The organism is Pedobacter mendelii, from assembly GCF_014635725.1.
In the GTDB taxonomy this organism is placed as follows: Bacteria; Bacteroidota; Bacteroidia; order Sphingobacteriales; family Sphingobacteriaceae; genus Pedobacter; species Pedobacter mendelii.
In genome coordinates, this window is sequence record NZ_BMDJ01000001.1 from 519,044 (window position 1) to 576,714 (window position 57,671).

52 protein-coding genes and 1 tRNA gene (2 of these 53 running past the window's edge) are annotated in these 57,671 nt (G+C 34.7%); 21 read left to right on the forward strand and 32 right to left on the reverse strand.

Annotated features, from left to right (window positions below):
• The 3 genes from IEV50_RS02335 to IEV50_RS02345 all read right to left on the reverse strand — a co-directional run.
• On the reverse strand, positions 1–144 hold the 5' portion of the coding sequence (locus IEV50_RS02335) for an amidohydrolase family protein (protein ID WP_188411630.1). 1,017 nt of this gene lie to the left of the window's left edge; only the first 144 of its 1,161 coding nucleotides appear in the window; its start codon is at positions 142–144; its stop codon lies beyond the left edge, outside the window.
• Between the two features lie 125 nt (positions 145–269).
• A tRNA-Thr gene (locus IEV50_RS02340) sits at positions 270–343 on the reverse strand.
• A gap of 97 nt (positions 344–440) precedes the next feature.
• On the reverse strand, positions 441–1,418 hold the full coding sequence (locus IEV50_RS02345) for an App1 family protein phosphatidate phosphatase (RefSeq protein ID WP_229746591.1): 978 nt from the start codon (positions 1,416–1,418) through the stop codon (positions 441–443).
• Positions 1,419–1,476: 58 nt separating this feature from the next.
• Between IEV50_RS02345 and IEV50_RS02350 the strand changes: the two genes are divergently transcribed.
• On the forward strand, positions 1,477–2,331 hold the full coding sequence (locus IEV50_RS02350; RefSeq protein ID WP_188411631.1) for a diacylglycerol/lipid kinase family protein: 855 nt from the start codon (positions 1,477–1,479) through the stop codon (positions 2,329–2,331).
• On the opposite strand, the gene IEV50_RS02355 is transcribed toward IEV50_RS02350, so the two are convergent.
• The 9 genes from IEV50_RS02355 to IEV50_RS02395 all read right to left on the reverse strand — a co-directional run bounded on the left by IEV50_RS02355 (position 2,328) and on the right by IEV50_RS02395 (position 10,789).
• Positions 2,328–2,717 carry a hypothetical protein gene (locus IEV50_RS02355; RefSeq protein ID WP_188411632.1) on the reverse strand — a complete coding sequence of 130 codons (390 nt, stop codon included), beginning with the start codon at positions 2,715–2,717 and terminating at the stop codon, positions 2,328–2,330. The genes IEV50_RS02350 and IEV50_RS02355 overlap by 4 nt on opposite strands.
• Positions 2,717–3,370, reverse strand: a complete 654-nt coding sequence (locus tag IEV50_RS02360; protein WP_188411633.1) for an energy transducer TonB — start codon at positions 3,368–3,370, stop codon at positions 2,717–2,719. Before IEV50_RS02360 ends, IEV50_RS02355 begins: the two co-directional genes overlap by 1 nt.
• A gap of 39 nt (positions 3,371–3,409) precedes the next feature.
• Positions 3,410–4,114, reverse strand: coding sequence for a peptidoglycan DD-metalloendopeptidase family protein (locus tag IEV50_RS02365; protein ID WP_229746592.1), 705 nt, complete (start codon positions 4,112–4,114; stop codon positions 3,410–3,412).
• Positions 4,104–4,484, reverse strand: coding sequence for a 30S ribosome-binding factor RbfA (rbfA, locus tag IEV50_RS02370; RefSeq protein WP_188411634.1), 381 nt, complete (start codon positions 4,482–4,484; stop codon positions 4,104–4,106). Before rbfA ends, IEV50_RS02365 begins: the two co-directional genes overlap by 11 nt.
• A gap of 45 nt (positions 4,485–4,529) precedes the next feature.
• Positions 4,530–5,726, reverse strand: a complete 1,197-nt coding sequence (hflX, locus tag IEV50_RS02375) for a GTPase HflX (protein ID WP_188411635.1) — start codon at positions 5,724–5,726, stop codon at positions 4,530–4,532.
• A gap of 418 nt (positions 5,727–6,144) precedes the next feature.
• Positions 6,145–6,984: an indole-3-glycerol phosphate synthase TrpC gene (trpC, locus tag IEV50_RS02380; protein ID WP_229746593.1), complete on the reverse strand. Its 840-nt coding sequence runs from the start codon at positions 6,982–6,984 to the stop codon at positions 6,145–6,147.
• Between the two features lie 67 nt (positions 6,985–7,051).
• A complete protein-coding gene (locus tag IEV50_RS02385) occupies positions 7,052–7,633 on the reverse strand; it encodes an anthranilate synthase component II (protein ID WP_188411636.1) in 582 nt (193 codons plus the stop codon).
• A 30-nt stretch (positions 7,634–7,663) separates the two neighbouring features.
• Positions 7,664–9,061 (reverse strand): anthranilate synthase component I family protein, encoded by a 1,398-nt coding sequence (locus IEV50_RS02390; protein WP_188411637.1) that lies wholly within the window; start codon positions 9,059–9,061, stop codon positions 7,664–7,666.
• Between the two features lie 909 nt (positions 9,062–9,970).
• Positions 9,971–10,789, reverse strand: a complete 819-nt coding sequence (locus tag IEV50_RS02395) for a hypothetical protein (RefSeq protein ID WP_188411638.1) — start codon at positions 10,787–10,789, stop codon at positions 9,971–9,973.
• 216 nt (positions 10,790–11,005) lie between these two features.
• On the opposite strand from IEV50_RS02395, the gene IEV50_RS19870 reads away from it, so the two are divergent.
• Complete coding sequence (locus IEV50_RS19870) at positions 11,006–11,182, forward strand: helix-turn-helix domain-containing protein (protein WP_371870262.1); 177 nt, start codon at positions 11,006–11,008, stop codon at positions 11,180–11,182.
• On the opposite strand, the gene IEV50_RS02405 is transcribed toward IEV50_RS19870, so the two are convergent.
• Complete coding sequence (locus tag IEV50_RS02405) at positions 11,179–11,622, reverse strand: cytochrome B (RefSeq protein WP_188411639.1); 444 nt, start codon at positions 11,620–11,622, stop codon at positions 11,179–11,181. The two genes, IEV50_RS19870 and IEV50_RS02405, sit on opposite strands and share 4 nt — an antisense overlap.
• Positions 11,623–11,736: 114 nt before the next feature.
• On the opposite strand from IEV50_RS02405, the gene IEV50_RS02410 reads away from it, so the two are divergent.
• The 6 genes from IEV50_RS02410 (at position 11,737) to IEV50_RS02435 (ending at position 22,520) form a co-directional block, all read left to right on the forward strand.
• On the forward strand, positions 11,737–14,772 hold the full coding sequence (locus IEV50_RS02410) for an amidohydrolase family protein (RefSeq protein WP_188411640.1): 3,036 nt from the start codon (positions 11,737–11,739) through the stop codon (positions 14,770–14,772).
• Position 14,773: 1 nt separating this feature from the next.
• On the forward strand, positions 14,774–16,087 hold the full coding sequence (locus tag IEV50_RS02415; protein WP_188411641.1) for an amidohydrolase family protein: 1,314 nt from the start codon (positions 14,774–14,776) through the stop codon (positions 16,085–16,087).
• Positions 16,088–16,247: 160 nt separating this feature from the next.
• Entirely contained in the window at positions 16,248–16,997 is a 750-nt protein-coding gene (locus IEV50_RS02420) for a hypothetical protein (RefSeq protein WP_188411642.1), read from the forward strand.
• A gap of 247 nt (positions 16,998–17,244) precedes the next feature.
• Entirely contained in the window at positions 17,245–20,427 is a 3,183-nt protein-coding gene (locus IEV50_RS02425; RefSeq protein ID WP_188411643.1) for a TonB-dependent receptor, read from the forward strand.
• 104 nt (positions 20,428–20,531) lie between these two features.
• Positions 20,532–22,286 carry an ABC transporter ATP-binding protein gene (locus tag IEV50_RS02430; RefSeq protein WP_188411644.1) on the forward strand — a complete coding sequence of 585 codons (1,755 nt, stop codon included), beginning with the start codon at positions 20,532–20,534 and terminating at the stop codon, positions 22,284–22,286.
• A 15-nt stretch (positions 22,287–22,301) separates the two neighbouring features.
• Positions 22,302–22,520 carry a PLDc N-terminal domain-containing protein gene (locus tag IEV50_RS02435; protein WP_188411645.1) on the forward strand — a complete coding sequence of 73 codons (219 nt, stop codon included), beginning with the start codon at positions 22,302–22,304 and terminating at the stop codon, positions 22,518–22,520.
• Positions 22,521–22,918: 398 nt separating this feature from the next.
• On the opposite strand, the gene IEV50_RS02440 is transcribed toward IEV50_RS02435, so the two are convergent.
• From IEV50_RS02440 to IEV50_RS02460, 6 genes are all read right to left on the reverse strand, one after another.
• Complete coding sequence (locus IEV50_RS02440; RefSeq protein ID WP_188411646.1) at positions 22,919–24,202, reverse strand: MFS transporter; 1,284 nt, start codon at positions 24,200–24,202, stop codon at positions 22,919–22,921.
• Positions 24,203–24,292: 90 nt separating this feature from the next.
• A complete protein-coding gene (recG, locus tag IEV50_RS02445; RefSeq protein WP_188411869.1) occupies positions 24,293–26,398 on the reverse strand; it encodes an ATP-dependent DNA helicase RecG in 2,106 nt (701 codons plus the stop codon).
• On the reverse strand, positions 26,391–27,305 hold the full coding sequence (locus IEV50_RS02450) for an EamA family transporter (RefSeq protein WP_188411647.1): 915 nt from the start codon (positions 27,303–27,305) through the stop codon (positions 26,391–26,393). Before IEV50_RS02450 ends, recG begins: the two co-directional genes overlap by 8 nt.
• Before the next feature lie 2 nt (positions 27,306–27,307).
• Positions 27,308–27,688, reverse strand: coding sequence for a RidA family protein (locus tag IEV50_RS02455; protein WP_188411648.1), 381 nt, complete (start codon positions 27,686–27,688; stop codon positions 27,308–27,310).
• Between the two features lie 12 nt (positions 27,689–27,700).
• Positions 27,701–27,838 carry a DUF6728 family protein gene (locus IEV50_RS19795; protein WP_308785468.1) on the reverse strand — a complete coding sequence of 46 codons (138 nt, stop codon included), beginning with the start codon at positions 27,836–27,838 and terminating at the stop codon, positions 27,701–27,703.
• Positions 27,839–27,939: 101 nt separating this feature from the next.
• Entirely contained in the window at positions 27,940–29,304 is a 1,365-nt protein-coding gene (locus IEV50_RS02460; protein ID WP_188411649.1) for an OmpA family protein, read from the reverse strand.
• 175 nt (positions 29,305–29,479) lie between these two features.
• Between IEV50_RS02460 and IEV50_RS02465 the strand changes: the two genes are divergently transcribed.
• The gene (locus IEV50_RS02465; RefSeq protein WP_188411650.1) at positions 29,480–30,769 is read left to right on the forward strand and encodes an aminopeptidase P family protein; all 1,290 of its coding nucleotides are present in this window, start codon (positions 29,480–29,482) and stop codon (positions 30,767–30,769) included.
• A 73-nt stretch (positions 30,770–30,842) separates the two neighbouring features.
• Here the strand turns inward: IEV50_RS02465 and meaB are convergent, their stop codons facing one another.
• Positions 30,843–31,745 carry a methylmalonyl Co-A mutase-associated GTPase MeaB gene (gene meaB / locus IEV50_RS02470; protein WP_188411651.1) on the reverse strand — a complete coding sequence of 301 codons (903 nt, stop codon included), beginning with the start codon at positions 31,743–31,745 and terminating at the stop codon, positions 30,843–30,845.
• Between the two features lie 72 nt (positions 31,746–31,817).
• On the opposite strand from meaB, the gene IEV50_RS02475 reads away from it, so the two are divergent.
• From IEV50_RS02475 to IEV50_RS02510, 8 genes are all read left to right on the forward strand, one after another.
• Positions 31,818–32,696, forward strand: coding sequence for a glycosyltransferase family protein (locus IEV50_RS02475; RefSeq protein ID WP_188411652.1), 879 nt, complete (start codon positions 31,818–31,820; stop codon positions 32,694–32,696).
• Positions 32,697–33,683 carry a glycosyltransferase family 2 protein gene (locus IEV50_RS02480; protein WP_188411653.1) on the forward strand — a complete coding sequence of 329 codons (987 nt, stop codon included), beginning with the start codon at positions 32,697–32,699 and terminating at the stop codon, positions 33,681–33,683. It abuts the gene before it with no gap.
• A 131-nt stretch (positions 33,684–33,814) separates the two neighbouring features.
• On the forward strand, positions 33,815–35,650 hold the full coding sequence (locus IEV50_RS02485) for an ABC transporter ATP-binding protein (protein WP_188411654.1): 1,836 nt from the start codon (positions 33,815–33,817) through the stop codon (positions 35,648–35,650).
• A 1-nt stretch (position 35,651) separates the two neighbouring features.
• Positions 35,652–36,452, forward strand: a complete 801-nt coding sequence (locus IEV50_RS02490; RefSeq protein WP_188411655.1) for a hypothetical protein — start codon at positions 35,652–35,654, stop codon at positions 36,450–36,452.
• Positions 36,452–37,339: a glycosyltransferase family 2 protein gene (locus IEV50_RS02495; protein ID WP_188411656.1), complete on the forward strand. Its 888-nt coding sequence runs from the start codon at positions 36,452–36,454 to the stop codon at positions 37,337–37,339. The genes IEV50_RS02490 and IEV50_RS02495 overlap by 1 nt, the downstream gene beginning before the upstream one ends.
• A gap of 67 nt (positions 37,340–37,406) precedes the next feature.
• On the forward strand, positions 37,407–38,585 hold the full coding sequence (locus tag IEV50_RS02500; protein ID WP_188411657.1) for a glycosyltransferase family 4 protein: 1,179 nt from the start codon (positions 37,407–37,409) through the stop codon (positions 38,583–38,585).
• A 4-nt stretch (positions 38,586–38,589) separates the two neighbouring features.
• Positions 38,590–39,417 carry a glycosyltransferase family 2 protein gene (locus IEV50_RS02505; protein ID WP_188411658.1) on the forward strand — a complete coding sequence of 276 codons (828 nt, stop codon included), beginning with the start codon at positions 38,590–38,592 and terminating at the stop codon, positions 39,415–39,417.
• Complete coding sequence (locus IEV50_RS02510) at positions 39,414–40,508, forward strand: glycosyltransferase family 4 protein (protein WP_188411659.1); 1,095 nt, start codon at positions 39,414–39,416, stop codon at positions 40,506–40,508. The genes IEV50_RS02505 and IEV50_RS02510 overlap by 4 nt, the downstream gene beginning before the upstream one ends.
• Here the strand turns inward: IEV50_RS02510 and IEV50_RS02515 are convergent.
• From IEV50_RS02515 to IEV50_RS02540, 6 genes are all read right to left on the reverse strand, one after another.
• Positions 40,505–41,311, reverse strand: coding sequence for a class I SAM-dependent methyltransferase (locus IEV50_RS02515; protein ID WP_188411660.1), 807 nt, complete (start codon positions 41,309–41,311; stop codon positions 40,505–40,507). The two genes, IEV50_RS02510 and IEV50_RS02515, sit on opposite strands and share 4 nt — an antisense overlap.
• Before the next feature lie 57 nt (positions 41,312–41,368).
• Positions 41,369–42,451, reverse strand: a complete 1,083-nt coding sequence (locus IEV50_RS02520; protein ID WP_188411661.1) for an acyltransferase family protein — start codon at positions 42,449–42,451, stop codon at positions 41,369–41,371.
• Between the two features lie 495 nt (positions 42,452–42,946).
• Positions 42,947–46,012 (reverse strand): translation initiation factor IF-2, encoded by a 3,066-nt coding sequence (gene infB, locus IEV50_RS02525; protein WP_188411662.1) that lies wholly within the window; start codon positions 46,010–46,012, stop codon positions 42,947–42,949.
• A 62-nt stretch (positions 46,013–46,074) separates the two neighbouring features.
• Positions 46,075–47,319 carry a transcription termination factor NusA gene (nusA, locus tag IEV50_RS02530; protein ID WP_188411663.1) on the reverse strand — a complete coding sequence of 415 codons (1,245 nt, stop codon included), beginning with the start codon at positions 47,317–47,319 and terminating at the stop codon, positions 46,075–46,077.
• Positions 47,320–47,322: 3 nt separating this feature from the next.
• Positions 47,323–47,787: a ribosome assembly cofactor RimP gene (rimP, locus tag IEV50_RS02535; protein WP_188411664.1), complete on the reverse strand. Its 465-nt coding sequence runs from the start codon at positions 47,785–47,787 to the stop codon at positions 47,323–47,325.
• A gap of 121 nt (positions 47,788–47,908) precedes the next feature.
• Complete coding sequence (locus tag IEV50_RS02540; protein ID WP_188411665.1) at positions 47,909–48,337, reverse strand: hypothetical protein; 429 nt, start codon at positions 48,335–48,337, stop codon at positions 47,909–47,911.
• A gap of 18 nt (positions 48,338–48,355) precedes the next feature.
• Here IEV50_RS02540 and IEV50_RS02545 point away from each other — a divergent pair, with 18 nt between their 5' ends.
• Complete coding sequence (locus IEV50_RS02545) at positions 48,356–48,700, forward strand: phage holin family protein (RefSeq protein ID WP_188411666.1); 345 nt, start codon at positions 48,356–48,358, stop codon at positions 48,698–48,700.
• Between the two features lie 46 nt (positions 48,701–48,746).
• Here IEV50_RS02545 and IEV50_RS02550 read toward each other — a convergent pair whose 3' ends face one another.
• The 4 genes from IEV50_RS02550 to panC form a co-directional block, all read right to left on the reverse strand.
• A complete protein-coding gene (locus tag IEV50_RS02550; protein ID WP_188411667.1) occupies positions 48,747–49,886 on the reverse strand; it encodes an acyl-CoA dehydrogenase in 1,140 nt (379 codons plus the stop codon).
• A gap of 152 nt (positions 49,887–50,038) precedes the next feature.
• On the reverse strand, positions 50,039–51,031 hold the full coding sequence (locus IEV50_RS02555; RefSeq protein ID WP_188411668.1) for a lysylphosphatidylglycerol synthase transmembrane domain-containing protein: 993 nt from the start codon (positions 51,029–51,031) through the stop codon (positions 50,039–50,041).
• A gap of 5 nt (positions 51,032–51,036) precedes the next feature.
• Positions 51,037–51,387, reverse strand: a complete 351-nt coding sequence (gene panD, locus IEV50_RS02560) for an aspartate 1-decarboxylase (RefSeq protein ID WP_188411669.1) — start codon at positions 51,385–51,387, stop codon at positions 51,037–51,039.
• Positions 51,388–51,508: 121 nt separating this feature from the next.
• Complete coding sequence (gene panC, locus IEV50_RS02565) at positions 51,509–52,354, reverse strand: pantoate--beta-alanine ligase (RefSeq protein ID WP_188411670.1); 846 nt, start codon at positions 52,352–52,354, stop codon at positions 51,509–51,511.
• Positions 52,355–52,503: 149 nt separating this feature from the next.
• Here panC and IEV50_RS02570 point away from each other — a divergent pair, with 149 nt between their 5' ends.
• From IEV50_RS02570 to glmS, 3 genes are all read left to right on the forward strand, one after another.
• On the forward strand, positions 52,504–53,328 hold the full coding sequence (locus IEV50_RS02570) for a glycogen/starch synthase (RefSeq protein ID WP_229746594.1): 825 nt from the start codon (positions 52,504–52,506) through the stop codon (positions 53,326–53,328).
• A gap of 22 nt (positions 53,329–53,350) precedes the next feature.
• Positions 53,351–54,787: a DUF4270 family protein gene (locus IEV50_RS02575; RefSeq protein WP_188411672.1), complete on the forward strand. Its 1,437-nt coding sequence runs from the start codon at positions 53,351–53,353 to the stop codon at positions 54,785–54,787.
• A gap of 132 nt (positions 54,788–54,919) precedes the next feature.
• Positions 54,920–56,758: a glutamine--fructose-6-phosphate transaminase (isomerizing) gene (gene glmS, locus IEV50_RS02580; protein WP_188411673.1), complete on the forward strand. Its 1,839-nt coding sequence runs from the start codon at positions 54,920–54,922 to the stop codon at positions 56,756–56,758.
• 70 nt (positions 56,759–56,828) lie between these two features.
• Here glmS and IEV50_RS02585 read toward each other — a convergent pair whose 3' ends face one another.
• Entirely contained in the window at positions 56,829–57,266 is a 438-nt protein-coding gene (locus tag IEV50_RS02585; protein ID WP_188411674.1) for a single-stranded DNA-binding protein, read from the reverse strand.
• A 77-nt stretch (positions 57,267–57,343) separates the two neighbouring features.
• Positions 57,344–57,671, reverse strand: partial view of an A/G-specific adenine glycosylase gene (gene mutY, locus IEV50_RS02590; RefSeq protein WP_188411675.1) — the end only. The gene runs 716 nt beyond the window's last position; only the last 328 of its 1,044 coding nucleotides appear in the window; the start codon falls outside the window, past its right edge; it ends in the stop codon at positions 57,344–57,346.

Sequence of the window (57,671 nt, forward strand, 5' to 3'; positions counted from 1 at the left end):
CAGTTTTTCAATATTAAGATTTCCTCCCTGTTCTTCCGGCAAAACTGCTATAATTTCACCTTCTGAGTTAACCTCTACAATACCATTCTTTAATGGTGGACTAGAAACAGGAAAAATCCAATCAGCTGAAAAATATGTTGACATAAAGCGAATCTACAGTTTTAGATTTACGAATGAAAATGCTGATAAAGGCTATTAGATTTTGAAGGGGGAGTATTTATTTGTAGCAGAAAAATCAAACTAAAATACCTACAATCTTAATTAAAAAGAGCCTCCTATCGAAATCTAACCAATGACCTACTGATTACAAGTCAGTTGCTCTACTGGCTGAGCTGAAGGGGGCTTTTAATCGGGCTGAAATTATAGAAAAAATCTTCTTTATTTAAAATAGAAAATCAAAAAAATTAATTAAGTCTTGTTTAAAAAATGACTACAATTGGTTACCTAATTAAGCCAATACTTTTTGAGTGCTTAATGGCTTCAGTGCTATCATTAAAAAGGCAGCTATGAATGTTTTTCAACTCAATTTTTTGTAATAATGCTTTGGTTTCTGCTTCCTTTTCGGGGCGAATGTTTCTAATATATACCGCTTCGATATTCTTTGGATACTTTTCTGCAATAATCGAATAAATATGCGGGTCTTGCTGCGAGTTATCGCCAAAGAAAATAAACTTCTGGTTTGGGAAAGCATCCAGAATTCTCATCACCCTAAGCAATTTTCCCTCATGCCCGGTTTTTCCTGTTTTAATTAAGTCTTTCCATCGCTTTAGGGTATTAAGCAGAAAAGCACCATCTGGTAATTTATTAAATCTGAAAGTTTCTAAAAGGTAATCATACAAATTCCACTCACTGCTACTTACATAAAAAAATGGATTTGGTTGGTTAGGTTTGGTATGAGACAATGCCAACTGCTGATAATGACTTCCGGCATCGGGAAAGGTTTTTCGCGTATGTGGATTTTTGATAAAAAGCTCTCTCAACCGCCGTCCAATTGTTGCCGAATGCGAAATCATAATGGTGTCGTCCACGTCGGATATAAAAGCATACTGCGTAATGTGCGGGACATAAATTTTCCCTTCACCAGAATTTAAAACTTTTCCATTTTCATCAACTGCTTCAACAATAACATTGTGCCAGCCTGCAGGAACATCTTGAGTGGCTTCCCATTCGAACTTAAAAAAGCCATCCGCTTCGGTTTTATTATAAATGATTTGGTCAAAAAACAAAAGTCTTACTTGTATAAAAGGAAAAGGCTTTAAAACAAAGAGTTTAAGTAAATGAATAATATTTACCAAAAAACTATTGCTATAAACCTGATTAGTTTTGGCCTTGCGTTTAAAAACATGACCATATACAACCAAATTATGTGTATGTCCATATCCATGATATACTTTTACGCTAACAGATTTATTCATCATTAATTAAAACAGAGTTTGTAATAAGTTGTTTTGATGTAACCTAAAGAGGTTAAGCTTTATGAAATTATTGTTCATTATTAACCCGGGTTCGGGTAGTCACAAAATTAATTTAAAGGAAGTAATTTCAACCCATTATTTAAATAAGGAAATTGAAACCGACCTTTTTGAATTGCCAAATGATTGTTCGATTGATAAAATAAAAAACAAAATTGATACTGCCAATGCAGATAAAGTTATTGCCGTTGGCGGCGATGGGACATTAAAACTCGTTGCTGAATGTTTACTTGGTACAGAAATTCCAATAGGCATTATTCCTGCAGGTTCTGCAAATGGAATGGCAAAAGAATTGGGTATACCGACTGATATTACTGAAGCTTTAAATTTTCTGGAAACAGGAAATCCAAAAAAAATTCATGTTGTCAAAATAAATAAAGAAATATGCATTCATTTATCAGATTTGGGTTTTAACGCTTATCTAGTTAATAAATTCGATACTTTACCCGGACGCGGTATGTGGGGCTATGCTAAGGCAACCTTACATGCATTATGGAATCATAAAAGAATGCAAGTAGAATTGAAACTTAAGGATGAAACCGTAAAATCTGCTGCTGCGATGGTGGCAATTGCCAATGCAACCATGTATGGTTCAGGCTTGAAAATAAATCCTGACGGAAAATTAGATGATAAACTTTTCGAAATTGTATTGATTAAAGATTATTCCTATTTAGAAATCCTTAAGATTTGGATAACACGTTTACCTTTTAATCCAAAGAAAATTGAAGTTTTTCAAACTGATGAAGTAAAAATAGTTTCGAAACATAAAGTACATTTCCAGGTTGATGGTGAATATATTGGAAAGGTGAACACGGTTGAAGCAAAGATTTTGCCTGCAGCAATATCAGTAATCGTTTAAAATAACTCTCTTTGAATTTTAATTGTAAAATACAACCTGAAAAACTCTGCGATAAAACAAATTTTAAAAAGAATATCAAACCATGTTTGGCTAAGATTTAACAATTCTGGTAGGAGCGTTATAAAACCAACGGAAAAAATCCAAACTATTAAACGAAATGGGAACTGTATGTAATAAACAATAAATCCGAATTTTTTAAAAAGCATTAATCCAATAGAAGAAACGAACAGCAAAATGAACATTGGCAGCGTTAAAACAACCCTAACCTGAGATAAAACCTGGTTTGGTATTTCATCTAAGTGAGTGATGGTATACCAAAAAGGTTGCGCTAAAAGCCCTATACTGATAATATCCATCAAAGCAAAAATTCTAATTGCTAGCCACATTATTTACAATATTTGGCTATATAATCATCAGCTTTATCGCTTCCCAAATTTTTAACCAAGTTAAAATCTTCACAAGCGCCTTGCTTATCTCCTTGCTTTATTTTTTTCAAAGCTGTTTTTATTAAGCCATCTAGATATTCATCATCTATACCAAGCTGAGATTTTATGGCTAAAATTTGAGCTTCCTGACCTGGTTTTGCCTGACTTTGATTTTTATAAAAGTTTATTATAGCGTTTGTTAATCCTTCTTCTGCTTCGTAAGCAACAATTGCTGCTTTAATTTCGGCATTGCTTTTTCCTTCACAATCATATCCTGATAGTTTAAAGTTTACTGGCACAATCACTGAAATAGTGGTATCATACCCTGCCGGAACCTGCCATTTTCCACTACTCATTCTTACCAGTCTAAGCGCTTCATCATCTAAATCAGAAATAATTCCCTTTATAATTTTTGACGAGTAAACATTACCAGATTCATCTAACTTAAAGCTGATGCTTACCGTACCCTGAATGCAGTTCTGTTTAGAAAATTGAGGATAAATGGTATTATTTTTTAGAAATGTAGCAAAGCCTGCTGACCCACTTTTAAACTGCACTTGTGCTATTGCAAAGTGGCTGCAAAAAATCAAACCAAAAATTATAAATTTTATCATTATTCTAATTTACAAAAATATGCTCAAAGCATACGTAAATTAATAAAACGAATATTTAAGGATTAAGTTTGGATCAGGGCAATTGGCTAAATATTTTGTTCGTTCGCTGAATTTACAAACGCCTGGATAATCGCCCTTAAAACCTTCTATATCATTAATAACCTGAAAATGTAAGTGCGGTGGCCAATAACCATTTTCTTTTTTTGCACCAAGTTCGGCTATTTTTTTTCCTGCTGCGATAAATTTACCTTCATATAAATTATCAAGAGATGCCAGACTTAAATGTCCGTAAAGCACATTAAACTTTAAACCATCAATCTCGTAACTTAAAATAATTGTTGCGCCATAATCGCCAAAGTTATTATTATTGGCAAAGCTATGAACTATAGCATCATAAAAATTAAATATTGGTGTTCCAGCTGGTGCCCAGATATCAACGCCCAAATGCAGGCGCCTGGGTTCTTCTATTGTATCAAAATGAGCACTTCTAGAGTATATCGTTCTATGTTCATCATAACCTCCAATACCATAACGTGCTTCGGCATGATTTAGCTTTTTATCAACCCAAGCAGAAAATAGGTCGGTATCTTCAAGAATTTCATCAGTAAGTTCTCTGTTTTGCTTTGTGAAATCAAGCGACAAAAGCTTATCAAAATTTTTGTTAAAATCGATTACCTTTCCTAAGAAAGAAGCATTATCACGAATAACTTGTTCATAAGTTTTCATCAAGAAATCATTCTTCACTTTCCTCGTCTTTTTGTCTCGGCTCTTTGGCAATCTTTTCAAAAAGATTATCCATTTTTTCTACATACTCATTTGTATCATCAACAAAGAAAGTAAGTTCAGGCACTACTCTTGCTTGGTGACGGATTCTAGCGCCTAGTTTATACCTAATTTCGCCTGTATGGGCATTAACTGTGTTTATAGAAAGTGTAGTATTGTTGGTATTGAAAAAGCTTAAATAAACTTTCGCCACAGATAAATCTGGCGATACCCGAACACGAGTTATCGTTACCAATGTATTTGGCAAAAATGCACCGCCATCACGCTGAAAAATTTGTGCTAATTCTTCTTGTATTACTCCTGCAAATTTTTGCTGACGTTTACTTTCCATAATATTTTCTTTTTCTTTATTGCGAGGCAATAAGCATTAACTTAACTAATATAACAAATTACTATCATAAGGATACCTTGCTGTATGTGCGGCTTTAACCTTATCATATAATATTGTTTTAAACTCTTCAATATTTTCTTTCTCGGTTGCTGAGATAAACAAAACCGGCGATTTTCCATGGCTCATCCAGCTTTTCTTAAAATCAGCTAAGTTCATTTTACCATTTTCAAAAGCAACCAAATCATCCTCTTCGGGCGCAACGTAAGCATCAATTTTATTAAAAACCAAAATTGTGTCTTTATCAGCAGCACCAATATCTTTTAAGGTTTCGTTAACAATATGAATCTGGTCTTCGAAATTTGGATGCGAAACATCGACTACGTGAATCAAAATATCTGCCTCACGAACTTCATCTAAAGTAGATTTAAAACACTCTACCAAATGGTGCGGCAGCTTGCGGATAAATCCAACTGTATCAGATAATAAAAACGGTAAATTTTCAATTACAACCTTACGAACCGTGGTATCCAAAGTAGCAAAAAGCTTGTTTTCTGCAAATACCTCCGATTTTGAAAGCATGTTCATAATGGTTGATTTACCAACATTTGTATAACCAACGAGCGCAACCCGAATCAACTGACCGCGATTTTTACGTTGGGTTTCGTTTTGTTTATCAATTAAGCGTAAACGCTCCTTTAATAACGAGATTTTGGTTAAAATAATTCGCCTGTCGCTCTCAATCTGAGTTTCACCGGGACCACGCATACCAATACCACCCTTTTGGCGTTCTAAGTGCGTCCACATACCGGTTAATCGTGGTAATAAATATTGAAGCTGGGCTAGTTCTACCTGCGTTTTCGCTTGTGCTGTTTGTGCTCTATTAGCAAAAATATCAAGGATTAAATTACTTCTATCTAAAATTTTCACCCCGATTTCACGCTCAATATTTCTCAATTGAGATGGTGATAATTCATCGTCAAAAATAACGGTATCAATCTCTTCCGATTTTACAAAAGCCCTAATTTCTTCGAGTTTTCCCGTTCCAACAAAAGTTGCACGCTCAGGCTTCAACATCTTTTGGGTAAAGTTTCTTTCAACTATTCCACCAGCTGTTTCAACCAAAAAGGCCAACTCATCTAAATATTCTTTTGTTTGTTCTTCCTTTTCGCCAGGTGTAATTACACCAACTAAAATGGCTCGTTCCTGTTGAACTGCAGTATCGTATAATTTCTGTTTTCCCATGTAATGTGCACAAATATACAAAATTTGCAAACTTGTAATTGTTTTTCAATCGGTGAATACCAACCGATAGAAGAAAGTTGCATACTTGTAATTCCATTTACAAACCATACAGATGTAATAAATGTTTTTAAGAATTTGAAAGTCGAAGTTATAAGCTTTTGGGTATTTCAAATCCTCTTTTTACAAATTTTTGTACGGTATTATCCAGAGACTATTTGTGCAACAAAAATTCTCCACTTTAATTGGGCTTGTTGAACTTTGAAAGATGTTGTTATTCGAAACTTGTTTCTTAAAATTCCTGTAAGTTAGTGTTTCGGTAGGTGAGGCACCAACAAATAGATAAAGATTGCTTTGTGCCTCGCAATGACGATAGGCTAAATATCCATGCTTTCTATGTTCTCGTGGCCAAAATCAAAAACTACATTTGCCCTACGAAATCCTTTATCGCTCTTCCAGGGTTATCAGTTTTCATGAAATTTTCTCCAATTAAAAAGCCATTAAATCCGGCGAGTTTTAATTCGCGAATTGTCTGCGGATTACTAATTGCACTTTCAGAAATTTTCATGAACTCGTTTGGGATTTTATTAACCAAATCAAACGAAGTCTGAATATCAACTGTAAAGTCAGCTAAATTTCTGTTATTAACACCGATAGCATCCAAATTTGGGGAAATACTTTTTTCTAATTCTTCCAAGTTATGAACTTCTAAAAGCACGTTTAGTCCAACATTTTGCGCAAATTTCCCCATATCAGAAATCTGCTGTGGAGTTAAAATCGAAGCGATTAAGAGTATAATATCAGCTCCCCAAGCTTTAGCTTCTAAAATTTGGTACTCATCAATAACGAAATCCTTCCTCAATATTGGAATATTATTTGCCGCTCTTGCAGCCAATAGATCTTCGGCTTTACCACCAAAAAAATCTGCATCTGTTAAAACAGAAAGTGCAGATGCACCAGAATTATTATAAGCTTTAGTAACTTCTCCAACATCTGCAAGGCCATTAATCAATCCTTTAGAAGGCGAACGACGCTTAAATTCAGCAATAATCCCCGTACGATCTTTAGCTAATAGAAAATCTTTGAAAGAATAAGGTGTTCTTTTAAAATAGATGGATTGCTCTAATTCTTTCACCGAAACCAATGCCTTCGCATCAGCAACTTCTTCCTTTTTACGTAATACAATTTTATCTAAAATAGAACCAACCCCTAAATCTCCTAAAGTAGACTTTTTCATTCTATCATTCATGTTATTTTGCATAAATTAATTTTTTAAGATTTGCTATTTCCAACCTGCCTGCAGCTCCCCTTTGAGGGGGTTGGGGGGGTTAGGCCGTCAACCAATTCTCCATCATCTGTTTGCCATATTCAGTAAGCACGCTTTCAGGATGAAACTGAACGCCACGAACATCAAGTGTTTCGTGCCTTAAAGCCATTATTTCATTTTTATGATCTCTGGCTGTAATTTTTAAGCAGGATGGAAAGTTATCTTTACTTACCACCCAACTGTGGTAACGACCAACATTTATTGTTTGTGGGCATTCCCAAAACAAGAATTCATCACCATCCACAACTGTTACAGGCGTTGCAATACCATGCATTGGCCTGCCGAGGTTTAGAAGCGTTCCACCAAAAACTTCGGCAATAGCCTGCTGACCTAAGCAAACACCAAAAATGCTTTTTGTTGGCGCATAAGCTTTAATCACATCAAGCAATAATCCGGCTTCTTCTGGTATCCCAGGTCCTGGAGAAAGTAAAATTTTATCGTATTGTTCAACATCTGCCAAATCGAATTTATCATTCCGCCACACTTCAGCCTCATAACCAACTTCGTTAATTAAATGCACCAAATTATAGGTAAAACTATCGTAATTATCGATTACCAGAACCGTTTTTTCTTTATCACTCATTATAAAATCGTAATTCGTAAATTTTAAATCTTAAATACCTTCAGCCATCTCTATCGCCTTGCGTAAAGCAGCAATTTTATTATTCACTTCCTGCATTTCAGTTTCAGGTACCGAATCAGCCACGATTCCCGCGCCGGCACGATAATGCAATTCATTATTTTTGCTCATGAAAGTTCTAATCATAATGGCATGGTTAAAATCTTCATTAAAACCCATAAAACCGATTGCCCCGGCATAAAAATTACGCCCGAGTTTTTCGTTTTCATCAATTAATTGCATGGCTTTATACTTGGGTGCGCCACTTAATGTTCCCGCAGGATAAGTATCGGCAACAACTTTAAATGCACTTACATTATCTTGTAAATGACCGCTAACTTTACTAACCAGGTGAATTAAATGCGAATAATATTGAACCTCTTTAAACGATTTCACCTCTACACGATTACAATGACGGCTTAAATCGTTACGGGCTAAATCTACAAGCATTACATGTTCTGCACTTTCTTTTGGGTCTTGCTCTAATTTTTTAGCTTGTTCGGCATCTTCAATATCATTTCCACTACGTTTAAAAGTGCCGGCGATAGGGAAAATATTTGCGGTATTATTTTTAATGGTAATCTGAGCTTCGGGCGATGATCCAAATAGTTTAAAGTTGCCATAATCAAAATAGAATAAATATGGCGATGGATTTATAGAACGCAAACAACGATACACATTAAATTCATCACCAGAAAAAGCTTGTTTAAAGGCCCTTGATGGAACAATCTGAAAAACATCTCCACGATAAATATGCTTTTGAAGCTTTTCTACTAACTGAATAAAACCTTCATCGGTTAGGCTTGAAGATTCTTCACCTTTGATTTGAAATTTATATTCAGGATAGTTTTTATTCTGAATCAAATATTCCATTTTCTCCAACCCTCCCTCTTCCTCGCCTTCGAAAGAGTTTTTAAATAAAGTTATCTCATTTTTAAAATGATCAATTGCAATGATGTAACGATACAAATGGTATTGCATTTCAGGAATTTCCTCTCCTTCGGGTGTTTCAGAAGTGAACTTAATGTCTTCGAAATGTTGAACGGCGTTCCAGGTAAAATAACCGAACAAACCACTCGTAATGAATTTGATTTCAGGTATTTCAGTTTCCTTAAATTTATCTTTAAAAGCAGTTATTTGCTCTGTTAAGTTTTCACTTTCTGTAATTTCAACCGAACCATCGGGGAAGTAACTTTCCAACCTACTACCTTTCAAAATAATTCCTGCAACTGGATCAGAGCAAACAAAGCTCATCGAATTTTCGCGACTATGGTAATCGGAACTTTCCAATAAAATACTGTTTGGATAAACATCTCGTAAGCGTAAGTAAATGCTTACTGGTGTAGTGGTATCAGCGAGTAATTTTTTATAGGTGGTATTAATTTTAAACATTTTTTTCTCTATTGTTGTCATTGCAAGGAACGAAGCAATCCTATTCCTTTAGTCATTAACGGATTTATTTATAAATAAAAAGCCCGGCGTGTGGTTCTACGCCGGGCTTTAATGGTTCTTTTAGTTTAGGTTGATAAAAATATTTTCCTCATACGCAGCCGGCGCAATTCTGTTTTGAATTACTTTGCCAAAGCCATGTATGTATATTGTTAATCATGTGCTACAAAAATATAAAGAATTTTGAAAAATGAAAATTATTGAATGCTTTTATTTCTCATTTGTTTAAGTTGTAATATAAACAAAAATCGGAAAGATAGTTGCAAAAAAATCCAGCTCCTATGGCTATTTAAGTAACATTATTTAAATAATTCTTCATTTAAACAATAAAAGAGTACGCCAGAGAAGTAATTATTAATAAGTAACATAAATTAAAAAATCTTTATTCGATTAAATTATGTCTAAAAATGCCAATGTGTTGAATAGTATCAAAGGTGCATAGCAAAAGTCAGATTTTTTTTAGAGTGGGGGGTTCTTTTTCCCATCCGTTTTTAAAAAGGTCGCAAATGTAATAATATTGATAGCCGAATCTAGATTTTTATCTTTATTTATCGGCTTACGGATTAGAAATAACATCTAAGCTACAGGCAATATCCATAAAGACAAATTTGTTCTTGGGGCATATTCACTTCAATATTAACAACCTTTTTAAATACAATACTAAAACTATTACACTGAGTAATAATGTTGCACCCAAAAATACTGAGGAAATTACTGAATCGAGATGCATAATTTTGGAAATCCCACCAATTATTGAGCAAATTATCCATGCGATAAAAAAGTATTGTATTTTCATATTATTTAATTTATTATAAAATGCATCATTCTCTAAAGTCCCTTTTAAAAATCGTATTAATCTGACTGGCTTGCTGAACATGAGCATGCAGCGGCTATAAGAAGTAATACTTGTGGTTGAGTATCAAGAGCTAAACAAGAAAAAAAATTGTCACAAAACTCTTCTTTTTCTGCACTATAGCAGTTAGAAAAGTTTTCATTTCTTTCTCTCTGACAAAAACCGTTGCCACCATGATTCCCATATTGATCATTTAAACTAATTATATTTCCATTTAATCCCATCAGTTGCCTTGATTTTAAATCCGTAAATAAGTCTAATATTTTTGGTTTGGTAGTACCCAAATTAATACTATTTATTTTACCTTCTTTAGTTGAAAAATCCAACGATAAAACCTCCTTGTCTTTACCAACTAAAAAAACTACATTTCCGTTAGCTTCTATATTTTTTTCTACAAATAAATCATTATTGAAAGAAAATTTATCATCCACAAATGAGCCTTTCAGAGCAAAAGATTTATTTATGTTATCTTTATAACTAATTATCGCAACCGTTGTATTATCATTTTTGTTGGTAAATAACCGTATCTCATTAAGATTAAGATATTGTGAAATTGTGTTAAAATATTGAGAATTGCTTTCAGCAGATAAGATAATTTGTTTTTTTTGACTTGAGGAAGCGACAATGTCAAACGTAGTAAATCCATAGGCGCTTTTTAATGCTTGTATGGTTTTCAAATCTGTAATGCCGTTTTCATTATTAGGCTCGCTTTCATTCTTCTTACAAGCATAAAAAAAACTTACAACTGTTAACAATCCAATAAATAAACATAATACGTTTTTTGTTTTGAAGATGAATTTAGATTTCTTTCTTTTCATAATTTAGTTGTGATTTATAATGAGTTATCCAAATATAAACCTGAAGGATTAATTATACAAACCACGTAGGGTTTAAATCAACCACTGCATGTTTAAAATGAATATCTATGACTATCAAATAATCATAAAAAATGTCTAATTTCGCTATCCTTTCATTAGGTGGGATGTCTAAAAATTATTATGTAAGAAGTTGTATTTAAGAAAGTAACTGAACGCATTCGCGAATTAAGATTTAAAAAAAGCTATAGCCAAGAATATATGGCGACACAACTAGGGATATCTCAGAATATATATTCGAGAAACGAACGTAACATTAAGAAAATGCCTTTAGGTCGGTTTTATGAGATTGCGGACATATTAGATACAACAGTCGCAACACTGGTGAGTAATTAAGAAACCCCAAAAAAACTTCTTCCTGGCACATCTTTTACCATTAATAAAATTGTAACAATTATTAAAATTAATGCCAATCCGAAGAAAACGGAAATTGTTCTGTGTTTTGCAACGGCTTCAGCAGCTTTTTTTGATTTAGAATTGCCAACTGTAATTAATACAATTGCGATAATCATCATACTAATGTGTTCCATTTTCCAATAACGGCCAACTGCATTACTGCTATCTACTTTGTACCAATCGCCCATAAAGTAAATGGCTAAACCAATTAGCAACTGAATGTGAGCGCTTATTAAGGTAAATACATTTAACTTTCTATCGCCATCTGTATAGATTTTATTGCCTAACCAACCCGATAATGCTTTGATTACAGCGACAACTAATAGAATTAAAACAATGTAGCGCCATCCTGAGTGTGCACTTTTTAATATTTGATACATAATTATTAAGTTTTGTACATCAAAAGTAACGATTAATTGTAAAAAATAGGTTAACAAGCAATTTCAACATTAATTTATATTAGTTTTAAACAAAATAAACCCCCTAAACATATTATGAAGAAAATTTTACTCGCCTTTGCGCTGGTAATTTCCTCTACAATTCTGTTTGCACAGCAAAACACTTACCCCGTTAATGGTTCTTATGATACAAGACCGGGCATGTTTGCATTCATCAACGCAACAATTGTAGTAAATGCCAATCAAACCCTAACAAATGCAACTTTATTAGTTAAAGCCTCCACTATACAAGCTGTTGGAGCTGGATTAACGGTTCCTAAAGGCTACGTTGTTGTAGATTTAAAAGGGAAATTTGTTTATCCATCGCTTATTGATGCTTTTACAAGCTACGGCGTTCCTGAAGCAACTGTTCAGGCTCGTGGTTTCGGCGGCGGCGGCGGTGGACAACGCCAGTCCATCTTTGTTTCGACCAAAAAAGGTGCTTATGGCTGGAATGAATCCATCAGACCAGAAACTTATGTTAAAAGCATCTTTACAGTTGATAGCAAAAAAGCTGATGATTTTCGTAAAGCTGGTTTTGGAAGTGTGAATACGATTAGTCGTGACGGTATTGCCCGCGGTGTTTCTGCGGCAGTAACTTTAAATGAAGGTTCGGACAACAATGTTTTCCTAAAAGATCAAACCGCAGCCAACTATTCTTTCAATAAAGGCACATCATCAAACGATTATCCAACTTCACTGATGGGTTCTATTGCTTTATTACGTCAAACCTATTATGATTCGCAATGGTATGGCAAACAAAAAGATGAATACAATATTTCTCTTGAGGAATTTAGCAAACAACAAGCAATGCCTCAAATTTTCGAAGTTGATGGTTGGGCAAACGTTCTGCGTGCAGATAAAATCGGTAAAGAATTTGGCAAGAAGTACATCATCAAATCTACTGGGGATGAGTACCAACGCATCAATGAGGTAAAAGCGACTGGAGCAAGTTTGATTATTCCTTTGTCTTTCCCTAAGGCTTACGATGTGGAAGATCCTGCAGAAGCTAGAAACATTACTTTAACCCAAATGAAAGCTTGGGAAATGGCACCAACAAATCCTGCAGCATTAGAAAAAGCAGGAATTAAGTTTGCTTTAACTGCTTTTGGATTAGACAATACAAGAGATTTCTGGGCAAATATTCGTACGGCTATTGAAAATGGCTTAACTGAAAAACAAGCTCTATCATCGATTACAGAAATTCCTGCTTCACTTTTAGGCATCAGCGATAAAGTTGGTAGTTTGGAAAAAGGCAAAGTGGCTAACTTTTTAATCTCATCAGATAATTTATTCAAAAAAGAAAACATCATTTTCGAAAACTGGGTTCAGGGTAAACGTTACATCGTTAATAAAATGGATGTATCTGATGTTCGTGGAAATTACAACTTAAACGTTGATGGCATTAGCGGTGGCTTGTTGTTAAAAATTACCGGAACTACTGGTGGCTCAACAGCAGCTATCGAAAGAAGCGGAGTTGATAGTGTTAAAACAACGGCAACTTTTACCAGAAATGGCGATTGGATAAGCATCAATTTTAACTTAAAGAAAAACCCTAAAGGTGATGTTCGCCTAAGCGGTTACTTAACGGCTGCTAGTCCTTTAACTTTTAAAGGTGAAGCAGCATTACCTGATGGAACTTTTGGCAAGTTTACTGCAACATATAAAGATGCGGCAAAAGAAATGCCTAAACGAGATGAACCAAAACCAACACTAGCGGTGGGTACTTTACTTTATCCATTTGGTGCTTTTGGAAATCCAGAATTACCAAAACAAGAAACTGTATTAATTAAAAATGCTACCGTTTGGACAAACGAAAAGGAAGGTGTTCTTCAAAACGCTGATGTACTTTTAGAAAACGGAAAAATTAAAGCTGTTGGCAAAAATTTATCCGCAGGAAGCGCAAAAGTAATTGATGGTACGGGCAAACACGTTACGGCTGGAATTATTGATGAACATTCGCACATTGCCGGTAGTGGTGGTATTAATGAAGGTGCCCAGTCTGTTTCGGCAGAAGTTCGCATTGCAGATATTATCAACTCAGAAGATGTAAATATTTATCGCCAGTTAGCTGGTGGTGTTACAACCTCTCAAATCTTACATGGTTCGGCAAACCCGATTGGTGGCCAATCTCAATTGATTAAATTACGTTGGGGTAAAGCACCTGAAGAGTTAAAATTTGCTGGCTCAGATGGCTTCATTAAGTTTGCTCTGGGTGAAAATGTTAAACAGAGTAATTTCGGTACAGGTGCGCGTTTCCCGGTAACACGTATGGGTGTTGAGCAAACTTTTGTTGATGAATTTACCCGTGCAAAAGAATACGAAAAAGCAATAAAGGTAAAAGGCAATAGCGTTCGCAGAGATTTGGAATTAGACGCAATTGTAGAAATCCTTAATAATAAGCGTTTTATTACTTGCCACTCTTATGTGCAAAGTGAAATTAACATGTTAATCCATGTAGCAGACAGTTTGGGTTTTAAAATCAATACGTTTACGCACATTTTAGAAGGTTATAAAGTAGCTGATAAAATGAAGGCTCATGGCATTGCAGGTTCAACTTTCTCAGATTGGTGGGCTTATAAAAATGAGGTTGCTGAAGCAATTCCTTTCAATGGAAAAATTATGCACAATGTTGGTGTAACAACCGCTTTTAATTCTGACGATGCTGAAATGGCCCGTCACTTAAATCAGGAAGCTGGTAAAGCTATCCTTTATGGTGGCGTTCCTGAAGAAGACGCGTTAAAGTTTGTAACCCTGAATCCGGCAAAAATGCTTCATATAGATGATAAAGTTGGCAGTTTAAAACCAGGAAAAGATGCTGATGTGGTTATCTGGTCGGCAGCACCACTTTCTATCTATGCAAGGGCAGAAAAAACTTTTGTTGATGGCGTTGCTTATTGGGATATGGAAAAAGATGCAACCACAATCAAAACCCAACAAGCAGAGAAAGCTCGTTTAATTCAGAAGATGTTGGATAGCAAAAGTAGTGGCGTTCGTACCCAGCGTCCGTTTGGCAATGCACCACGCCTATACAATTGCGAAACTTTAGAGGATTATTCAGCAGAATTAAATGAAACAGAACATGCGCACTAACATGAAAACATATATATTCAGCCTGGCATTATCAGCATCGAGCCTGATGTGCTTTGCACAAGCCAACATATCGCCCGCAAAAAAACAAAATAAAACCATTGCCATTACAGGCGCAACTGTACACGTAGGCAACGGAACGGTTATCGAAAACGGAACAATTCTTTTTGGCAATGGTAAAATTATATCGGTTACCGCTGGTGGACAGGTTCCACAAGGTGATGTTATGAGTATTAACGCTTCTGGAAAACACATTTACCCAGGCCTAATTGCGGCGACAACAAATTTGGGATTAATAGAAACAGAATCAATAAAAGCAACTTTAGATTATCAGGAAATTGGTGATTACAATTCACACATTCGTTCTATTGTTGCGTACAATACAGATTCGAAAGTTCCCGCTACTTTAAGAAGCAATGGTATTTTAATGGCACAACCAACGCCTCAGGGTGGAACAGTTTCAGGAAGTTCGTCAGTTGTTCAATTGGATGCCTGGAATTGGGAAGATGCCGCAATTAAAACAGATGATGCCATGCACATGACCTGGCCGGTTACGCCACGTTTTAGAGGAGGATTTGGTGGTTTTGGTAGAGGTCCGGCTACATCACCGGAATTACTAAATGAACGTACACAAGCTGCGATTAGTCAGTTGACTTCCTTCTTTGCAGAAGCCAAAGCGTATTCAGAAATGGGTAAACCTGAAGTGATTAATAATCGTTTTGATGCAATGAAGAAAGTCTTTTCTGGTGCAGAAAAATTATTTATTGCTGCTGAAAGTCAGAAAGACATTGTTGCTGCTGTCAACTTTGCCAAAAAATTCGGAATTACGCCCGTAATCACCGGGGCTGATGAAGCTTATTTAGTTATCGATTTCTTAAAAGACAATAACATTTCTGTTGTGGTTAAACAACCTCATGCTTTACCAAACAATAACGATGATGATGTAAATATGCCTTACAAAAATGCTGCTGTTTTAGCAAACGCAGGCTTAAATGTGGTACTGAGCATTGATGGTTACTGGCAACAACGCAACCTGCCATTTATGGCCGGTACCGTTACCGCCTGGGGTTTGGATAAAGAAAAAGCATTATCAACAATCACCCTAAATGCTGCAAAAGCAATGGGTATTGATAAAACAACTGGCAGTATAGAAACCGGAAAAGATGCAACTTTCTTTATTTCAGCTGGTGATGCTTTAGACATGAGAACCAATAAAGTTGAGCAGGCTTTTATTCAGGGAAGAGACATTAACCTGGATAACTTGCACAAACAACTGGATAAAAAATTCAGCGATAAATATAACGCTGAGAAAAAATAAATTTGATTTTTCTAATTTAAAAAAACCTTCATCGATTAATTTCGATGGAGGTTTCTATTTTATAAATTTAAAAACCAAAAGCTTATCCAAAAAACTATTTATTATCTTGTTTAACTTCCTTCTCACTCTTCATTTTTACAAATTTCAATCAAAAAAAACAATGGAAAAACAAATCGCTAAGATGCAGAAGGAATTATCACTACTAAAATGGTATGCCGGTATTTTAACAATCTTCTTTATTGCTACTGGATTATTTGCATTCAAACAATCTGGAATGCAACATTTTGAGGAAATATCAGCCGAAAGAATTAACATTTTTGAAAAAAATGGGGCATTGCGAATGGTTATTTCCAATAAAAGCCGCTCACCTGAAGTATTGGCCTATGGTAAAGGCTTTACGCCACCAATTCCCGGCGGCACACGTCCTGGTCTTATTTTCTTTAATGATGAAGGCACTGAAAATGGTGGGCTCGTTTTTATGGGCGGCAAAGACTCTACAGGTAAATATTCTGCCACAGGTCATTTATCTTTCGACCAATACAATCAGAACCAGGTACTTTACCTACAATATGCAGATAGTAACGGTGAGCAAAGTACTGGTCTGCATATTGATGATTGGCAAACTTCTCCTCCATTTTGGCAATGGCGGGCAGCTTATAAAAAAGCGCAAACACTACCCGATGGTAGTGAAAAAGAGGCATTGTTAAAGAAGCTGATGGAGCCAAAAAAAGGGCAAAAAGCTTACGCCCAACGTGTTTTTGTAGGAAAGGACGAGGAGAAAACAGCAATGGTTATATTAGCAGATCGTATGGGAAAACCGAGGTTAAAACTACTGGTAGATTCTAATGGAGTAGCCAAACTAAACTTTCTTGATCAAAATGGTAAAGTAACTTATAGCTTGCCCAAATAACACAACTCCTGGGTTCGTATAAATCATTTTCTTTAATGCAATCGGCTAAAAAAATATCTAGTTTTAAAAGAATACTTATGTTTAGTTTCAATTGATGCTTTCTTCTCAAAGCTTTATTAATTTATTCTACTTTTTATTTTAACATTAAACCATAAAATCTACAATTTCACAATCATTTCTTAATCTAAAATCGAACTTCAGTTAATACGGTAACATCAACTTTGCACCATAAAATCAGAAACTAATTATGGTCAAAAATTTACTATTCGCAGTATTAATGCTGTGTTTTTGCGTTTCTAGTTCCCTAAAAGCACAAACTACGCAAGCATCCATTTCAGGTATCGTAACCGATGAACAAAAGAAACCAGTCCCTGGTGCTTCCGTTCAAGTAAGAAACAATTCCACCGGTTTTACAACCAGAACATCAACTAATGCCCAAGGTGAGTACACTTTTAAGGAACTTCCTTTAGGTGGGCCTTATTCAATCAAAGCGCAATTTATTGGGTTTGGTGAGCAAACCAGAAGTGGCTATATGTTAAACCTTGGCGATGCTGTAATGGTAGCTATCAACATGCAGGAAGCATCTCAAAATCTTGGCGATGTGGAAATTAATGGGTCTTCATTGAGAAATAAAGTTCAACAATTTGGTGCATCAACTGAGATTTCATCTAAAACAATGAATTTATTACCTGTTAATGGACGTAACTTTTCTAGTTTAACAGATTTATCACCATTATCCGGCCCTGGTGGTATTTCTGGTCAGTTAGGTTCATCTACCAACTTTACCATCGATGGTATGACGGCAAAAAACCCTACATCAGCTGGTAGTACAACCAGCCGAAGTGGTGCTCCATATTCCATATCGATAGAAAGTGTACGAGAGTTTAAAGTTGTAACCAACCAATACGATGTTAGCTTAGGTCGCTCAGGTGGTGGAACAATTAGTGCTGTAACCAAATCTGGTACAAATGAAATAACAGGAAGTGCATTTGCTTACAACCGTGCCGATTTTTTAGCCAGTAAATATGATATTAGAGGAAATCCAAGAGTTAATGATTTTTCTACTTACCAATACGGTTTTAGCTTAGGTGGCCCAATCATTAAAGATAAATTACACTATTTTGCAGCCTGGGATCATCAAAGAGACTCTCGTCCATTAATTATTGCCGATATTAATTCACCAGCTGATGTAGCTCGTTTTAATATTACTAATAATACATTAAATGATTTTTTAGCTGTTGCAAGAAACAAATACGGAGTTGCCAACACACAACAGTTTGGTTCTTTTGCTAAGAAAAGAGGTACAGATGCTGGATTTCTTCGTTTAGATTGGCAAATTAATGATAAAAATTTATTAACAGTTAGAGATAATTATACCAACGATAGAAACCCATTAGGTTTAGCAGATAATACTGCGATTAACTTCTATGAAAGTTATGGTAATGATAAAAACGTTGATAACAGTTTGTTAGCCACATTACGCTCTACAATTAGCAGCAAAGTTACTAATGAATTAAAAGTGCAACACTTGTATACTTACCAAGCCAGCACTCAAAACGATGAATTAGGTTTAGCCATTCCGAGAGCTGTAGTTTCTAATTTAGAATCTATCTCGCCAACGGGAGGTATATTAGCCACTTCAGTTCAAATTGGCGGGCATCGTTTTGGGCAAGAGGGATTTACCAATAACGTTTTTCAGTTGGTAGATAATATCTATTATAATACAGACAAAATTAAATATACATTTGGTATAGATGTTATGTACACCCATGCCAAATCATTATATGGTAGCGAGGTAAATGGACGCTTTACATTTAACAGATCTGGTACCGCTGCAGCAGGAAACCAGCAAACCTCTTTACAAAATTTTAATAACCTAATACCAATAAGCTATTATAGAGAAGTACCTTTAGTTGCCGATCCAAGTGTAGTTGGTAAATTATGGAATACTGCAATTTATGGCCAAATGCAAACTAAATTGGGTAAAGGTTTAGATTTTACAGGTGGTTTACGCTTAGATTATAGTAAATACCCAACATCGCCACTTAATCAACAACTGTTTGATGCCATTGGTGTAAGAACAGATCATGAATTAAAGCAATTTTTAATTCAACCTCGTATCCAATTTAACTGGGATGTTAATGAAAATCATACCGATTACGTTCGTTTAGGAGCAGGTATTTTTGGATCCGACGTGAACAATTACGTAACCATTAACAATTTAACATTTGATGGTAAACACTTAGCTACAGTAGATGTTACTGGTACAGGAGTACCAACTCCAAACTTTATTGGTTACAGAAATGGAACCGCAACAGCACCAACTTTACCAGCATTGCAAATTCCTACCATAAATACTTATGCTGATGATGCTAAAGTACCAGTAGTTTATAAAGCCAACTTATCATATAACAAACTAATAAATGATAAAATACGAATAGGTATTACTGGTTATGCAACCTTGGCACGTAACAACTATATGTATGTTGATAGAAATATGGTTGCCAATCCTTTCTTCACATTATCAAATGAAGGAAATAGAGGTGTATATGTACCGGCAAATACAATTATTGCTGGTAACGGTACTACAGATTGGAAAACAGGCCGTTTAACTAATGCTTTTGGTAGAGTATTAGAATTGAACAGTAAGGGAAAAGTAAATCAATTTGCTGTTGTGGTAGATGGTACGTGGAGATACTTTAAAGATGGAGAAATTACAGCAAGCTTTACTTGGAATGATGCGAGAGATAACACATCTTATAACGGTAATGTGGCCAACTCAGCTACACTATCATTGCCTGTTGTAGATGACCCAAGAAACTTAAGTAAAATGACTTATTCAAATGGTCAATTCAGAAACAAAGTAGTAGTTTATGGAACATTGCCATCATTTTATGGTATTAAAGCTGGTATTCGTTATTCAGGTATTGGTGGTACTAGATATAGTTTACTATCTGGTGGCAACACCAATGGCGATTTTGTAGCAACAAACGATTTGGCTTACATCTTTAGTACATCAAATACTAATGTACCAGCAGCGCTTAGAACTGCTTTACAAACACTATTGGCGAATGGTGATGCAAGCCAAAGTTTAAAAGATTATATTACCAAATATGAAGGTACGTTTGCAGAACGTAATGGTGGTATAAATAGCTTTTATGGTACAGTTGATTTAAGATTAGCATATCAGTTTAAATTTGGACCACATAAAAAACAAAGCTTAGAAATTTCTGGTGATTTGTTTAACGTAGCTAACTTATTTAAGAAAACCTGGGGTACATCAGAAACTTTAGGCACGCAAGCACTTTATGCAGTTACTAGTTTTGATACCGCAAGTTCTAACTACAACTACCGTTTAAACAATACAGGAATTGTAACTCCATCGGGTAATCCTTGGCAGGCACAAATTGGTTTGAGATACGGATTTTAACATCGAAAGTTACATCTGTATCTTTCTAAAAAGTCATAAAAAAGGGGAATGGATTTTTATCCGTTCCCTTTTTTTATGTTTGCATTAACAAACAACAAAACTTAATGGGATTATTATTAGACTACCTGAAAAACCACAAGTGGATTGTGGCCTTGGCGTTATTGCTTGCAGGTGTAAATATTGGCTTTTCTTTAATGGATCCTTACTTTACCGGTAGGATTCTAGATTTATACATTAATAAACGAGCATCATTCACAAGCAAAAGCACATACATCTGGGGCGCATTAGGTTTCATTGGCTTGGCCATTGGTGCTGCAATGATTTCGCGTATTGCAAAAAACTTTCAGGATTATTTTACCAGCGTTATCGTTCAAAAGGTTGGTGCAAAAATGTATGCTGATGGTTTGCAGCATTCGTTAAAATTACCTTATCAGGTTTTTGAAGACCAACGAAGTGGCGAAACCTTAGGCATTTTACAAAAAGTTAGATTAGATTCTGAAAAGTTCATCACCTCGTTTATTAGTGTACTTTTTGTAAGCTTAATCGGGATGGTTTTCGTAATCGTTTACTCCGTTTCCATCAGCTATAAAGTAACGTTAGTTTATTTCGCAGCAATTCCGATTATCAGTTTTGTAAGCTGGTTTTTAAGTAGAAAAATTAAAACTATCCAACGCTCTATCGTTGGCGAAACAACTGCGCTTGCAGGTTCAACAACCGAATCTTTAAGAAATATCGAATTAGTAAAGAGCTTAGGCCTGGCCGATCAGGAAATTGAACGACTAAACAAAACGACTTACAAAATTTTAGGTTTAGAGCTTAAAAAAGTAAAATATGTTCGAAGCATGAGCTTTGTTCAGGGCACAACCGTTAACCTGGTTAGAAGCTCGATGATTGTAGTGTTATTACTTTTAATTTTTGATAATACCATTTCTCCCGGACAATACTTCTCGTTCTTATTTTATTCATTTTTTCTTTTTGGTCCACTGCAAGAATTGGGTAATGTAATTCTAGCCTGGAGAGAGGCTGAAGTATCTTTGGCGAATTTCAAAAAGATTTTAAGTACACCTATTGATAAAAAACCTGCCAACCCGATATCAATTAAGAAAATTAAAGAACTCGCTTTTAAGGATGTTAGTTTTAAGCACTTAACGGCGAATAGAAATGCACTACAAAACATTTCCTTCGATACACATAACGGACAAACCATTGCTTTCGTTGGTCCATCGGGTTCCGGAAAATCTACTTTAGTAAAGCTTTTAGTTGGCTTATATCCTGCAAGAGATGGCGAAATACTATACAATGGTACGCCAAGTAACGATATTGATTTAGACGCCTTACGCGAAAAAATTGGTTTTGTAACTCAAGATACCCAACTATTTTCAGGAACAATTAGAGAAAATTTGCTGTTCGTTAACCCAACTGCAACCGATGAAGAATGTTATAAGGTATTGAATCAGGCGGCTTGCCAAACTTTATTAGCTAGAGCCGATAAAGGTTTAGATTCGTTAATTGGCGAAGGTGGTGTTAAAGTTTCGGGTGGCGAAAAACAACGCTTATCCATCGCAAGGGCATTGTTACGCCAACCAGATATTTTAGTTTTTGATGAGGCTACTTCATCTTTAGATTCTATTACAGAAGAAGAAATAACCAAAACAATCAGATCAGTTTCTGATTTGACAGATCACATTACAATTTTAATTGCGCACCGCTTATCAACCATTAAGCATGCCGATGTAATTTACGTTTTGGAAAAAGGATACATAATTGAACAGGGCACTCATGAAGGACTAATAGCACAAAATGGTTTATATCAGGCCATGTGGCGCCAACAAATCGGCGAGAGAATTGTTGAAGCTTAATAAATCTTCATCGCAATGGTATTAGCACAAGTAGAAAGCAGCAATCAAATTGCAATTATTATAATTATCGCAGCCATCCTTTGGTTAGCCCTTATAATAATTGCATTGTATCATATTTCAAAAAATGCATCAATGGCATTTCCAGTAAAAGTAATTTGGTTTATAATCATTTTACTAGCACCATTTATAGGTTCATTGGTGTATCTCGTTTGGGGGAGAAATAAAAGTTTTTAATTTTTTTGCCTTAATGGATTGCATTGAAGATTTGGAAAGCAATGCCAGAAATATTTCGGTCCGTTTCTGCCCCGTTATTCCTCCAAGCGCTATGAAAAATAGCGGCTTTCCGTACTACCGGGTTTAGTTTGCAAGGTATTTCGCTTTTTTTAACGTTTTGAAAGGGCAAACGTAAATAATTATACTGAACTGTGTTAATTAAACCTGACTGTACAAAAATACTTTTTGTTGCAAGAACACTTCATTCTTATTGCAGAAATTACCCAAAAAGATTGTAGGGAAGGCAGGATTGACATTAATCTGGCTACTGTAACTGCTTTTCAAATAATTCCATATAACTAACCTTTCGCTAGAAAATTTACCTTTTAATCTGTGATAATTAATTATCAGATACACAACTAAATCTTACTCGTATGATCATTGATATCCTGCAAACTTAATTTAGTAAGTGATTTTGTTTTAAACCAGGTAATAAAAGCAATTCCAATGGTCATACTACCACCAAATACCACAGCAGGAACGGTGCGCATAAGTTTTGCCGTTAAGCCCGATTCGAATGCACCAATTTCATTCGATGAACCGATAAACATACTATTTACTGCAGAAACCCTTCCCCTCATTTCATCAGGTGTGAGCAATTGCATAATTGTGGAACGGATGATTACGCTCACGCTATCAAAAGAACCTTCTAGGAAAAGGAAAAATAGTGTTAAGTAAAAACTTTTTGATAGCCCGTAACAGATAATACTCAATCCAAAACCGGTTACTGCAATCAACAGATTTCGCCAAGGCTTATTCATTGGTGAAAATCTGGTCATGGCTAGCATCGTAATTACAGAACCTGCAGAAGCTGCAGCTCTCATAAAGCCTAAACCCTCCGGACCAACCTTTAAAATATCGTTTGCAAAAACCGGAAGCAAGGCAACCGCTCCTCCAAAAAATACTGAGAATAAATCCAAACTCATTGCCCAAACCATCATTTTGGTTTTAAACACAAATTGAATTCCTTCAGTTAAACTTTTTACAATTCCTTCTTTAGGTATAAAAGATGGCGGATGAACATTCAGAAAAAAAATACAAATCAGTGCGATAAAAATAAAGGTGATGATAACGACATAGGTTACGGTTATCCCAAAGAAACCATAAATTAATCCTCCGGCTGCAGGCCCCAAAATGGAAGCCATTTGCCAACTGGAACTGCTCCAGGTGCTTGCATTTGGATACAATTCTTTAGGTAAAATTTGCGCCATAAGTGAAAAAGTTGCCGGTCCGAAAAAACCTCTTGCTAAACCAATGCCGAAAACCATCGAGTACATAATTGGCACAATGTATCCAACCGGTACATAACGATGCATATACGTGGTGGTTACCGCCAACATAATTAATGAGCACAGGAAAACACCAGAAAATATTTTTAATAGTAAGCCTCTTTTTTCACTTTTATCTGCAATGTAGCCACCATACAAAGCAATTGTAATGGCAGGAATGGCTTCACAAAGACCAATTAAACCAAGTGCCAATGGGTCTTTCGTTAAATGATATATATAAATACCAAGTACAACAGCTTGCATTTGGTAAGCAAACGTAAAGAAAAAGCGCATGCCGAGGTAAGACCTAAATTCTTTATAACGCAATGCTGCGTATGGGTCGGGCTTGGTTAAAATGGATTTAGAATCTGCCAATGATGTGTGTTTTTAATGCAAAACTAAGCTTTGAAAAACAAATAATAGAAAGGAATAATAAATTTGTACAATAGTTACTACAAAATGATATTACGATATTTTATCGAAAGAAATTCCTCTTTCCAATTTTTGCAAATGCCCTTTAAGTGAAGAATTTTCTGGTTTTTCCAATTGCGGGTCAGTTTCAAAAAGTTCGATAACAGTATTCCTGGCTTCGGATAATATAATCTGGTCTTTAGCTAAATCAGCCAGTTTTAAATCCAGCACACCACTTTGCTGTGTCCCGGTAATATCTCCCGGACCTCTAAGTTGCAAATCGATTTCAGATATTTCGAAACCATTATTGGTTCTAACCATCGTTTCCAAACGAACTTTTCCTTCTTTACTTAGTTTATTACCGCTCATTAAAATACAAAATGAATGGTCAGACCCTCGACCAACCCTTCCACGTAACTGGTGTAATTGCGAAAGACCAAATCGCTCAGCATTTTCGATAACCATAACTGATGCATTGGGCACATTTACACCGACTTCAATTACGGTTGTAGCCACCATAATTTGGCTTTTACCATCAATGAATTGTTGCATTTCAAACTGCTTATCAGCATTTGGCATTTGCCCGTGCACGATGCTAATTTGATAATCTGGTCTTGGAAATTGATAACTTAATTGTTCAACACCAGCTTCGAGGTGTAGCAAATCTAACTTTTCACTTTCTTTGATTAACGGATAAACGATGTAAACTTGTCGCCCTTTTGCAATTTCCTGCTTCATAAAACCGAACATCCGTAATCTTTGTCCTTCGAAAAGATGCCTGGTTTCAATCGGTTTTCTACCAGCAGGCAATTCATCAATTACAGACACATCCAAATCTCCATAGAGCGTCATGGCTAAAGTTCTGGGTATTGGAGTAGCAGTCATCACCAAAATATGCGGTGGAATTATATTTTTTCGCCACAACTTCGACCTTTGTTCAACGCCGAAACGATGTTGCTCATCTATAACAACTAAACCTAAATTTTTAAATTGAACTTTATCTTCGATTAAAGCATGTGTACCAATTAAAACATCAATCTCACCAGATTCTAATTGCTCGTGTAAAATTGCTCTTTCTCTCTTTTTTGTGCTTCCGGTTAGTATGGCAACCTTCACCAAATCATCAGTTACCAATTCGGTAATGGAAGCATAGTGCTGGCGAGCTAAAATTTCTGTTGGCGCCATCATACAAGCCTGGTAGCCATTATCATTGGCCAAAAGCATACTCATGAGCGCAACAGCTGTCTTTCCGCTTCCCACATCACCTTGCACCAATCTATTCATTTGTACACCACGTTGCGTATCAATCCGAATTTCTTTAACAACACGTTTTTGTGCATTTGTTAATTCAAAAGGCAAAAACTCTTTGTAAAAACGATTAACCTTATTGCCAACAATATCAAACTTTACGCCTTTAAATTTTAACTGGCGCAGTTGTTTATTGTGTAGCAATTGCAATTGTATAAAAAATAATTCTTCGAATTTCAATCGCCGCTCAGCTGCATTTAAATCTTGTTGATTTTTGGGAAAATGAATGTTTAGTAAAGCGGTTTTTTTATCACAAAGCTGATACTTACTTAAAATGTACTTAGGCAAATTTTCTTCTACCTGTGGAATAACCTGATCCAGTAATCCTGCAATAATCCTCTGTAATCCTTTAGAATCTAAGGTGAATTTTTTAAGTTTCTCGGTAGAATTATAAACTGGCTGCAAGGTTAAATTTCCTCTGCCTGCAGTTTTATTATGATAAAGTTCCATTTCAGGATGAGAAATGCTAAACGTCCCATTAAATAATGATGGTTTCCCAAATGCAACATAAGCAACGCCAACCGTGATATTATCTTCCACCCATTTTAAACTCTGAAACCAAACCAGTTCCATAATTCCGGTATCATCTTTAAAAACCGCTACAATCCGCTTCGTCCTTTTCTCACCAACAACCTTCTTACTAATTACTCTTCCAATAATCTGGATGTATTGCGAATCAAGATTTATCTCATTTATTTTAAAATATTTGGTTCTGTCGATATATCTGAAAGGATAATATGATAAAAGATCTTGATATGTGAACAGACTAAGATCTTTTTTTAAAACATCAGCACGATTTGGGCCAATGCCTTTTATAAACTCAACGGGGGTATTTAATATCGAGTTATACAATGTGGTTACTGTTTCTTGTAAAAACACTTTTAAGCAATTGCAAATTAAAAATAAAAATCGATAACAGTAAAAGCAAGTAGGCAAATAACTGGTGGATATCAATTTTCTCTTTAAAATAGAAAAATGCAACGGCAAAAGCAACTATCGGATTAAGGTATATTAAAATTCCTAAAGCAGATGATGGCATTCCAACCAGCGCATAAGAATTTAAAAATAAAGGAATGATTGTAAAAACAATGGCAATTAAAAAAATGTGCCACCAAAAAAAACTTTCAGTTGGAAAAGAATTACTACTTAACAAATACATTGGCAGCATTATTAATCCTGATAAGATTAACTGAACACCCAGGAAATTAAATTTATCTACATTTTGGATAACCTTAAGCGTAATTACATAAAGTGCGTAAAATGAAGCAATAATAACTGCCCAAATTACTTCGTGCAGAGAGCCTGTAGCCAATAAGATTATACTTATAAATGCAATTACTATCGCGATTACTTTAGTTTTAGTTAGGCGTTCTTTTAGGATAAGAAAACCACATAATGCGGTAAGCAGTGGACAAACCATGTAAGCAAATGCAGCCGCTTTTAGGCTTACACTATTTACAGCATAAATGTATGTAAACCAGTTGCCAGTGATTAGTAATGCAGAAAAAACAGTTAATAATAAAAGTTTTATCTTTCTTTTTGATGTAAGCAATTTAACGTAGCTTATATCTTTTTTAAGTGCATCTTTTCTAAACAAAAGGATGGTTGTCCACACCATTAGGATAGAAATAAATATTCTATAATATAAAATCTCCTGAGGTGGAAAATATTTTATACTTCGAAGCGGGATAGACATTGTTCCCCAGATGATATACGGAATAATGCCAGCAAGAAAGTATTTGCTTTTGCTTGCTGCCAAAATTATTTTACTATAGCAATAACAGAAATTTCTACATTAACATTTTTAGGCAAAACAGAAACTTGTACGGTTTCGCGAGCAGGAAAATCAGCAGTAAAATATTGACCATAAATTTCGTTAACCTGAGCAAATGTGCCCATATCACTCAAGAAGATTGTCGATTTAACAACATTATCAAATGTTAAACCAGCCTCTAACAATACCGCTTTAAGGTTACGCATTACCTGATGTGTTTCTTCTTCAATATTACTGATATTCAATTCTCCATTTTCTGGATTGATAGCAACCTGACCCGACACAAATAAAAAGTTTCCAGCTTGTACCGCCTGGCTATATGGCCCTATTGGAGCAGGAGCATTTGTTGTTGTAATTATTTTTTTCATAAAGATATGTTATTATTTAGCAAGCCATTGAATGAGCTTATATATAATGCCGGCAAGAAATACAGAAATTGCCAATGCATTTATAAAGTGCATAATTTTTAGATTTATATTATCTGGCCTGTTTGGATCTTTTTTCCTGAAGAAGTACATAATACAAACTTAGGTAAAAAGCACAATAGGAAAAACTAAAAGGCATAAAAAAAAGTCCCGATTTTCATCGGGACTTTTTTATTAAACTTTATATCGAAATACTAGTTTCTAGCAGTTTCAACACGACGGTTTTCGATACGACCTTCTTCAGTATCATTAGAAGCAATTGGATTAGCTTCGCCATTACCTTTAGTAGCAACTTGACTAGCGTTAACACCAGAGTTTACTAAGTAAGTTTTAACAGAATTTGCTCTGTCTTTAGATAATTTCAAGTTATATGCAGCAGTACCTTCGCTTGAAGCATAACCATTTACAGTTACTTTACCACCGTTTTCACGTAACACTGAAGATAATTTATCTAAAGTAGGATAAGATTCAGTTTTTAAAACTGATGAGTTAAAATCGAAACCGATTTTTTCGAAACCAGTTACATTTGAAGTACTATCAACTGGAGCAGTCATTTTTGGAAGAGGACAACCTGAACCATCAACAGCAGTACCAGCAGGAGTTCCTGGGCATTTATCGAATTGATCAGCAACACCGTCACCATCAGTATCTTTTTTCAAATCTTCAACAGATTTTTCAACAGCAGATACACGATTTTTCAAAGCTTCAACTTCTTGACGTAAAGTTGGATCTTTTAAATCATCATACATTGTAGCTAATGGATTAGTCCATTCTAAGCTAGGTTTAGCAGAAGAACCTAAAGAGAACTCTAAACCAGCATAACCGTAAGAGAATTTATCTTTAGTAGTTCCTTGAGCATAGATACCATCAAAGTTATCAGCATCAACAAAGTTCATAGTGTAACCTAAATTAAAGTTAACACGTTCAGAAACTTTGAATTTAACACCAACACCAACTGGGATATACATGCCTTTTACATAATCTTTAGCTTCATGCTTATCGCCTGCAGGACCTGTAGCATTACCTTTCCAATCAACAACAGTACCATTTGTGTAAGTTACTTTTGGAGCATAAGCCATATAACCAGCACCAGCAGTAACGAAGAAACCTACTGCATTCTCACGACGTAAGAAATCGATAGAACCAACATTTACAACACCACGTAAATCTACAGCATATTGTAATTCAGTTTCAAATTCTCTAGCAGTTGCGCTTCCAGGAGCGATTGGACCAGTAGTAGCATCGTTAGAACCTGATACTTTACCACGTAAGCCATTTAATTCTAAAGCGAATGAGTGACCTAATTGTTTACGGATATTTAAACCGTAACCTAAGTTAACATCCCATTTGTTGAAGTCATTAGAACCACCAATAGCAACAACTGGCGCTAAAACACCAGCGTTAACACCGATAGACCAAGTTCTGTACTGTCCTCTTCCACCAAAAACTTTGGTAGAAGAAGTCGTTGCAGGCGCATCCTGAGCAACAGCAAGAGTAGCAACTCCTGTTAATGCTACTAAGGAAAGTGCAACACTTTTCTTTAAAGTAGAATAATTCATAATCTTTTTTTTCTTTTTAAGGGTTAAACAATTTTGATTGAATAATTTTTTTGTAACGGCAAAATTAAACAAAATATTAATTTTTTCAAACATTTATACAAACTCCGTTCCAAACTTCTTTAGAATTAATCATTTTCTTACATTTGGCCGTCACTTGTTTTACCTTATAATAGTTATGAAATACCCACAAATCAATCAGGATTTATTCATTTTAAATAGAAAAAATTTTGTTAACCACTTAAAAAACAATTCATTGGCCCTATTTCAGTCAAGTGATGAATTCCCAAGAAGTGGCGATCAGAACTTTATTTTCAAGCAAAATCCAGATTTATTTTATTTATCAGGAATCGATCAGGAACAAACTATTTTGCTTTTATACCCAGATTGTCCTAATCCAATGTATAGACAAGTCCTGTTTTTAAGACAGACAAACGATTATATAAAAGTTTGGGAGGGATATAAATATACCAAAGAACAAGCAAAAGCAGCTTCTGGAATAGAAGCCATTTATTGGTTGGAAGATTTTGATAATATTTTGCACAGTATTGTTCATTATGCTGATAATATCTACTTAAATACAAATGAAAACGATCGCTACGCACATACTGTGCCTTACCGCGACATTCGGTTTATCGAACAAATGCGTTCGAAATATCCACTGCACCATTATGAACGTTCAGCACCAATAATGCGTGAATTAAGGGCCTTAAAATCAGAAATCGAAATTGAATTAACAAAAAAAGCATGTGGAATAACCTGTGATGCTTTTAAAAGAGTTTTAAAATTTACAAAACCCGGCGTTAAAGAATATGAAATTGAGGCAGAAATTATTCACGAATTTATTCGCCAGGGCGGAACAGGGCATGCCTACACGCCAATTATTGCTTCGGGGCATAATGCAAATATCCTCCATTATAATGATAATAATCAGGAATGTAAAGCTGGAGATGTAATTTTATTCGACTTCGGAGCAGAATATGCCAACTATAATGCAGATATGAGCAGATCGATTCCTGTTAGCGGCAGATTTACCAAAAGGCAAAAAGATGTTTACAATGCAGTATTGCATGTAATGAAAACGGCTACTAAATTAATTGTTTCTGGAACGGTGTGGAATACTTATCATGAAGCGGTTGGAGAAATTATGACGGAGCAACTAATAAACCTTGGTTTAATTTCATCTGCAGATGTTAAAAACCAAAATCCTGCATGGCCGGCTTATAAAAAGTATTTTATGCATGGTACTTCTCATCATCTAGGAATAGACGTTCATGATTTTGCCGGGCGATATACACCATTCGCAGCTGGAAATATTTTAACGGTTGAACCTGGAATTTACATACCGGAAGAAGGTTTAGGCATAAGGTTAGAGAACAATATCTTGATTACATCAACAGGAAATATAGATTTAATGGCAGATATACCATTGGAGACAGAGGAAATTGAAGACCTAATGAACGGATAGTCTGTTTGCATTTGACAGTTTTCAGTTAATAACGAATCGATTAAACGGTTAACGGACTGACCAATTAAAACCATTAACCATCTACTTCAAATTCATCGGCAAAACGATAAATATTAAAATCATTTTTTTTCAAAGCTTCGTGAATACTTTCGCGAAGCTTTTTTTTATCAACCTTTTTCATCTTAAAATGCTGAATAATTTTCCATGCCTTTTCAGCATACAAAAATTCTTTTCTTTCAGTTTGTACTCCTATCACCGGTCGAATAATCCAATGGCACAGCTCGGCGATTCCTTCATTTTTATGGGCAACCGTTTTCAATATTGGAATTGTTTTAACGCCATGATGAACAATTTTTTTTAGATTATTTGCAAAGGCAGAAGCTCCATCTCTATCTGCCTTATTTACAACAAAACAATCGGCAATTTCCATTAAACCCGATTTAATATTTTGAATTTCATCGCCTGATTCGGGTACCAAAACTACTACAGTCTTATCGGCCAGTCCAGCAATTTCAACTTCTGATTGTCCTACACCAACCGTTTCAACTAAAATCAAATCAAAATTAGAAGCTTTTAAAACATCGACCATTTCAATGGTTTTAGCAGAAATACCCCCTAAAGCGCCACGTGTTGCAAGCGAACGAATAAAAACATTAGGATTATTAAATTGGCTTGCCATTCTTATTCTATCGCCAAGTAAAGAACCAAAATTAAATGGAGAAGTGGGATCTATTGCTAATATAGCTAAACGTTTCCCTTCGGCTGTAAAATGATTAGTTATTGCATTAACCAAAGTGCTTTTCCCTGCTCCCGGAGGACCTGTTATACCTACAACCGGTACTTCCATTTTGCTGTCTAAATCTCTTAAAAGTAAGTCTCCCGGCGCAATATCATTTTCAACCAAAGTTAAAACTCTGGCCAAAATCTTGTAATTACCTTGTTTAATTTCGTTTAAAAGAGATAGATGGGTATTCATCAATAAAACTATATTTGTACAAATAAACAAAATTATAAGGCGTATATAAGCCTAAAGCGATAAGAAAATTAAATGAAAGTCACCGGATTTACTTTTATCAAAGATGCCATTGTAAACGATTACCCGATAAAGGAAGCAATACTTTCAGTTTTACCGCTTTGCGACGACTTTATAGTCGCTTTAGGAAACTCTACCGATGAAACTTCAGCATTGGTTAAAAGCATAAATCCTGAAAAAATAAGAACAATTGATACCGTTTGGAACGAAAGTTTAAAAGAAGGCGGACATGTTTTTGCCGATGAAACCAATAAGGCCTTAGCGGCTATTTCAAAAGATGCCGATTGGGTGATTTACATTCAGGGCGATGAAGCCATTCACGAAAATTATTTGCCGCTGATTAAAAAGGAAATGGAAGCTGAGCTTAACAATAATAGTATTGAAGCTCTTTTGCTCAATTATAAGCATTTTTACGCGTCTTATGATTATTTAGCCGAATCGAGGCGTTGGTATAGAAGAGAAGTGCGAATTTTAAAAAACCTCCCGGGCATACATTCCTATAAAGATGCGCAAGGTTTTCGGATTAATGATAGAAAACTTAATGTAAAGCTAATTGATGCCTATATTTATCATTACGGATGGGTAAAACCACCTAAAGGTTTACAAGGCAAGGTTCGTAACTTTAATCAATATTATCAAACGGAAGAATGGATAGAACAAAATTATCCGGTTCAAAATACATTTGATATGCATAACGCAGATAGATTGGTTCACTTTAAAGGAACTCATCCGGAGGTTTTAAAACTAAGAATTGAATCGGCAAACTGGAAATTTGAACAGGATTTAACCAAGCAAACACCAAAAATGAATTTCCGAAGAAGGCTGCTTCAAAAAATTGAAGATTTAACTGGATTGCGCTTGTTCGAATACCGTAATTATAAAATTGTGAAGTAGATGCAAAAAAGCGTTTCTATCATAATACCGAATTATAACGGCAAACATTTGCTGGAAAAATATTTGCCTTCGGTATTTATTGCTGCTGAAAATGCAAATACCGAATTTGAAATTATCGTAATTGATGATGGCTCGAAAGATGATAGTATCAACTTTATAAAAAGTAATTACACGAATGTTAAGCTGTTAATCAACGATAAAAACAGGGGCTTTTCTTACACTTGCAATCATGGCATTCGGGAAGCTAAATTTGAACTGATTTTGCTTTTAAATTCTGATGTAAAGCTTACACCTGATTACTTTCAGCACCAGTGGAAATACTTTATTAAACCAGATACTTTTGGCGTAATGGCTAGAATTATGAGTTTTGATGAAACCAAAATTGAAGATGCCGCTCGTTTACTTTATTACAGCGGATGCAGAATTAAAGCAAATAAATTTTATTACAGCGAAAACCAGGAGGATGAAAATGTTTACACAGCTTACCTTTCTGGTGCTAATGCTTTTGTTGATGCAAAAAAATTAAAGGAGTTAGGCGGCTTTGACGAGATATTTTCTCCATTTTCTTCAGAGGATTTCGACTTAAGTTTACGGGCATGGCAATTGGGTTGGAAATGTTATTACGAGCATCGTGCTTTTTGTTTTCACCACATTAGCGGCAGTACAAAAACACAGATAAAATCAGATTTTATCAAGAGGGTATATTACCGGAACAGATTCTTTTTACAACGTATTCAGCTACAAGGATTACGATTAAATTTATTACCGCTACATTTATTATTTGCAGAAATTATACCTAAACTTTTAACAGGTAAACTTTGGATTTGGGGTGCTTACAAACAATATTTAGCTTCCTTCACTGCGATTAATAACAGTCGCCAAAAACTTGCTACGCTAAAACAGAAGTACAATTGTTCAATAGGCGTTTCTGATATAATGGAGATTATAAATCAATCTGTTTCAGATAAAAACATTAAACGATTGTAATTTTACCAACCACAAATAAGGCAAAACTCAAAGGTCTGTTTGAAAACCGTACATTTGCCAAGTTTTAATTAGATTTTTTTTGGAGGTGTTTTTAATGCATCATCCATCGTACATATTCCATTTTACACAAAATGAAGACTTATTTTCGTTTATTATCTTTTGCCAAACCAATAGAAAAATTTGCTATACCTTATGTTATTGCAACTTTATTATCCATTCTTTTTGGAACATTTAATCTTGCACTTCTATCTCCCTTATTTGAAACTTTATTAAACGCTAACAAACCTGCTGTTAAAAGTGCTACTTTAACAGATAAAGCGGCAGAATCTTTTTCTTTATTAGGCAAATTAAGAGAATTAGTAAATGATTCGATTGCTAAAAACTCAATAGAAACCACTTTATTCTACGTTTGTGTTGTAATTGTTATTTCTGTATTGTTATCAAACCTTTTCAGATATTTATCACAGCGATACATGGAAGATTTAAGGGTTCATACTTTATTAAATTTTAGAAAGAGGGTTTTCGATAATGTAATGAATCTTCACGTAGGATTTTTCACTAATGAGCGTAAGGGAGATATTATTTCTAAAGTAGCGTCTGATGTTCAGGTAGTTCAATTTACAGTTACAAACACACTACAAGTCGTCTTTAAAGAACCTGTAACACTTATTGTATACGTTATTTTGCTTTTTAACATTTCAGCAAAGCTTACGCTGTTCTCTCTTTTGGTTATTCCAATCTCTGCATTTGTTATCAGTAAAATTGTTAAGCGTTTAAAACAACAGGCAAAAGAATCTCATGAATCTTTCGCAAAAATGATCGGTTTTTTAGATGAGTCCCTAAGCGGAATAAAAATAATAAAAGCTTTTAATGCAACAGAAAGAGTAAAAAACAAATTTAATCAAGAGAATATTTTTTACTCAAACCTAACCCGAAAAATGGTTAGAAGACAACAACTCGGTTCACCAGTTTCCGAATTTTTAGGTGTTTTAATGATCGCTATAATTGTTTGGTATGGTGGAACACTTATTTTACATAATGACGCTACAGCGCTTACAGCTTCTGATTTTATAGCTTATATCGCAATTTTTTCTCAAGTGATGCGCCCAGCAAAAGCATTAACAGATTCTTTTAGTGGCATTCATTCTGGAATCGCAGCCGGAGAGCGAGTTTTGGAACTGATAGATACGAAAGCAGAACTGATAAACAAACCAAATGCAGAACGTTTAAATGAATTTAGCAATGCATTGATTTTCGAAGATGTTGCTTTCAGCTATGGTGAAAAAGAAGTGCTAAAAAATATTAATCTGAGTATTCAAAAAGGGCAAACCGTTGCTTTAGTCGGGCCTTCTGGTGGAGGAAAAAGTACGCTGATGGATTTAATTCCTCGCTTTCACGATCCAAAATCGGGTACGATTAAAATTGATGGACACGATTATAAAGATTTAACCGTAGAAAGTATTCGCAGCCAGATGGGAACGGTAAACCAGGAATCCTTTTTATTTAACGACAGTATATTCAACAACATAGCTTTTGCAAAACCAGATGCAACGGAGGCTGAAGTTATCGCAGCAGCGAAAATTGCAAACGCACATGAGTTTATTCAAAATACGGAAAATGGTTATCAAACCTTTGTGGGCGATAGAGGAAACCGACTTTCTGGCGGGCAAAGGCAACGTGTTTGTATCGCAAGAGCAGTTTTAGCCAACCCACCAATTATGCTTTTAGACGAAGCGACTTCTGCATTAGATACAGAATCGGAAAAATTAGTACAAGATGCTTTAAATAACTTGATGAAAAACAGAACATCAATTGTTATTGCACACCGTTTAAGTACCATCCAACACGCCGATAAAATTGTTGTAATTGATAGAGGTGAGGTTTTAGAAACTGGCAGTCACCAGGAATTAATGTCGCAAAATGGCTTGTATAAGCGTTTAATTGATATGCAGGCATTTAACGATTAGTATGAGTAGTATTTTAAATATCGCAAACTCTATTAAAGCTTCGGAATATATTTTCGAGTTTTCGATATGTACACTTGTTACGCGTAAAAAAGAATACAATGAAATGCTTCAGTCATTTCTGGATAAAGGATTCTCTGATTCTCTTTGCGAATTTTTATATGCTGACAATACCGAAAAAAATCAGTTTCATGCTTTTAGTGCTATAAATCTATTTCTAAAAAAGGCAAAAGGAAAATATATTATTATCTGCCATCAGGATATTGTTATCAATAAGGATGGCTTTAATGAATTAAAAAACTGCATCAATCAACTTGATTATTTAGATGCAAATTGGGGCGTTTGTGGTAATGCGGGTGCCGCCGGCCCAAATCACATCGTATATTACATTTCTTATCCCGACGGCACTTTTATGAATAAGGGCAAATTCCCTTTAAAAGTTACAGGCTTAGACGAAAATTTTTTGTTAGTTAAAAACAGTGCAAATCTTAAAGTCTCAAATAACCTCAACGGCTTCCATTTATACGGAACTGATTTAGTTTTACAGGCGGAATTAAATGGTTATTCTTCTTATGTTATTCCTTTCAATTTAACCCACAAAAGCCGAGGAAATCGCGATGCTGACTTTTTTAGAATAAGAAAAGAACTGATTGAGAAATATGATTATTTCTTCAGGACAAGATGGGTTCAAACCAACTCAACTGTATTTCATTTATCCGGTAGTTTTTTAGGAAAATTATCTGGAAACGGGCTATTCTTATTTTTTGTACGAATGTTTAACGGCTTAAAAAAGAGAAGGAAGTAATGAATATGAACAGGCCGCTTGTTTCTATCGCCTTATGTACTTTTAATGGAGAAAAATACATTTCAGAACAACTGGATTCCATTATAAATCAAGATTACCCAAACCTGGAAATCATTATTGTTGATGATAACTCCAGTGATAAAACAATAGATATTCTTAAATCATTTGCAGAAAGAAATGAGAATATTTCACTTGTTTTAAATGAAACGAATATCGGTTTTAATAAGAATTTCAGAAAGGCGCTAACACTTTGTTCGGCTGAATATATTGCAATATCAGATCAGGATGATATATGGCTTCCCGAAAAAATTAGCCGCCTGGTAAATAACATTAAAGATAACCTGCTCCTTTATCACGATTCAGAATATATAAATGATAATGGCACATCATTAAACATAAGCATCAGTTCACATCATCGTTTTTTATCAGGTAATTGCGTAAAACAATTGCTCTATTTTAACTGCATATCTGGCCACACCAGTTTAATCAAGAAAGAACTTTTAGATTTAACACCAGAATTTGACAAAGATTTATATTATGATTGGTGGCTCGCTTACACCGCAGCATGCACAGGCAGGTTAAATTTTATAAAAGATAGATTAGTTAAACATAGAAAGCATACTGAAAGTTCGACCGGAAAAGATAAAACAGATACACGATTATTGAGAGTTGTACATTTAAACTTATTTTTAGCTCATCCTTTAACTCCAAAACCAATAGCAGCGCTTGTAGTGAAACTTCTATCAGGTTACAATGAGTTAGCGCATAAAAGTTTCTCAAAAAAATTGTTTTCTTTACTAATAAGCAATCGAACTGATCTACTTTTCATCCGAAAGAAATCCTACTATTCTCAAATTAAATTTCTGATCAAAGAGAGCTCAAAATAATGGAAGCATCTTTTTAAAGGATTAATATTATATTTTTACTTATTCTTATTAAAAAATTGGGATATATATGTTGAATAAAATAAAATCATGGTTTAGTGTACCACAAAGTGAGGTTGCTTTGACTCATGATTTTTTAGATCCATCAAAAAAAACAATTCTTATTATTGATGATGATTTGCCTCAGCACGATAAATCTTCTGGCTCGAAAAGGCTTTTTGAGTTGCTTAAGCTATTTAAAAAACTAAATCTAAACATTGTTTTCTTGCCAAATAATGGCTTAAAATTAGAACCATACTATACAGAGTTAAAACAGTATGGTGTAGAAGTTTTACTAAACAATCCTGATAGAAAAGGATTGTTAAAAACCTTAAATCAATTATTAAACAAGATTGATTATGCTTGGATTTCGCGACCGATGTTAAACATTGAGTTTCAAAAGCTAATTAAGAAAAACAAAAACACCAAGATAATTTTCGATACTGTTGATTTACATTTTGTAAGAATGCTAAGGCAAGCTGAAAATGAAAACAATGAAAAACTTAAACGTAAAGCTTTAAAATTCAAGAAATTAGAACTCGAACTAGCCAACAAATCCGATGCAACAATTACAGTTACCGATACAGAAAAAGTATTGCTAGAAAATGAAAATATTAAGAACGTTTATGTTGTTCCAAATATTCACCAACTTCAAATACCACTACAGGAAATTTCATTTAAAGATAGAAAAGGTATCGTTTTTATTGGGGGCTATAAACATGAGCCAAATATTGACGCCGTTAAGTGGTTTATGCATGAAATTTTACCAAAGATTTGGAATTCTTTAGATAAAATTCCAGTGTACCTGTTAGGGAGCTTTCCTACTAATGAAATTAGCGCTTTTGCCAATGAAAATGTTTTTGTTCCTGGATATATAGAGGATGTAAGCGAATATTTTTTAAAATCGAAAGTATTTATTGCACCATTAAGATATGGAGCAGGAATGAAAGGAAAGATTGGACAAAGTTTAGAGTTTGGCTTACCAATTGTTTCTACTTCGATTGGTGCAGAAGGCATGAATTTAATTCATGAAAATAACGTGTTAATTGCTGATGAAGCAGATGATTTTGCAAATGAAGTTATCCGACTATATCAAAATGAAAATTTATGGAAAGAAATTAAAGAAAATGCTTTTAAGGCAATAGTTGCATATACTCCTAAAGTTGTCGAATCAAAACTTGAAACCATATTTAAAAATTTAGGAGCTTAATCACATGAATAAAAAGCTTTCTATAATTACGGTAAACTATAATGATAAAGCTGGTTTGGAAAAAACCATCAATAGCGTTAAACAACAAACATGGCAAGATTTTGATTATTTCATTATTGATGGAGGAAGCACTGATGGAAGTGCGGATATTGTTAATATATATAAAAATGAATTTGCGCATTGCATAAGCGAACCAGATAATGGTGTTTATAATGCAATGAATAAAGGAATACGCCTAGCAACTGGTGATTATTTGCTTTTTTTAAATAGCGGAGATAGCTTAAAATCATATACTACACTTCAGGAAATTGAAGTTTATCTGAACAACGAAAAAGATATTTATTATGGTGATGCAAATTACCAGGAAAAAGATGGTGATGTTATCAGAACCTATCCAGACAAACTCTCTTTTAGTTTTTTTTACAAACATAATTTATCTCATCAGGCAACATTTATTAAAAGAAATCTTTTTGAGAATATTTTCTTTTACAATGAAAATCATAAAATAGTATCTGATTGGGAATTTTTCATATATGCTATTTGCAAGAAAAATGTAACCTACAAACATATTAATCAGGTTATCTGTAACTATGATACCCAAGGCATATCCTCTATTATCAATAACCATGAATTAATGAATATTGAAAGGGATAAAACACTTCAAAAACATTTTCCATTATTTATCGAAGATTATCGTACCATTTCCAATTTAAATCTAAAGAGATTTAGGCAGTTTACTTTTATTAAAAATTATCCTTTTGCCTTTAAAATTTTAAAAGGTTTTATGAATTTAATCTTGATGTTTTTACCAAAATTTAAAAACTTGCAATGAGCAAAATTCTTTTTGATCATCAAATATTTTCGCTTCAGGTATATGGGGGTATTTCAAGATATTTTGCTAATATCAAACACGCTTTAGAAAAAGAACCGGATTGTTCTGGGCATATTGGAGTACTTTACAGCAAAAATTATTATATTCAAAATTATAAAGCACCAATTCAAAATTTATTAGGAAAGCGGCTATTTGCATCGCAGGAGAAAGAATATAAATGGAATAAAAAATATTCAAAATATCTTATTAATAAAAATGATTTCGACGTTCTTCATCCAACTTATTATGAGCCATATTTTTTAAAAAAACTTAAGAAACCTTATGTCATTACTGTTCACGATATGATTCATGAACTGATGCCAGATTCTTTTCCCTGGAATGATATTGCAGCTGTTCACAAAAGAGAAATTTTAGCTAACGCCACCAAAATTATTGCCATTTCTGAAACAACTAAAAATGATTTAAAAAAAATACTAAATATTGAAGACAGCAGAATAGAAGTTATTTATCATGGATATCAGCCAAAAAATCAAAGTTTTCATCCCTCTAAAAATAATTTAGAAGAAAATAAATACATACTATTTGTAGGTGCACGTTCCGGGTATAAGAATTTCAATCGGCTAGTAAATGCAATTGCTCCATTTTTAAAGAGCAAAAAAATAAACCTTATCTGCACAGGTGGTGGAAACTTTCAAAAAGAAGAAACCGAATTATTTAAAAAATTAGAAATCGATAAATATGTCATTCAGTTTAGTGTTTCTGACCAACACCTAGAAGCTCTTTACTCTAATGCATTGGCTTTTGTTTTCCCTTCTATTTACGAAGGTTTTGGCTTACCAATACTAGAAGCATTTCAAAGTAGATGCCCGGTTATCTTAAGTAATTCTACTTGTTTTAAAGAAGTTGCAGCCGATGCAGCCGAGTATTTTGATCCAATGGACGAGCATTCTATTTTAGCTTCCGTTGTGAAAATTATTGAGAACAGAGAAAATAAAGATTTATTGGTAGAGAAGGCTATTAAAAGGCTTGAGAATTTTACTCCTCAAGCTTGTTTTGATAAAACAATTGCTTTATACAAATCGATTAGTTAAGATAGTTTTGTTTTTATAAAACTCCAATCATTCTGTAATAAACTTTCTTTAATACCATTTTGCTTCCGAAAATAACGATCTACTTTGCGCTTCATTGTACGAATTATATACGGAAGCCTTGCAGGCTTCAATAGATTAGTATCAAACTTTCGATCTGTAAACAAATGAAGTCCTTCCCCATCGGTGTAAAAATTCAGGTTAAATTTTTGGGCTAAGTAAGCTAATGATTTTTCAGAATATAAAGATATATGCTGGCCTGTTTCAGGGACTAAATACCACCAATTTCTTAAGCTTTCTGCACCAGGATGCAAGACGGTTGTAAACAGCAAATTCTTACTATATTTTAATATTTCTTCAATTTCTATTAATGGATTAGGAAGATGCTCAAAAACTTCGAACGCAGTAACCATTTCAAATGTACTGTTATCGCTTAAATTTGAAAGGTCAAAAAATTCGGCAAACAAATTTTCACAATAAATATCTGTGTGATAAAAATTATAACCTTTATCACGCATCATTCTGGTAAAAACCCCATACCCTCCTGCATAGTCCAGGAATAAATTATCTGTATTAAAATGACTTGATAAGATTGGAATAACTCTGTTTCTCAAAAGTTCGTTCCTTTCAACAAGTCCAACGTCAAGTTTAGTAATTGCAGATGAATAAGATTCTGCAAGCCAATATGGCTCTTCAGTCTGTATAAAACTAGTTTCTAAACATCTAAAGTAATCAACCTCATATTTGTTGAGAATTTTAATTGTTAAAACCTTTTCAGTTGAGCCTCCCGTTATTTTACTTAACATTTTTACAGTTTACAATTCTTGTTTTTAAATGTATAGATAAGTGATAATTTAAAAGGTCTACCGACCAATAATCCACATGAATTTAGTTTTATTAATAAAATATATTAACAAAATCGTTATGCCGTACGTAAAAATAAACCTACTTGTAACATACAAAATCATGTTAATAACATTCATATTGGCAACAGAATCAAAATGAAAAGGTCTATAAATTTCACTTAAAATCACTGTTAGAACAATATAATGGATTAAGTAAACACCGAAGGTAGTTTCCCTTGGCTTAAGGTATTTAACGAAACCGAATTTTTTTATCTTAAATAACAATAGGATGGCTGCAATTGAAAATACAATGTTGCTAATACGTAATGTATTATAAGGGTCTACACTTCTAGCCTTTATTAAATATGTAATATCAAATACAGACCAAACAAAAGTGCTTACAAAGAATAAAGCAAAGATAATGTAAGATGCTTTGTTTATCCATAACTCAATTTTACTCCAGTGCCTGTTTAGTATTGTACCTAACCATAAATAAAATATGAATCCAAAAATTGCAATTGTATGAGTTGGTATAAACCATTCAAAATAAACATTTGTACTATATAGCAACGAACAAACTAGCAGTACTGCACCCAACCAAAAGTTATAAAGATACTTTTTAAAGCATAGAAGAATGGCTATGCAAAACAGAAAATTTATGATAAACCAATAATTTGTGTATAGATAAACCATTTCAAACTTATCCTTCAATTGAGGTATCAGATGAAAATCGCCATCACGATGCAATGCAACCCATCTTTGTAAAACAAGCAAAAGAACAAATAAAAGAGACCAGAATAACCAAGGTTTAAATGTATTAGATAGTCGTCGTTTAAAATATTCCCAAGAAGAATAGGTTGTGAACTTATCGCCTAAAAGAAATCCTGCTAATACAAAAAAGGCAATCGTTCCAAATTTTGAAAGTTGAATGAGACAGATATATATAATGTGATTAGGAGGAAAACCATCAAAAATATAGGTTCCGTTGTAAACTGAATGTTCCATCACGATGCCGATCATTGCTATGCAACGAATAGAATCAATAAAGTCGAAGTTTTTTTTATGTGCCGGGTCGACAAGATTTTGTTCTGCTTTCTCCATAATTTATAAAGGTCGAATATCCATAAAAAATGAATTTAAACAGTGGAATTGTTAATTTCTTTAACAACTAATGGCTAAAAAACTGAAAAATAAGAAATGTAAAGGTTCTGGAATATAAACCTCAACATTTCTAAGTACTTGATATTTTAATTCTGAAATGCATAAAAGGCTCTTCCATTATAAGACCATCCAGGAAATGATGCGTTTCTATTAGCCGTATAAAAGTGGCCACCAGCTGAACTGTAGAATTAATAGATAGGTACAGTACCTAATACTTGCGTTTGATATACATAACATATTATTCCATCATACCTATATGTCGACCATCCCGGGTTTCTATTAGTTGTTAAGACACGATTATCAAAGCCCTGATCATAAAACTGGTACAGAGGAAAGACAATAACTTATTATTATCCGATAATTTTAAGATTACAATATTTATTAAACAAAAAAAAGTGGCCTTTTGAGCCACTTGTAAAATATCACTTTTTAGAATTACAATTTCCTTGCTACTTCTACTTGCTCGTAAGCTTCTACGATATCGCCAACCTCGATGTTGTTAAAGTTTTGAATATTCAGACCACATTCGTAACCTTTCAATACTTCTTTAACATCATCTTTAAAGCGTTTTAACGATGCTAATTCACCTGTGTAAACTACAACACCATCTCTAACGATACGAATCTGGCTTTTACGGGTAATCTTACCATCTAATACCATACAACCTGCAATGGTACCTACTTTAGTAATTTTGAAAGTCTCACGAATTTCTACGTTAGCCACAATTTTCTCTTCAAACTCTGGATCCAACATACCCTCCATTGCCGATTTAATCTCATTGATTGCATCGTAAATGATAGAATATAAACGGATATCGATTTGCTCTTGCTCTGCCAGTTTACGTGCACCTGTTGATGGGCGAACCTGGAAACCAATGATAATCGCATCTGAAGCCGAAGCCAATAATACATCAGATTCTGAAATCTGACCAACACCTTTACTGATGACATTGATTTGGATTTGCTCAGTTGATAGCTTCAACAATGAATCGGCTAAAGCCTCAATCGAACCATCCACATCACCTTTAACGATAATATTAAGTTCTTTGAAGTTACCAATGGCCAAACGACGACCAATCTCATCTAATGTAATGTGTTTCTGAGTACGTAAACCTTGCTCACGTTGTAACTGCATACGTTTGTTTGCAATATCACGGGCCTCTGTTTCGCTTTCTAACGCATTAAATCTATCGCCCGCTGTAGGAGCGCCTTGCATACCCAAAACCTGTACCGGTTGTGATGGACCAGCTGACTCTACTTTAGCACCACGTTCGTTAGTTAAGGCTTTAACACGTCCGCTGTAACTACCTGCCAATATTGGATCTCCAACTCTTAATGTACCAGCTTGTACCAATACGGTAGTCACAATACCACGCCCTTTATCTAATGCCGATTCAATTACAGTACCTGTAGCTCTCTTATTCGGATTAGCTTTTAGTTCTAATAATTCTGCTTCTAATAATACTTTATCTAAAAGTAAATCTACATTTAAACCGCTTTTACTTGAGATTTCTTGTGATTGATATTTACCACCCCAATCTTCAACCAAAATATTCATTACCGATAATTGCTCCCGTACTTTATCTGCATTTGCACCTGGCTTATCTACTTTAGTAAAAGCAAATACCAATGGTACACCTGCTGCTTGTGCATGGTTTATCGCTTCTTTTGTTTGAGGCATAACCGCATCATCCGCAGCGATAACAATAATTGCAATATCAGCTGCTTTAGCACCACGAGCACGCATTGCTGTAAACGCTTCGTGACCAGGTGTATCTAAGAAAGTTACTTTTTTACCAGTTGGTGTGGTTACCATATAAGCACCAATGTGCTGTGTAATACCACCTGCTTCACCTGCAACTACATTTGCTTTACGAATATAATCCAGCAATGAAGTTTTACCATGATCTACGTGACCCATAATCGTAACAACTGGTGCTCTTTCGATTAAATTTTCAACTGCATCTTCTTCTTCAATTACGTTTTCCTCATCTTCATCAGGTTTAACGAATTGAATTTCATAACCGAACTCATCTGCAACAATGGTTAATGTCTCAGCATCTAAACGCTGATTAATTGAAACAAACATACCAAGACTCATACAAGTACCGATAATTTTGGTAACCTGTACATCCATCATGCTTGCCAATTCGTTGGCCGTAACAAATTCTGTTACTTTTAATATTTTTGATTGAGATTCTAGCTCATTTGCTGCTTCTTCTGCATTATATGCTACATCATCACGTTTCTGACGACGTAATTTAGCACGTTGCGCAAATTTACCCGATTTACCTGCACCACTTAAACGAGCAAGAGTTGCTTTGATTTGATCTTGAATTTCTTTCTCTGTAGGCTCTTCTTTTGGTCCGCTTGGTGTAGCATTTCTATTCTGGAAACCCGGTCTGTTGTTATTATTATTATTTCTATTCCCTTGGTAAGGCGTTCCACCTTGACCAGCAGGTCTATTTCCCTGATATGGTGTACCGCCACCGGCAGGCCTGTTACCTTGATAAGGTTGGCGAGGTTGCCCTGGCGCACCACCTTGACCTTGCTGTCCGGCTGGGTTTTGACCTTGCTGTCCTTGTCCACCGCCATGTTGCCCTGGCTGACCAGGTGCCCCCGGAGTTTTCTTGCGCTTACGTTTGCGTTTTGCAGCTTCGCTATCGCTTGATGATGCTACAGGACCGTTTCTTCTATCGGGTGTTGTTGGTAAAATAATTTTACCAATAATGTTTGGACCTGTTAATTTAACTGTACGGGCTTTGATAACTTCAGGCTCGTTATTGGTTGGCTCAGGTTTAACCTCTACCGGTTTTGGAGCTTCAGCCTTTGGAATTTGTACTTTAGGTTGTTCAACAACTGGTTTCGGTGCTTCCGCTGCTTTCGCCACCGGTGCAGGTGCTTCTTCTTTTTTAACCTCTACAGGTTTTGCTTCGACTTTAGGCTGTTCAGCAACTGGTTTTGGTACTTCCGCTGATTTGGGCGCAGGTTCAGGAGTTTCTTCTTTTTTAGCTGGTCTTGTTTTAGAATTAAGATCGTTTAAATCAATCTTACCTACAATTTTAACCCCTGGAAGGTTTCCATCATCTGCTTTATCTTCTGTTTTGGTTTCCTTCACAGGCTCAGCTACAGTAGGTGTTTCTGCTTTTGGCACCTCAACTTTAGGTTTTTCTACCGGTGGTGTAAACGTTTGAGCATTTTTTATTAAAATCTCTTCGTTTTTCTCAAAATCGGTGTTCTTTTTCGGTGCTTCAGCTGGCTTTTCAGTCTCAGGCTCGTCACGACGTATTTTACCAATCACTATTTGTTTGGCTTCTTCTCTTACGATCTTATCTCCCTGATACTCTTTCAATAAGGCATTATACATATCGCCCGAAAGTTTAAACATAGGGCTTTTTTCGGCTGAGAATCCCTTTTTGTTTAAAAACTCTACGGCCGTACCCATGCCAATATTAAGTTCTTTAATAGCTTTAATTAAAATGATTGGTTTGTCGTCTGACATTTAGCTCCTGTTATTGTTTTTATTTTAATACAAAAGTAGTGTTTATTTGGCAATTACACCACTTATTCAAATTCTGACTTCAAAATTTGAACCACTTCTTTAATGGTTTCTTCTTCAAGGTCGGTGCGTTTTACCAAATCTTCTACTGTAAGTGCTAAAACACTCTTGGCAGTATCGCAACCTATGGCCTTTAATTCGTCGATAATCCAGCTATCAATCTCATCTGAGAATTCTTCTAAATCAACATCTTCATCATTTTCTTCACCTGCTTCACGGTATACATCAATTTCATAACCGGTTAATTTTCCGGCAAGTTTAATGTTATGTCCGCCACGGCCAATTGCTAATGATACCTGATCAGGTTTTAAGTAAACTGATGCATGCTTGGTATCATCATCTAATTTAATAGAAGTAATTTTTGCCGGACTTAAAGCACGGGTAATATATAATGAAGTATTATTTGTGAAATTAATCACATCAATGTTTTCGTTTTTCAATTCGCGAACGATACCATGGATACGAGATCCCTTCATACCCACACATGCGCCTACCGGATCAATACGATCATCGTAAGATTCTACTGCAACTTTAGCACGCTCTCCTGGTTCGCGAACTATTTTTTTGATAGTAATCAGCCCGTCAAAAATTTCAGGAACTTCCTGTTCAAACAAACGCTGTAAAAATTCGGGCGCTGTTCTTGAAATAATAATTTTTGGATTTGCGTTAATCATTTCTACCTTAGAAATTACTGCTCTTACAGAATCTCCTTTTTTGTAATAATCTGCAGGAATTTGCTCAGTTTTAGGCATTAAAAGTTCGTTACCTTCATCATCCAAAACCAAAGTTTCTTTTTTCCAAACTTGGTAAACTTCACCTGTTACAATTTCGCCTACACGATCTTTATATTTTTTGAAGATTTCGTCTTTTTCTAGTTCCAATACCTTAGAAACCAAAGTTTGGCGAGCTGCTAAAATTGCTCTGCGACCAAAACTTTCTAAAGTAATTTGCTCTATATAGTCATCGCCGACTTCTAAAGTACTGTCTAATTTAGAAACTTCAGCAAGTTCAATTTCCAAATCATCATCTTCAGAAAACCCATCTTCCATTACTTTTCTCGTTCTCCAAATCTCTAAATCTCCGTTATCCGGATTCACAATCACATCACAATTTTCGTCAGTTCCGTATTTTTTACGCAACATGCTACGAAAAACTTCTTCCAACACACTAATCACCGTCGGGCGATCTATATTTTTGAAATCCTTAAACTCCTGAAAAGAATCTATTAAATTAATTGTAGTAGTACTCATTTTTTACTTAAATGAAATTAACACACTTGTTTCTATTACTTCATTAAACGGAACAGATGTTTGCACTGAAACCGCTTTTTTTCCTTTTTCTTTAACTGATTCTTCAATTAAAATATTATTTTCTGTAACCTCTAAAAGTTTACCTTCCTTTTTTTGCCCACCTATAAGTTTAATACTTACCGAACGCCCAATATTTTTATTGTACTGGCGGATAAGTCTTAGAGGCTCACCAACACCGGGAGAAGAAACTTCTAAATTATAAGCCTGTTCAATTGTATTTTCTTCTTCTAAATGAAAACCAACATGCCTGCTAATTGCCACACAATCCTGTATGCTTATGCCCTCATCACCATCAACATGTATAATTAATTTATTGTTTGGCAACATTTTTACTTCAACCAAAAATAGTTCTGGCCTATCTGCAATTTTTTCTTCTACGAGTTCCGTAACTCTCTTTTCTACCTGCATATTTTAACCTGATATCATAGAAAAAGGGGACATTGCCCCCTTCTCTTTTCTTCGATTACGATGCAAATGTACATAAATTTTAGAAATAATCAAACCCTTCTACAGGAATTTACAGGTAAAACTATCTTGTAAGCATTTGTTGCTGAGGTTCGAGGTTGTGTTTTATGCTGCCTTTAAATAATTTGCTTCCATTGGCAAACTTTACTCCGATATAACTTTCTACCAAATAAGTTTTGCCTTTTAAAAAAGGTTCTTGAGGCAAAAAAACCAATGAATCATTCTTTAGAATTATCTTACCCAAAATATTTTTTTCATCTTGCAAACTATCTGTTTCGCCTGGTGTTAATAAAACCGAAATAAAATTAACTGAATCTATATTAGCCTGATAAGCTTTTTTGATTTCAAATAAACTGGCATCATCAATATTTTTAATTACAATTGAGTTGCTGTCTGCAGAAAATTTAATGATGGGCTTATTATTTGTATTCGAACACGAAACAATATTTAAAGCAAAAACAGAAACAAGCAAATATTTAACAGATTTAAACATTTTACTAAATTAAACATTATGAAATTAATTATTGAAATCCTTTTAATGGGATTAGCTGTTTTTATCGGCGCAAAGCTGGTTCCGGGTGTAACTGTTGATGGCTATGGAAGTGCAATTATTGCCGCAGTTTTAATTGCTTTAGCAAATGCAACTATAGGTTTTATTTTAAGGCTTTTAACTTTTCCCGTAAATTTCCTTACCCTTGGGTTAATGTCATTCATTATCACAGTATTAATGATTTTGTTAGTAGATAGTATGATGACTTCGTTTAATACTACAGGATTTTTAGCAGCTGCATTTTTGGCAATTGTTGTGGCTTTAATTAAAGCTATTTTTGGCGCAATAGCAGGAGATAAAGAATAATTCATTTGGCAGTTTTCAGTAGGCGGTTCGAATTGCCAACTGAAAACTATCGAATAATCTCTCTAGAAATTACCATTTTTTGAATCTCAGATGTTCCTTCGTAAATCTGTGTAATTTTAGCATCACGCATTAAACGCTCAACATGGTATTCTTTCACAAAACCGTACCCGCCATGAACCTGAATGGCTTCAATGGTAACATCCATAGCCACTTTTGATGCGAATAATTTTGCCATAGAGCCTGCTTGTGTGTAAGGCAAATCCTGATCTTTTAACCATGCAGCTTTGTAAACCAATAACCTGGCAGCTTCAATTTGAGTTGCCATATCGGCCAGTTTAAATGCAATTGCCTGATGTTCTGCAATTGGCTTTCCGAAAGATTTACGTTCTTTTGCATATTGCGTTGCCAGCTCAAAAGCACCTTGGGCAATACCCAAAGCCTGTGCAGCTATGCCAATTCTACCTCCTTCAAGCGTTTTCATTGCGAATTTGAAACCGAAACCATCTTCGCCTATTCTATTTTCTTTTGGTATTTTAACATCATTAAACATTAAAGAGTGCGTATCAGAACCGCGAATGCCTAACTTATTTTCTTTTGGACCAATTGTAAAACCTTCCATACCCTTTTCAACGATAAAAGCATTTATTCCTTTATGCCTTAATGCAGGATGTGTTTGTGCAATTACTAAATAAGTTGAGGCTGTACTGCCATTTGTTATCCAGTTTTTAGTTCCGTTAAGTAAATAGTAATCGCCTTTATCTTCGGCAGTTGTTTGTTGCGAAGTTGCGTCAGATCCTGCTTCGGGTTCAGATAAACAGAATGCTCCAATTTTTTCACCAGCAGCCAAAGGTTTTAAATATTTCTCTTTCTGAGCTTCGCTTCCATAAGCTTCCAGCCCATAGCAAACTAAAGAATTATTTACAGAAACAACAACTGATGCAGAGGCATCAATTTTAGAAAGTTCTTCCATAACCAGAACATAAGATATTGCATCCAGTCCGCTTCCATTATATTTTTCAGAAACCATCATACCTAAAAAACCCAGTTCGCCAAGTTTTTTAACTTGTTCGGCTGGAAATTTTTGATGTTCGTCTCTTTCGATAACACCTGGCTTTAGTTCTTGATTAGCAAAATCGCGGGCGGCTTGCTGAATCATTAACTGTTCTTCACTTAATTCAAAATGCATAACATTTAGGTATAAAAGGTTAGTAAATCAAATGTATGGTTTATAGATTGAAAATACTATGGCTGCATAGTATTTATTTTAATAATTTTCTAAATCGCCACCTTAATTTAGACGCAAATCATAGCTTACATACTAAAGCATGTTATTAAATTTTAATGAAGATTGTTTATTTTTTTTGATCCTGTAAGAACAAAAAACAAGCTGAGACTACCTAAAATTAAAATGATTAAAAGTTGCGAAGAATGCAATATAGTAGCATAAGCCAATCCATCTTTAAAAGAAAGATTATATAACACTAAAGCTTGTGCAACCATCCAGTGAAAAACTCCTATTCCACCCTGTACAGGCGCAACCATTGCAAAACTCGAAAAAACAAGCGCAGTAAATGCTGCATTAACACCCAAACCTGAAGTAATTTGAATCGCCGAAAAAGCTAAGTACATCGATAGGAAGTAGAAAAACCAAATGCCTGTAGTGTAAAGAATGAAAAGGGGTTTGTTTTTTAGTTTGCTATATGAATTAAATCCCTGTTTTAAGCCAGCAATTACTCGTAATACCTTTTTGTTGAGTTTTTTGCTTATAAAATAAATTAAGGCCGAAATTATTATGATTACTAATATAAGTAGCCCGAATAACCATAAATAATTTAATGATTTGATTTTGACAGCGAGGTTAATATAAACGGTTTTGTACAGAAAATCAGAAACCAAATCGTATTGAACGAAAAGCATTAGTAAACCTGATGATAGTAATACAATGATATCAATTAATCTTTCGGTAATCACAGTACCGATTGAGGCAAACATTGGAACCTTTTCTGTTTTTAAAATAACTGTACAGCGACCAATTTCACCAAAACGCGGCAACGCCAAATTTGCCAAATAGCCAATAATTACAGCATGATAGGTATGCCAAAAACCAACTTTATAGTTTATTGATTGATAAAGCATACGCCATCGCAACGCTCTTAATAAATGAGCAATCCATAATGCAATAGCAGAAGCTATAACCCAAAGAAAGTTGGCACTTTTAATTTCACGCCAAATTCCAGATAAATCCTGACCTTTAAATGCGAGGTATAAAATGCCTACTCCAATAAAAAAAAGGATTAGGTATTTTAGCGCTGATTTAAGGCTGAATGTCAAAACAATTATTTTAACAAGTGATTATTATCATCAGGGAAAACAAGTATCGGATTGTATTTTTTAGCTTCTTCAATCGGCAAAGAGCCGTAAGACATAATGATAAGTATATCTCCAAGTTGAGCCAGGCGTGCTGTTGCACCATTTAAGCAAATGGTTCCGGTATTGCGTTCTCCTTTTATTACATAGGTTTCAAAACGTGCACCATTATTATTATTTACTATTTGCACCTTTTCATTAGCAATAATGTTAGCCGCATCCATTAAATCCTCATCAATCGTAATACTACCAACGTAGTTCAGTTCTGCTTGGGTTACTTTAACACGGTGTATTTTCGATTTTAATATCGTAATAATCATTTGGCAAAGTTAGTAATAAAGGATTGGATGATAAAAATGTAAAATGGAAGAGCGATGTAAGATGGAAAATGGATGATGGAAATGCTGAATTACACACCCATTTTACATCTCCCATCTTACATCACATAATAATCATATTATCAATTAACCTGGTAGACCCGACTTTTGCCGCAACCAAGGCAACCAAACTATTTTCATCTTTTGATTTCGCCGGCTCCAATGTATTTCCATCAGCAATTGTAAAATAATCGAGTTCCACATCATCAATATTATTGTAAAACGATTTTGCTTTTTCTTCAAGTGCTGCTAATGAATAAGAATCGAAATTATCGATAACAAACTGTAAAGATTTGCTTAATACCAATGCGTTCTTTCTATCCCTTTCAGATAAATGAATATTTCTGCTGCTCATTGCCAAACCATCATCTTCACGAATTATTGGGCAAGTGATAATATTTATGGGGAGTTTGAAATGTGCAAGCATATTTTTAATCATTAAAACCTGCTGAAAATCTTTTTGCCCAAACATAGCAACATCAGGTTCTACGGCATCAAAGAGTTTTTTCACAATTTGGGTAACGCCTTGATAATGGCCCTTCCTGAATTCGCCCTCTAAAAGAAACTCTGCATTACCTAAATCAATGTACCAGTTTTCATCAGCTCCGAAAGGATACATTTCTTCAACGTTCGGCATGAATACGCCGTTACAACCTGCATCATCCAGCATAGCCAAATCATGTTCTATGGGTCTCGGGTATTTTTCAAGGTCTTTTAGATCGGTAAATTGGGTAGGATTTACAAAAATACTGCAGATTATTACATCGGCATGCTCTTCCGCTAATTTAATTAACGAAATATGGCCGTTGTGTAAAGCGCCCATTGTAGGCACAAGAGCGATTTTTTTACCCGAGGCCTTTAGTGGTTTTAAATAAGCTTTAAGCGCTCCTTTGGTTTTAAATACTTCCAAACTAAAAGATATGAGTTAAGGGCGTAAAGGTGTAAATTAATCTAAATGAAACCAAACAAATGCTTGCGATATTGATAAATAGCATTATTATTCTTATCTTTGCAGCTCATTATCTTTTATTTAACTTAATATTTTCTTAGAATATGGAGATGGCAAAAACGAAGCTGCTGATTGTTACACACGAGATGTCGCCTTTCCTCGAGCTTACTAAAATTTCTGAAATTACTCGCCAATTGCCACAGGCTATGCAAGAAAAAGGATTCGAAATCCGCATCTTGATGCCAAAATTCGGTAACATTAATGAGAGAAGAAATCGTTTACACGAAGTAATACGCTTATCAGGAATGAACATCATTATTGATGACAACGATAACCCTTTAATTATTAAAGTAGCTTCCATCCCGGCTGCACGTATGCAGGTTTATTTCCTGGATAATGAAGAATATTTCCAACGCAAGCAAGTATTTGCTGATGCAAACGGAAAATTTTTCGATGACAATGATGAACGCACAATATTCTTCTGTAAAGGCGCATTGGAAACTGTAAAAAAATTAGGCTGGGCACCTGATATTGTTCACTGCCACGGTTGGATGAGTGCATTGGTACCTGCATACATTAAAACTACTTACAAAAACGACCCTACTTTTAAAAATTCAAAAGTTGTTTATTCTGTTTACGAAGGTGGTTTTACCGAAAAATTAAATGCAAACTTCTCTAAAAAAGCAGTTATGGCAAATATGACAGAAGAAGATACAAAAGCATTTGAACCTGCAGATGTTAACAGTATGCATATTGGAGCGATAACCCACTCTGACGCAGTAGTTTTAGCAGATGAAAACTTAGATAAAGATTTGTTAAAATTTGTTAAAGATTCCAATAAGCCAACTTTAGCTTATAACTTAACCGAAAATTTTGAAAACTTCTACAATTTTTACGAGGAAATTTCAAATGAAGAATTGGTTTCTGTTGCTTAATTAGGTATTATTATTTTTAAATATGAAATTTACAAAACAAGACTTATTAACCCTGTTGATAGGTCTTTTTCTTTTTGCATCGTGTAAAAACCCAAATGGTGTTGGCTTAGATGTTGACCCAAATTCGGCTATACAAGGTACTTTGGTTAACGATCAGCTTGTTACCTCCCAAACGGTAAAAGAACCTGATATGAATACTGCAACACTTTCACAGCACCCTATAGGCTACATGACTGACCCAATTTTTGGTAAAACAGAATCAAGTCTAGGGATGACTGTATGGCCTACAAGTTTGAGTTACGATTTTGGAACATCACCAGTTTTAGATTCAGCAATTTTAGTTTTAAATGTTGGCACTCAGTTTTATGGAGATACAACTTCTTCAAGATACAGTATAGATGTTTATCAATTAACGTCACCAATTGCAAATTACAAAGCCTCCGATGCTATACCTCATAGTACAACACTTTTAGGAAATTTTAATAGTAGAATTTTTCCAAATACGCCAATTAAAATAACTGATGTCGTAGTTGGAGGTAAAGACACTTTGAGGACTGTAAAAGCTCAAATTAGGATACCATTAAATAAGACGTTTATTCAGAGTACTATTTTAAGCTTACCAACTACCGGAACATCTACTAATGATAAATTTGTACAGTACTTTAAAGGCTTTTATGCACAAATAAATAAATCTTCATCAACCGGAACCGGTGGTATAGCTTTTATAGATTTCGCAAGCACAAATTCTTATTTGCAATTGGTTTTTAAGAAGACAAATACATCAAGTAGTATTGATACTGTTTCTACAAATTTCCCTATAAATACATCAACAGGACAAACTGTAACGGCAAACATAACACATGATTACACAGGAACTCCTGTAAAAACTCAATTAGATAATCCTGGTCCGATTACAAGCCCAACGCAATATGGTGTTACTTACCTACAAGCTTTAGATGGCGTTAAAACAAAAATATCTTTTCCTACACTCAAAAGCTTTACCAGTACTTATGGAAAAGTGATTGTAAATAAGGCTGAATTAGTGGTTGATTTAAGCACAGGAACTTTTGATTACCCATACTTACCCGCACAACGTTTATCATTATACAGATGGGATATTGCAGAACAAAATGTAAATGTTCCTGATCACGATCAGCCAGGAACTACATCTTCTGGTTCTACTTATGCAGGAGATTCTAGAGCAAAATCTGATGGGATTTTTGGTGGCTATTATGATTCATTAAAAAACAGATATATTTTTAATATTACCGCTTACGTTCAAGATCTTATAGATGGAACAAAAGTTGATTACGGTACATTTTTAGCACCAACCAGTTTAACCGCAACACCGTTTGATATTGGTCCTTCAGGTTCATCTGCAGCTAGAGCTGTTATAGGATCATTTGGTAACACTACAAACCGATTAAAGCTTAACATTTATTACACGAAAGTTAATTAAAATCGCTACATAATTTGTAAACCCGTTTGGTATCCCAAACGGGTTTTTTTATGATCATTTTCTGTGAAAAGTATTTGCAATAGGTTTAAACAAACGTTTGTTTACTATATTTGGTGAAAATAAAAACAATATATGTGTGGAATAGTAGGTTATATTGGCTATAGAGAAGCATGGCCAATTGTTTTAAAAGGACTTAAAAGATTAGAATATAGAGGTTATGATAGTGCTGGCATAGCCATCATAAATAGTGAGGGCCAAAACATTTACAAAAAAGTTGGTAAAGTTGCAGCGCTAGAAGAATTTGCAGAAAATCAGGATAAAACAGGCACAATTGCTATGGGTCATACTAGGTGGGCTACGCATGGTATTCCATCCGATCGTAATTCTCACCCTCATACTTCAAATAACAATAAGCTTTCTATCATTCATAATGGAATAATTGAAAACTATGCAACGCTTAAAGAAGAACTTTCGTCACGCGGTCATGAATTTAAGAGCGATACGGATACTGAAGTATTAATTCATTTAATAGAAGAGATTCAAAAAATAGAGCAAATTGATTTGCTTGAAGCTGTTCGTTTAGCTTTAAGAGAGGTTAAAGGAGCTTACGCCATTGTAATAATGGATAGAGAAAATCCTGATTGCCTAATTGCGGCAAGAAAGGGTAGTCCGATGGTTATTGGTGTAGGTAATGGAGAATACTTTATTGCATCTGATGCTACACCTATAATTGAGTACACTAAAAATGTGATCTATCTTAATGATCATGAAATTGCATTAGTCACAAAAGATGATTTATTGGTAAAAAGATTAGACAATGTAGTTCAAACGCCTCTAATTCAAGAGTTAGAATTAAAACTTGAGATGTTAGAAAAAGGAGGGTTTGATCATTTTATGCTAAAGGAAATTTACGAGCAACCCAGATCAATTAGAGATTGTATGCGGGGCCGCATCTATCCTGAAGAAGGCAAAGTACAATTAGGTGGAATAAAAGAATTTGTTGAAAAACTTAAAAACATCGATCGTATAATCATTGTTGCTTGCGGCACATCATGGCATGCAGGCTTGGTTGGCGAATATTTAATTGAAGAATATGCCCGCATTCCGGTTGAAGTAGAATATGCTTCTGAGTTTAGGTATCGTAATCCAATCATTACCGAGAAAGATGTAGTAATTGCAATTTCTCAATCGGGAGAAACTGCAGATACAATGGCCGCAATTGAAATGGCTAAAGAAAGAGGAGCAACCATATTTGGTATTTGTAATGTTGCAGGTGCTTCAATACCAAGATTAAGCCACGCAGGTGTTTACACCCACGCAGGACCAGAAATTGGTGTAGCATCGACAAAAGCTTTTACTGCACAAGTTACGGTTTTAACTTTGATGGCTTTTTACATGGCTCAACAGAAAGGAACCATAACACAATCTAAATTAATTAGTTTATTAACAGAGTTAAACAGCATTCCTGATAAGATACAGGTTGCGCTTGAATCTAATGATATTATTAAAGAAGTAGCTGCCAAAATTAAAGATTCAAGAAATTGTTTATTCTTGGGAAGAGGCAGTGGTTTTCCTGTCGCATTAGAAGGCGCTTTAAAGCTCAAGGAGATATCATACATCCACGCGGAAGGCTATCCTGCGGCAGAGATGAAACACGGTCCTATCGCTTTAATTGATGAAGAAATGCCTGTTGTATTTATAGCAACCCAAAATTCATCTTATGAGAAAGTAATTAGTAATATACAGGAAGTAAAAGCACGAAAGGGAAAAGTTATAGCAATAGTTACTAAAGGCGATATTGAAGTAAAAAAAATGGCCGATTACTGTATTGAAATACCGGATGCAGATGAAGCCTTCTTGCCATTATTGGCAACTATTCCACTACAACTTTTATCTTATCACATTGCTGTTATGCGTGGATGTAATGTAGATCAACCTAGAAATTTAGCAAAATCTGTAACTGTAGAATAGTTTAACTTTTTTACAAAGCAAGAAAGCCACGAAATAATCGTGGCTTTCTTGCTTTGTAATTTATATGTATTTAAAAGGGCAAGTCGCCATTCTCATCATTAGGTTGAATTGTAAACTCGTCCTCAATTTTAGATTCATTGTTTTGAACATGACTTACAGACTGTCCGGGTTCAAAATCACTTTTCCTCCCCAACATCGTAAAATTTTCTGCAACAATCTCAGTTACATATTTTTTAATCTTTTCTTTATCTTCAAAGGATCTAGTACGTAATTTTCCTTCTATATATACAAGTTTACCTTTTTGCAGGTATTTTGATGCTACTTCTGCCAAACCTCGCCATAAAACAATATTATGCCACTCTGTTTGTTCAACACGCTTGCCATCTTTATTATAAGTTTCTGATGTAGCTAGAGGAAAGCTGGCTACTGTGACACCTCCATCTAAGTGTCGGACTTCTGGGTCTTTACCCAAGTGCCCGACTAAAATAACTTTGTTAATCCCAGACATAAAATATTTTTTTTGGTTAGTTTTCTTTTTAAATGATGCTAAAACCCAAAAAAGGCCAGTTACTCCTATTTTAGCAATTAAAAATTTTCTTCTATGAAATTTCTAATTACGTTCGGTTTAGGTAATTCATCCAATGTATTTAAGGAAACCCAATTAAGTTCCTCATGTTTACTAGAGTTAAATATATAATTTTTTAAGCTAAAAAACTGCACATTAATTATTTGGTGTGTTAATAGGTGTTTTTTATAGCTTACAAAAGTAATTTCAGCATTATTTCCAAAAATATTCTTTACAGATTCAACAAAGTCTAAGTCGTTACCATCTAAAAGCATTTCTGTTTCAATACATGGAAAATCGTAAAGATGCTGCCATATATCTCTTTTTTTTCTTTCCCTAACTAAAATT

Excerpts from the sequence above, each read along its gene's own strand:
- IEV50_RS02345 (WP_229746591.1), bottom strand. The coding sequence starts at position 1,418 with ATGATGAATAAATCTGTTAGCGTAAAAGTATATCATGGATATGGACAT.
- IEV50_RS02350 (WP_188411631.1), top strand. The coding sequence starts at position 1,477 with ATGAAATTATTGTTCATTATTAACCCGGGTTCGGGTAGTCACAAAATT.
- IEV50_RS02355 (WP_188411632.1), bottom strand. The coding sequence starts at position 2,717 with ATGTGGCTAGCAATTAGAATTTTTGCTTTGATGGATATTATCAGTATA.
- IEV50_RS02360 (WP_188411633.1), bottom strand. The coding sequence starts at position 3,370 with ATGATAAAATTTATAATTTTTGGTTTGATTTTTTGCAGCCACTTTGCA.
- rbfA (WP_188411634.1), bottom strand. The coding sequence starts at position 4,484 with ATGGAAAGTAAACGTCAGCAAAAATTTGCAGGAGTAATACAAGAAGAA.
- hflX (WP_188411635.1), bottom strand. The coding sequence starts at position 5,726 with ATGGGAAAACAGAAATTATACGATACTGCAGTTCAACAGGAACGAGCC.
- trpC (WP_229746593.1), bottom strand. The coding sequence starts at position 6,984 with ATGCAAAATAACATGAATGATAGAATGAAAAAGTCTACTTTAGGAGAT.
- IEV50_RS02385 (WP_188411636.1), bottom strand. The coding sequence starts at position 7,633 with ATGAGTGATAAAGAAAAAACGGTTCTGGTAATCGATAATTACGATAGT.
- IEV50_RS02390 (WP_188411637.1), bottom strand. The coding sequence starts at position 9,061 with ATGTTTAAAATTAATACCACCTATAAAAAATTACTCGCTGATACCACT.
- IEV50_RS02395 (WP_188411638.1), bottom strand. The coding sequence starts at position 10,789 with ATGAAAAGAAAGAAATCTAAATTCATCTTCAAAACAAAAAACGTATTA.
- IEV50_RS02405 (WP_188411639.1), bottom strand. The coding sequence starts at position 11,622 with ATGTATCAAATATTAAAAAGTGCACACTCAGGATGGCGCTACATTGTT.
- IEV50_RS02410 (WP_188411640.1), top strand. The coding sequence starts at position 11,737 with ATGAAGAAAATTTTACTCGCCTTTGCGCTGGTAATTTCCTCTACAATT.
- IEV50_RS02415 (WP_188411641.1), top strand. The coding sequence starts at position 14,774 with ATGAAAACATATATATTCAGCCTGGCATTATCAGCATCGAGCCTGATG.
- IEV50_RS02420 (WP_188411642.1), top strand. The coding sequence starts at position 16,248 with ATGGAAAAACAAATCGCTAAGATGCAGAAGGAATTATCACTACTAAAA.
- IEV50_RS02425 (WP_188411643.1), top strand. The coding sequence starts at position 17,245 with ATGGTCAAAAATTTACTATTCGCAGTATTAATGCTGTGTTTTTGCGTT.
- IEV50_RS02430 (WP_188411644.1), top strand. The coding sequence starts at position 20,532 with ATGGGATTATTATTAGACTACCTGAAAAACCACAAGTGGATTGTGGCC.
- IEV50_RS02435 (WP_188411645.1), top strand. The coding sequence starts at position 22,302 with ATGGTATTAGCACAAGTAGAAAGCAGCAATCAAATTGCAATTATTATA.
- IEV50_RS02455 (WP_188411648.1), bottom strand. The coding sequence starts at position 27,688 with ATGAAAAAAATAATTACAACAACAAATGCTCCTGCTCCAATAGGGCCA.
- IEV50_RS19795 (WP_308785468.1), bottom strand. The coding sequence starts at position 27,838 with ATGTACTTCTTCAGGAAAAAAGATCCAAACAGGCCAGATAATATAAAT.
- IEV50_RS02460 (WP_188411649.1), bottom strand. The coding sequence starts at position 29,304 with ATGAATTATTCTACTTTAAAGAAAAGTGTTGCACTTTCCTTAGTAGCA.
- IEV50_RS02465 (WP_188411650.1), top strand. The coding sequence starts at position 29,480 with ATGAAATACCCACAAATCAATCAGGATTTATTCATTTTAAATAGAAAA.
- meaB (WP_188411651.1), bottom strand. The coding sequence starts at position 31,745 with ATGAATACCCATCTATCTCTTTTAAACGAAATTAAACAAGGTAATTAC.
- IEV50_RS02475 (WP_188411652.1), top strand. The coding sequence starts at position 31,818 with ATGAAAGTCACCGGATTTACTTTTATCAAAGATGCCATTGTAAACGAT.
- IEV50_RS02480 (WP_188411653.1), top strand. The coding sequence starts at position 32,697 with ATGCAAAAAAGCGTTTCTATCATAATACCGAATTATAACGGCAAACAT.
- IEV50_RS02485 (WP_188411654.1), top strand. The coding sequence starts at position 33,815 with ATGAAGACTTATTTTCGTTTATTATCTTTTGCCAAACCAATAGAAAAA.
- IEV50_RS02490 (WP_188411655.1), top strand. The coding sequence starts at position 35,652 with ATGAGTAGTATTTTAAATATCGCAAACTCTATTAAAGCTTCGGAATAT.
- IEV50_RS02495 (WP_188411656.1), top strand. The coding sequence starts at position 36,452 with ATGAATATGAACAGGCCGCTTGTTTCTATCGCCTTATGTACTTTTAAT.
- IEV50_RS02500 (WP_188411657.1), top strand. The coding sequence starts at position 37,407 with ATGTTGAATAAAATAAAATCATGGTTTAGTGTACCACAAAGTGAGGTT.
- IEV50_RS02505 (WP_188411658.1), top strand. The coding sequence starts at position 38,590 with ATGAATAAAAAGCTTTCTATAATTACGGTAAACTATAATGATAAAGCT.
- IEV50_RS02510 (WP_188411659.1), top strand. The coding sequence starts at position 39,414 with ATGAGCAAAATTCTTTTTGATCATCAAATATTTTCGCTTCAGGTATAT.
- IEV50_RS02515 (WP_188411660.1), bottom strand. The coding sequence starts at position 41,311 with ATGTTAAGTAAAATAACGGGAGGCTCAACTGAAAAGGTTTTAACAATT.
- IEV50_RS02520 (WP_188411661.1), bottom strand. The coding sequence starts at position 42,451 with ATGGAGAAAGCAGAACAAAATCTTGTCGACCCGGCACATAAAAAAAAC.
- infB (WP_188411662.1), bottom strand. The coding sequence starts at position 46,012 with ATGTCAGACGACAAACCAATCATTTTAATTAAAGCTATTAAAGAACTT.
- nusA (WP_188411663.1), bottom strand. The coding sequence starts at position 47,319 with ATGAGTACTACTACAATTAATTTAATAGATTCTTTTCAGGAGTTTAAG.
- rimP (WP_188411664.1), bottom strand. The coding sequence starts at position 47,787 with ATGCAGGTAGAAAAGAGAGTTACGGAACTCGTAGAAGAAAAAATTGCA.
- IEV50_RS02540 (WP_188411665.1), bottom strand. The coding sequence starts at position 48,337 with ATGTTTAAATCTGTTAAATATTTGCTTGTTTCTGTTTTTGCTTTAAAT.
- IEV50_RS02545 (WP_188411666.1), top strand. The coding sequence starts at position 48,356 with ATGAAATTAATTATTGAAATCCTTTTAATGGGATTAGCTGTTTTTATC.
- IEV50_RS02550 (WP_188411667.1), bottom strand. The coding sequence starts at position 49,886 with ATGCATTTTGAATTAAGTGAAGAACAGTTAATGATTCAGCAAGCCGCC.
- panD (WP_188411669.1), bottom strand. The coding sequence starts at position 51,387 with ATGATTATTACGATATTAAAATCGAAAATACACCGTGTTAAAGTAACC.
- IEV50_RS02570 (WP_229746594.1), top strand. The coding sequence starts at position 52,504 with ATGGCAAAAACGAAGCTGCTGATTGTTACACACGAGATGTCGCCTTTC.
- IEV50_RS02575 (WP_188411672.1), top strand. The coding sequence starts at position 53,351 with ATGAAATTTACAAAACAAGACTTATTAACCCTGTTGATAGGTCTTTTT.
- glmS (WP_188411673.1), top strand. The coding sequence starts at position 54,920 with ATGTGTGGAATAGTAGGTTATATTGGCTATAGAGAAGCATGGCCAATT.
- IEV50_RS02585 (WP_188411674.1), bottom strand. The coding sequence starts at position 57,266 with ATGTCTGGGATTAACAAAGTTATTTTAGTCGGGCACTTGGGTAAAGAC.